The sequence below is a fragment of the Pseudomonas sp. GW821-FHT02A11 genome, assembly GCF_059421985.1.
This window is the reverse complement of the sequence record NZ_JBWKWB010000013.1, coordinates 1-41,065: the sequence shown is the minus strand read 5'-3', so window position 1 is coordinate 41,065 and position 41,065 is coordinate 1. Positions and strand designations below refer to the sequence as shown.

25 protein-coding genes and 2 pseudogenes are annotated in these 41,065 nt (G+C 60.9%); 16 read left to right on the top strand and 11 right to left on the bottom strand.

All coding sequences use genetic code 11. The features are described from left to right. Positions 1 to 438: 438 nt before the first annotated feature. Positions 439 to 2,415 (bottom strand): bifunctional tRNA (5-methylaminomethyl-2-thiouridine)(34)-methyltransferase MnmC2/FAD-dependent 5-carboxymethylaminomethyl-2-thiouridine(34) oxidoreductase MnmC1, encoded by a 1,977-nt coding sequence (mnmC, locus tag AC07V9_RS18530; RefSeq protein WP_495017109.1) that lies wholly within the window; start codon positions 2,413 to 2,415, stop codon positions 439 to 441. A 311-nt stretch (positions 2,416 to 2,726) separates the two neighbouring features. On the opposite strand from mnmC, the gene pap reads away from it, so the two are divergent. Next, positions 2,727 to 4,229 (top strand): polyphosphate:AMP phosphotransferase, encoded by a 1,503-nt coding sequence (pap, locus tag AC07V9_RS18525; RefSeq protein WP_495017108.1) that lies wholly within the window; start codon positions 2,727 to 2,729, stop codon positions 4,227 to 4,229. A gap of 126 nt (positions 4,230 to 4,355) precedes the next feature. On the opposite strand, the gene AC07V9_RS18520 is transcribed toward pap, so the two are convergent. The 3 genes from AC07V9_RS18520 to AC07V9_RS18510 are packed head-to-tail and all read right to left on the bottom strand — an operon-like array spanning position 4,356 to position 9,273. After that, entirely contained in the window at positions 4,356 to 5,699 is a 1,344-nt protein-coding gene (locus tag AC07V9_RS18520; protein ID WP_495017107.1) for an HlyD family type I secretion periplasmic adaptor subunit, read from the bottom strand. A gap of 12 nt (positions 5,700 to 5,711) precedes the next feature. Further along, on the bottom strand, positions 5,712 to 7,877 hold the full coding sequence (locus AC07V9_RS18515; RefSeq protein WP_495017184.1) for a type I secretion system permease/ATPase: 2,166 nt from the start codon (positions 7,875 to 7,877) through the stop codon (positions 5,712 to 5,714). 40 nt (positions 7,878 to 7,917) lie between these two features. Further along, positions 7,918 to 9,273 carry a TolC family outer membrane protein gene (locus AC07V9_RS18510; protein ID WP_495017106.1) on the bottom strand — a complete coding sequence of 452 codons (1,356 nt, stop codon included), beginning with the start codon at positions 9,271 to 9,273 and terminating at the stop codon, positions 7,918 to 7,920. Between the two features lie 420 nt (positions 9,274 to 9,693). Between AC07V9_RS18510 and AC07V9_RS18505 the strand changes: the two genes are divergently transcribed. Next, complete coding sequence (locus tag AC07V9_RS18505) at positions 9,694 to 15,456, top strand: retention module-containing protein (protein ID WP_495017105.1); 5,763 nt, start codon at positions 9,694 to 9,696, stop codon at positions 15,454 to 15,456. Between the two features lie 374 nt (positions 15,457 to 15,830). On the opposite strand, the gene acnB is transcribed toward AC07V9_RS18505, so the two are convergent. Then, complete coding sequence (gene acnB / locus AC07V9_RS18500) at positions 15,831 to 18,431, bottom strand: bifunctional aconitate hydratase 2/2-methylisocitrate dehydratase (protein WP_495017104.1); 2,601 nt, start codon at positions 18,429 to 18,431, stop codon at positions 15,831 to 15,833. 438 nt (positions 18,432 to 18,869) lie between these two features. Here acnB and AC07V9_RS18495 point away from each other — a divergent pair, with 438 nt between their 5' ends. Continuing rightward, positions 18,870 to 19,337 (top strand): DUF1289 domain-containing protein, encoded by a 468-nt coding sequence (locus AC07V9_RS18495; RefSeq protein ID WP_495017103.1) that lies wholly within the window; start codon positions 18,870 to 18,872, stop codon positions 19,335 to 19,337. A gap of 153 nt (positions 19,338 to 19,490) precedes the next feature. Here AC07V9_RS18495 and AC07V9_RS18490 read toward each other — a convergent pair whose 3' ends face one another. After that, positions 19,491 to 20,366 carry a universal stress protein gene (locus tag AC07V9_RS18490; protein WP_495017102.1) on the bottom strand — a complete coding sequence of 292 codons (876 nt, stop codon included), beginning with the start codon at positions 20,364 to 20,366 and terminating at the stop codon, positions 19,491 to 19,493. 208 nt (positions 20,367 to 20,574) lie between these two features. On the opposite strand from AC07V9_RS18490, the gene AC07V9_RS18485 reads away from it, so the two are divergent. Beyond that, positions 20,575 to 21,180, top strand: a complete 606-nt coding sequence (locus AC07V9_RS18485) for a MiaE family protein (RefSeq protein WP_495017101.1) — start codon at positions 20,575 to 20,577, stop codon at positions 21,178 to 21,180. Between the two features lie 48 nt (positions 21,181 to 21,228). Here the strand turns inward: AC07V9_RS18485 and AC07V9_RS18480 are convergent, their stop codons facing one another. Next, positions 21,229 to 21,900, bottom strand: a complete 672-nt coding sequence (locus AC07V9_RS18480; RefSeq protein ID WP_495017100.1) for a class I SAM-dependent methyltransferase — start codon at positions 21,898 to 21,900, stop codon at positions 21,229 to 21,231. A 267-nt stretch (positions 21,901 to 22,167) separates the two neighbouring features. Between AC07V9_RS18480 and AC07V9_RS18475 the strand changes: the two genes are divergently transcribed. The 4 genes from AC07V9_RS18475 to AC07V9_RS18460 all read left to right on the top strand — a co-directional run bounded on the left by AC07V9_RS18475 (position 22,168) and on the right by AC07V9_RS18460 (position 27,039). Continuing rightward, a complete protein-coding gene (locus AC07V9_RS18475; protein ID WP_495017099.1) occupies positions 22,168 to 22,641 on the top strand; it encodes a MarR family transcriptional regulator in 474 nt (157 codons plus the stop codon). Continuing rightward, positions 22,638 to 24,158 carry an efflux transporter outer membrane subunit gene (locus AC07V9_RS18470; protein WP_495017098.1) on the top strand — a complete coding sequence of 507 codons (1,521 nt, stop codon included), beginning with the start codon at positions 22,638 to 22,640 and terminating at the stop codon, positions 24,156 to 24,158. Before AC07V9_RS18475 ends, AC07V9_RS18470 begins: the two co-directional genes overlap by 4 nt. Before the next feature lie 10 nt (positions 24,159 to 24,168). Further along, on the top strand, positions 24,169 to 25,443 hold the full coding sequence (locus AC07V9_RS18465) for a TolC family protein (RefSeq protein ID WP_495017097.1): 1,275 nt from the start codon (positions 24,169 to 24,171) through the stop codon (positions 25,441 to 25,443). A gap of 63 nt (positions 25,444 to 25,506) precedes the next feature. Next, on the top strand, positions 25,507 to 27,039 hold the full coding sequence (locus tag AC07V9_RS18460) for a DHA2 family efflux MFS transporter permease subunit (protein ID WP_495017096.1): 1,533 nt from the start codon (positions 25,507 to 25,509) through the stop codon (positions 27,037 to 27,039). 252 nt (positions 27,040 to 27,291) lie between these two features. On the opposite strand, the gene lpxH is transcribed toward AC07V9_RS18460, so the two are convergent. Together lpxH and AC07V9_RS18450 are read right to left on the bottom strand one after the other, a co-directional pair. Next, positions 27,292 to 28,056 carry a UDP-2,3-diacylglucosamine diphosphatase gene (gene lpxH, locus AC07V9_RS18455; RefSeq protein WP_495017095.1) on the bottom strand — a complete coding sequence of 255 codons (765 nt, stop codon included), beginning with the start codon at positions 28,054 to 28,056 and terminating at the stop codon, positions 27,292 to 27,294. Then, positions 28,053 to 28,556, bottom strand: coding sequence for a peptidylprolyl isomerase (locus tag AC07V9_RS18450; protein ID WP_495017094.1), 504 nt, complete (start codon positions 28,554 to 28,556; stop codon positions 28,053 to 28,055). Before AC07V9_RS18450 ends, lpxH begins: the two co-directional genes overlap by 4 nt. Before the next feature lie 279 nt (positions 28,557 to 28,835). Between AC07V9_RS18450 and AC07V9_RS18445 the strand changes: the two genes are divergently transcribed. Further along, the gene (locus AC07V9_RS18445; RefSeq protein ID WP_495017093.1) at positions 28,836 to 30,533 is read left to right on the top strand and encodes a glutamine--tRNA ligase/YqeY domain fusion protein; all 1,698 of its coding nucleotides are present in this window, start codon (positions 28,836 to 28,838) and stop codon (positions 30,531 to 30,533) included. A 24-nt stretch (positions 30,534 to 30,557) separates the two neighbouring features. After that, entirely contained in the window at positions 30,558 to 31,940 is a 1,383-nt protein-coding gene (cysS, locus tag AC07V9_RS18440) for a cysteine--tRNA ligase (protein ID WP_495017092.1), read from the top strand. 131 nt (positions 31,941 to 32,071) lie between these two features. On the opposite strand, the pseudogene AC07V9_RS18435 reads toward cysS, so the two are convergent. Together AC07V9_RS18435 and AC07V9_RS18430 are read right to left on the bottom strand one after the other, a co-directional pair. Then, positions 32,072 to 32,197, bottom strand: a pseudogene (locus AC07V9_RS18435) (helix-turn-helix domain-containing protein); the annotation flags it as partial. 81 nt (positions 32,198 to 32,278) lie between these two features. Further along, positions 32,279 to 33,919 (bottom strand): annotated as a pseudogene (locus AC07V9_RS18430) (sigma-54-dependent Fis family transcriptional regulator); the annotation flags it as partial. Positions 33,920 to 34,255: 336 nt separating this feature from the next. Here AC07V9_RS18430 and AC07V9_RS18425 point away from each other — a divergent pair. From AC07V9_RS18425 to AC07V9_RS18400, 6 genes are all read left to right on the top strand, one after another. Further along, complete coding sequence (locus tag AC07V9_RS18425; RefSeq protein WP_495017091.1) at positions 34,256 to 35,350, top strand: ABC transporter ATP-binding protein; 1,095 nt, start codon at positions 34,256 to 34,258, stop codon at positions 35,348 to 35,350. Beyond that, positions 35,350 to 36,480 (top strand): ABC transporter ATP-binding protein, encoded by a 1,131-nt coding sequence (locus AC07V9_RS18420; RefSeq protein ID WP_495017090.1) that lies wholly within the window; start codon positions 35,350 to 35,352, stop codon positions 36,478 to 36,480. Before AC07V9_RS18425 ends, AC07V9_RS18420 begins: the two co-directional genes overlap by 1 nt. Then, on the top strand, positions 36,473 to 37,339 hold the full coding sequence (locus tag AC07V9_RS18415; protein ID WP_495017089.1) for a carbohydrate ABC transporter permease: 867 nt from the start codon (positions 36,473 to 36,475) through the stop codon (positions 37,337 to 37,339). Before AC07V9_RS18420 ends, AC07V9_RS18415 begins: the two co-directional genes overlap by 8 nt. 9 nt (positions 37,340 to 37,348) lie before the next feature. Next, a complete protein-coding gene (locus AC07V9_RS18410) occupies positions 37,349 to 38,149 on the top strand; it encodes a carbohydrate ABC transporter permease (protein WP_296181211.1) in 801 nt (266 codons plus the stop codon). Between the two features lie 11 nt (positions 38,150 to 38,160). Then, positions 38,161 to 38,433: a DUF2160 domain-containing protein gene (locus AC07V9_RS18405; protein ID WP_274135013.1), complete on the top strand. Its 273-nt coding sequence runs from the start codon at positions 38,161 to 38,163 to the stop codon at positions 38,431 to 38,433. Between the two features lie 81 nt (positions 38,434 to 38,514). Then, complete coding sequence (locus AC07V9_RS18400; RefSeq protein ID WP_495017088.1) at positions 38,515 to 40,320, top strand: ABC transporter substrate-binding protein; 1,806 nt, start codon at positions 38,515 to 38,517, stop codon at positions 40,318 to 40,320. Positions 40,321 to 41,065 lie beyond the last annotated feature (745 nt).

Sequence of the window (41,065 nt, the reverse complement as noted above, 5' to 3'; positions counted from 1 at the left end):
GTCATGATCATCACTGAACCTGTGGGAGCTTCTGGAGCTGTGCGACAGTGGCGAAGGCGGTTTGTCTGACGCACCGCTTTCGCGGCCGTCGTACCTCCGGCTGCTCCTACAGGGGATCTGCGGCGTGCCAAAAAGTCATGATCATCACTGAACCTGTGGGAGCTTCTGGAGCTGTGCGACAGTGGCGAAGGCGGTTTGTCTGACGCACCGCTTTCGCGGCCGTCGTACCTCCGGCTGCTCCTACAGGGGATCTGCGGCGTGCCAAAAAGTCATGATCATCACTGAACCTGTGGGAGCTTCTGGAGCTGTGCGACAGTGGCGAAGGCGGTTTGTCTGACCCACCGCCTTCGCGGCCGTCGTAACCTCCGACTGCTCCTACAGGGATAGGCTTTGTTTGCAGAATGTGTGACCGGCGCAGGATGTGTGGAACGGGCTGATTCACTTCCCCCGAATCAACTGCCGCAGCACGAACCTGTTCGGATGGCAGGCCTCGGCCACGCTGCGTGGCAAGGGCAGGGGCTCGTTGTCCAGCCAGGCGGCAATCAACTCCCCCGACAGCGGCGCAGTGATCAACCCGCGTGAGCCATGCCCGCTGTTGATGTACAGCCCGTCAAGCCAGGGGCATTGCACATCAGGCGTCTGCCGGGCGTCTTTGCGCAACACCGCAAACGCCTCCATGAACGCCTCGCGATCTGCCAGCGGGCCGACGATGGGCAGGTAATCCGGGCTGGTGCAGCGAAACGCCGCGCGACCTTGCAGCTGTTCGGCAGGCAAGTGGTCGGCTTGCAAGCGCTCGGTCAGGTCGTCGGAGATCTCCCGCAAAAGCGCCAGATTGCCCAGATGCTCGGCGGTGGTCGGGGTCAGGTCGTCGCTCTTGAAGTCAAAGCTGGCCCCCAGCGTGTGCTCGCCCAGACGCCCCGGCGCAACGTAGCCCTCGGCGCAGACCACCGTGCTCAACGACTGGCTGGCCTTAGTTTGCGCCAGACGGGTGATCTGCCCGCGAATGCGCTTGAGTGGCAGCTGCGCGCTGGCCGGGAAGCGTTTGACCTCTGCCGCCCCCGCCAGCACCACGACCGGCGCCGAATCCAGCAAACGCTCGCCATCCCACGCCTGCCAGAGGTCGCCGTCCCGCCGCAATTCGACGACGTCGTGATGCGCCATCAGGCGGATGTTCGAAGCGTTCGCCTGATGCCGACACAGCGCTGGCGGGTGAACCCAGCCGCCTTCCGGGTAGAACAGCCCGCCGCTTGCCAAGGCAACGCCTGCTTTGGCTTCGGCGCCAGATTGATCCAGCACATGCAGCAAATCAGGGGAAAACGCCGCCGCCAATTGCGCCTGTCGCTCGCCTTCCTTCTCGTCGAACGCCAGTTGCAGCACCCCGCAGTCACCCCAGTCGACGCCCCGCTCAAGCCGTTCCAACAAGCGCCGCGTGTGGCCAAAACCACTGAGGATCAGCTGCGACAATGCCGTGCCATGGGCCGAGAGTTTCAGGTACAGCACGCCTTGAGGGTTGCCTGACGCTTCCTGGGCCAAGTCGCCGTGCCGCTCCAGCAAATTGACCTGCCAGCCCCGCGCCGCCAGACTTGCCGCCGTCGCACAACCCGCCAGCCCCGCGCCGACGACCAGCGCCTTGCGCTCGCGATGATTCAGCGCAGGTCGGGCAAACCAGGGCTTGGCCGAGGCAGGTGCAGGCGTCTCTTCAGGCCAGCCGATGAACGCGCCCCTGAGCACCTCCCATTTGTGACCGATGCCCGGCACCCGCTTCATCTTGAAACCAGCCGCATTCAGCGCCCGACGCACCCAGCCGGTGCTGGTAAAGGTGCCGAGGGTCGAACCGGGCGCGGCGAGGCGAGCCAGTTCGGCGAACAGCTCAGGCGTCCACATCTCCGGGTTTTTCGCCGGGGCAAAGCCGTCGAGAAACCATGCGTCGATCGGGCCGTCCAGCTGCGGCAGCATGTGAAGCGCATCGCCGATCAACAGGGTCAGGGTGACCCGCCCGCCGTCGAACACCAGCCGCTGAAAGCCTTCGTGAATCGCCACGTATTGCGCCAAGAGTTGATGGGCAAAGGGCTTCAGCTCCGGCCACAGATTCAGCGCCCGGGTCAGGTCTGCGCGGCTCAGAGGAAACTTCTCCACGCTGACGAATTGCAAACGCGCGCCGGGTGTGGCGCAGGCCTCGAACAACTGCCAGGCGCAGAGGAAATTCAGCCCCGTACCAAAGCCGGTCTCGCCGATCACCAGCCGTGCGTTTGCAGGCAACGCTGTGAAGCGGGCCTGCAGGTCGTTCTGGGTCAGGAATACGTGACGGGTTTCGGCCAGCCCCGATTCGTTGGAAAAGTAGACGTCGGCGAATGCCCGGGAAATCGGGTTGCCGTTTTCGTCCCAGTCGAGCTGGGCGTGCTGGATGGTGGTCATGATCGGGCTACTGAAGGCGCGTTGGCAGGTGCAAGGCCGGCATCTTAACCCACTGCGACCCTTGCTTCGCTGTATGAGGATTGACCCATGGCAGTGATTCGCTGTCATATCCCACATCGCTCGCATCAATCCGCGCGGTCCCATACGAAATGCCCTGTCACTCGGTGATGCTGCGTTGAAAACAGCCTCGGAATGCTCATTTACGACACGTAGACTCCGCTTCCTCGGCTGTTTTCGCCTTGCCTCACCTTCGCGGCAGAACATTTCGTATGGAACCGCTAGTCTTGAGCGACAAGGAACGGGAGCTCTACATGTTCGAATCCGCTGAAATCGGCCACACCATCGACGACGAAACCTACGACGCTGCGGTGCCGGCCCTGCGCGAAGCGCTGCTTGAAGCCCAGTACGAACTGCATGAACAGGCCAAGCGCCAGATCATCGTGCTGATCAATGGCATCGAAGGTGCGGGCAAAGGCGAGACGGTCAAGTTGCTCAACGACTGGATGGACCCGCGCTATATAGAAGTGCGCACCTTCGATCAGCAGACCGACGAAGAACTGGCCCACCCGCCGGTCTGGCGTTACTGGCGCCAGTTGCCGCCCAAGGGCCGCATCGGCATCTTTTTCGGCAACTGGTACAGCCAGATGATTCAGGGGCGGGTGCACAAGCAGTTCAAGGACCCGGTGCTGGATCAGGCGATCAATGGCGCCGAACGTCTGGAAAAGATGCTCGTCGATGAAGGCGCGGTGATCTTCAAATTCTGGTTTCACCTGTCCAAGAAGCAGATGAAGCTGCGCCTCAAGACCCTCAAGGACGACCCGTTGCACAGCTGGCGCATCAGCCCGCTGGACTGGCAGCAATCCCAGACCTACGACAAGTTCGTGCGCTTCGGCGAGCGGGTGCTGCGACGCACCAGCCGCGACTACGCGCCGTGGCACGTGATCGAGGGGGTGGATGCCAACTACCGCAGCCTGACCGTGGGCCGCCTGTTGCTCGAAGGCTTGCAGAACGCGCTGAAGACCCCGGAAGGCAGCACCAATCTGGTCAACATCGGGCCGCTGCCGAGCAACACCGACGAACTGAGCCTGCTCGACAATCTCGACATGACCCTGTCGCTGGAAAAGGATGATTACGACGAACAGCTGATCACCGAACAGGCGCGACTTTCGGGCCTGATGCGCGACAAACGCATGCGTCGTCACGCCTTGGTGGCGGTGTTCGAAGGTAATGATGCGGCGGGCAAGGGTGGGGCGATCAAGCGAGTGGCGGGCGCTCTGGACCCTCGGCAGTACCACATCGTGCCGATTGCCGCACCGACCCAGGACGAGCTGGCGCAGCCTTATCTGTGGCGCTTCTGGCGGCAGATTCCGGCGCGGGGCAAATTCACTGTGTTCGACCGCTCCTGGTACGGTCGGGTGTTGGTGGAGCGCGTCGAGGGTTTTTGCTCGGAGGCCGACTGGTTGCGCGCTTACAGTGAGATCAACGATTTCGAAGAACAGCTCACCGATGCGGGAATCGTGGTGGTGAAGTTCTGGCTGGCCATCGATGACGCCACGCAGTTGGAGCGTTTCAAGGCGCGGGAGAAGATCCCGTTCAAGCGCCACAAGATCACCGACGAAGACTGGCGCAACCGCAGCAAATGGCCGCTGTATCGCGAAGCAGTGGGGGACATGGTCGACCGCACCAGCACCGAAATCGCTCCGTGGACGTTGGTGGAAGCCAACGACAAACGCTGGGCCAGGGTGAAGGTGCTGCGCACGATCAATGATGCGCTGCAAGCGGCGTTCGAGAAGAGCGATAAGAAGCGCAAGTAGCCTGAAACCTGTGGGAGCGAATTCATTCGCGATGCGGTGGTACATCCGACAAAAAATCATCGGGTGTACGGGCCAATCGCGAATGAATTCGCTCCCACAGGTTGTGCTGTGTGACCGAGGGAAGAATCACCGCTCGCGCAACGCCTCGGTGCGCGCCTTGAGCACAGGTTTCAACAGGTAATCCATCACACTCTTCTCCCCGGTAATGATGTCCACCGTCGCCACCATGCCGGGAATGATCAGCAGTGGCTTGTCATCGCCGCCGAGGTGGTTTTTGTCGGTGCGCACCTGGATCAGGTAGAAGGTGTTGCCCTTGTCGTCGGTGGTGGTGTCGGCGCCGATCAGTTCGAGCCTGGCGGGCAGGCCGCCGTAGATGGTGTAGTCGTAGGCGCTGAACTTGACCATGGCTTTCTGGCCGGGGTGCAGGAAGGCCACGTCCTGGGGGCGGACCTTGGCTTCGATCAGCAGGTTGTCGTCCAGCGGCACGATTTCCACCATGTCGCTGCCCGGCTGAACCACGCCACCGATGGTGTTGACCTTGAGCGTCTTGACGATGCCTTTCACCGGCGAGGTGACGGTGGTGCGGGTCACGCGATCGTCGATGGCGATGCTGGTGGCGCTGGCTTTGGCCAGGTCCGAACGTTTGTCGTTCAGATCCTTCGCAGCATCCGAACGGAAGCTGTCCAGCGACTCCTGGATCTTGCTCTTGATCTCACTGATCGCCGCTTCCGCCCGAGGAATCGCCAGGGAGGTCGCGTCCATTTGCCCTCGCGCTTCAGAGGCCTTGCCCTTGAGCCGGATGATTTCCACGGGCGACACCGCGCCGCTGTTCACCAACGGCGCCGACATGCTCAGCTCCTGTTGAATGAAGCCCAGCTGATTGCGGTACTGGTCCTGTTTGGAACGAAACTCGGCGACTTCCTGGGTCTTCTGTCGCAGCTGTTCCTGCAGGGTGCGCTGTTCGCTGGCCAGACGGCGCTGGCGCGAGTCGTACAGCGATTGTTCATCGGCCGCCACCTGCGGCGCCTTGCTCAGCACCTCGGCGGACGGCTTGAACGGCCGCCCCTCGGACTCCGCCGAAAGCCGGTCGACTTGGGCCATCAAGGTGTATTTGTCGACTTCGCTTTCGCCCTTGTTCGACAGAAACCGCGTGTCGTCCAGGCGCAGCAGGGTATCGCCCTTGTTCACGATCTGTCCTTCACGCACGAAGATCTCGGTGACGATGCCGCCTTCAAGGTTCTGGATAACCTGAACCTTGCTCGAGGGAATCGCCTTGCCTTCGCCCATGGTCACTTCTTGCAACACGGCGAATTTGGCCCAGACCAGCGCGGTGATGATCAGGGCGGCGGCGATCCATACCGTGACCCGCGAGCGGCGCGAAGCATCTTCTGCCGCAACGCCTGCGACTTCGGGCATGAACGCGTTGTCGACCTGGCGGCCAGGTTGAAAATAACTGTGAGCGGAAGACATGGGTAACGCTCCTTAAACCGTGGTCGGGCCGACGCGGCCCTTGCGCAGGGCGTCGACGACCCGCTCTTTGGGCCCGTCGGCAACGACCTTGCCGTTGTCCAGCACAATCAGGCGGTCCACCAGGCTGAGCATCGACATGCGATGGGTGACCAGCAGCAGCGTCTTGCCCTGCATGCGATCGAACAGCTTCTGGCGCAGGACGTCTTCGCTGGCGTTGTCCATGTGGCTGGTGGGTTCGTCGAGCAGCATGATCGGTGGGTCGAGCAATAGCGCGCGAGCCAGCAGAACGGCCTGACGCTGACCGCCGGACAGCAGTTGCCCGCGCTCGCCAACAGGGCGATCGAAGCCCAGCGGATGGTTGCGCGCCAGCTCCGTAACGCCGGTCAACTCGGCCACTTCCAGCATTCGCGCATCGGTCACGTAACGCGCGCCGAGGGTCAGGTTGTCGCGCAGGCTGCCGGCCAACAACGGCAGGTCGTGGGCGACATAGCCCACTTGCTGACGCAGGTCGGCGACGTCCACCTGACGCAGGTCCAGCCCGTCGAGCAACAGCTGGCCTTCGTCTGGCGCATAAAAGCCCATCATCAGCCGCGCCAGGGTGCTTTTGCCTGAGCCGCTGCGGCCGATGATGCCGATGCGCTCGCCCGGCCTGACCGTGATGCTGACGTCGTTCAGCGCCGCTGGCGTGCCCGGCCCGCCGTAGGCGAAGCTGGCCTTGATCACCTCGATCGCGCCCATGAGCCGGGTATGTTGCAGCGGGTGTTTGGCGGGGTCGCGTTCTTGCGGCAGGGCCATCAGCGCGTCAGTGCTTTTCATCGTCAGTTGCGCTTGTTGATAGCGAGTGATCAGCCCGGCGATCTGCCCCAGCGGCGCCAGTACGCGGCTGCCGAGCATATAGCTGGCAACCAGTGCGCCGACGCTGAGGTTACCGGCGATGATGATGTAGACCCCGGCCACAATGGTCGCCATCCCCGAGAACTGCTGGATGAACAGCGTGCCGTTGCTGGCCAGCGCCGAGAGGTCGCGAGCGTGACTGTCCAGGCGGGTGAGGGCGCCATGGGTGGTTTCCCATTTGTGCTGGCGTTCGCTTTCGGCCCCGCAGGCCTTGAGGGTTTCCAGGCCGCCAAGGGTTTCCACCAGCAACGCCTGACGCTCGGCCCCCAGCGCGAGGCTGCGTTCGACGGTGTCGCGCAGGCGTATCTGGATGATCCAGGCAAACACGATAGTGATCGGGAACGCAACCAGGGGAATCACCACCAGCCAGCCGCCGAGCAGACCGATCACTGCCAGCATCAGCACGGCGAAGGGCAGGTCGATGATGCTGGTCAGGGTCACGGCGGTGAGAAATTCACGCAGGCCCTGGAAGTCATGAATGCTCTGAGCGAACCCTCCGATGGTGGCCGGACGCGCCTTCATCGACATGCCGGTAATGCGCTCGAACAGCGTCGCCGAGAGGATCACGTCGGTCTTCCTGCCAGCCTGATCCAGCAGGTGCGCACGCACCAGCCGCAGGGTCAGCTCGAAGCCAGTGCCGATCAGCAGCCCGATCGCCAGCACCCACAACGTTGAGGTCGCCTGATTGGGCACCACGCGGTCGTAGGTCTGCATGACGAACAGCGGCACCATCAGGCCCAGCAGATTGATCAGCAGGCTGGCCAGAATCGCGTCGCTGTACAGCCAGCGCGATAGCTTGAGGGTGTCGCGAAACCAGGCGTTGACCCGCGGCACCAGCGGCGTGCGCAGGTTCTCCAGCTCGTGGCGGGGGCGGGCGAACAGCGCCTGGCCGGTGTAGAGCAGTTCAAGCTCTTCACGGGTCACCCGTTGTTCGCCGCCATCGGCCTCACTGGGCAGGATCAGCGCGCGGCCGTCCGCTTCCCAGCGCCGGAGAATCGCGCAACGGTTGCCCTTGAGCAACAGCAGCACCGGCAGGTTCAGGCCGTCGATGGCGTTGAGGTGACGGCGCAGGATGCGCGCCTGCAGACCGGCCCGGGCAGCGGCGCGGGGCAAAAGATCGACGCTCAAGGATTGTTGCGCCAGGGGCAGACCGGCACTCAGGCTTGTGCGGCTGGCGCTGCAGTCGTGAAGGCGGCAGAGGATGAGCAAGCCATCCATCAGCGGGTCGTCGAAGTCCGAACGTGGGTCGAACGGATAAGCGGGCTCTAATTCAGGCAGTTCCATGCTGGTCACAGACTTCTCCCGCGCTCTACGCGCTACATCGTTACTTCAAGTCGGGCAGCCGGGCTTCGCTTTTGACTTCTGTCAGAGCGACTGCGGCAGTTGGCAATACGACACGCGCCTTGCTTAGCAGCTCGCCTTCAGTGGCCAGCACGCGATACATCGAATATTCCTCGGTGTAGCGCAGCTCGGTGTAGCGGCGGGCGGCGTTGTACAGCTCGTTTTCGCTGTCCAGAAGGTCAAGCAGGGTGCGTTGACCCAGGCCGAACTGGTCCTGATAGGCGGCACGAACCTTGGTGGTGGTTTCGGCGTATTCACGGGCGATCGGGGTCTGTACGCGGGCGTTGTTCATTGCGTTCCAGGCCAGCGACAGGTTTTCGTTGATCATGCGCAACGCGTTGTTGCGGATGTCCATGGCCTGGCCGGTCTTGTAGGCGTCGGAGTTCAGGCGGGCCTTGTCACGGTTGCCGTTGAACAGGTTGTAATTCATCACCACCGCGGCGCGCCACTCGTTGTCGTGGCCTTCTTCGCCGGCAATGTTGTTGTTCGCGCCCACGGCGAGCTCGCCGTCGAAACGGGGGTAGAACGGCGACTTGGCCACCTCGTACTGCTTCTCGGCGGCATTGACATCGGCCTGGGCCGATTTCAGAAACGAGTTGTTGACCAACATGCTTTGGCGGGCATCGCCGAGAGTCTTGGGGACCTCGCCCTTGATCGAAGGGGGCGCTTCGAGCTCGTCTGGCATCCTGCCCACGGCGCTGAAGAAGTTGGCTTCGGCGTCGGCCAGATCGACTTGAGCGGTGTAGAAATTGTTCTCGGCCAGCGCGCGACGAGCCTTGGACTGATCGCTGTCGGCGTTGCTGCCGATGCCACGATTGGTACGCAGGCCAATCTGGTCGTTGATGCGCAGGTGCGCCTGCAGGTTGTTCTTGGCCAGGTCCAGCAATTCACGGCGCTTGAGCACTTCGAGGTAGACCTCGATGGCCCGCAGGGCCAGGTCCTCGGAGGTGCCACGCAGGTAGTACGCCCGGGAATTGACCACCGCCTGAGTGCGGCCGACTTCGTTCTTGGTGTTGAAGCCGTCGAACAGCATCTGACGCAGGCGCAGTTCAGACTGGGTGTAGTTCAGCGTTTCTTCGTTGTGGTTGCCGAAGGCCCGGGTGGTAGGGCTGTCGGTGTGCTCGCGCCCGTAGGCTGCCACCAGATCAACGGTCGGAAGATAGCCTCCCTTGGCGACTTTCACGTCTTCGTCTGCCGACAATCGGTTGTTCAGGTTTGAATGGATTTCGGGGTGATTGTCGATGGTGTTCTGAATCGCCTGATTCAGTGACATGGCTTGCGCTTGGGCGCAGGCGACCGCCAACACAACTGCACTGTAGAGCGGGGTCAAATCGCGCATGGAGCTTCTCCCTGGATTATTGTCGTGCTGCTAACGCCAAAAAACCGGCGATAAGAGCTGTTAAAACCGTATCAGGTTTGTAACATCAGAGCTAAGAACAACTTTTGCAAAAGCTCAGACGTTTTTTTCATATCCTTTATTCCAAAAAAAACTTATGCCATTTGGCCAATCCAAGCGAATGTTGATTTCAGGAAGGACCTGTATTCAAAGCCTTACAAGCGTAAAAAGGTCTTTTTTTAGTGATTCAACGGAAATTTGACGGCGTACGCTCAAGCGGTTTTCGAGCAAAAACTTGAAATGATTCAGCGACATAAAATTGTCGTTGATAGCCAGCTTCAGACCTTTTCTGTGCGCTGATAGAACATTTTCTGTTGGATTCGTAACATTTTCTGATCCGGTATTTGCAGCAAGGGAGTGGACATGGCCAAGTTGATCGGCACGGTTAAGCAGGTGGTGGGCGATGTTTTCGCGGTGGCGAGCAACGGCACCCGACGACTGGTCGTCGAGGGAGACAGGGTCTACGCGGGCGAACAACTGCAAACCGGTCCAACAGGCGCGGTGGCGGTGCACCTGGCTCAGGGCGGCGAACTGACCCTGGGCCGCGACAGCAGCATGCCGCTGACACCGCAGATCCTTGCCAACCACGCCACCCACGTCGATACGCCCGACGCGGTGTCGCCCAGCCAGCAGCTGGCTGATGTGCAGCAGGTGCAGACGGCGATTGCCGCTGGCGCCGACCCCAGCCAGGTCACTGAAGCCCCCGCTGCAGGTAACGCCAATCCCGGCGGCTCGCCCTCGGCATTGGGCGGCGGTCACAGCTTTGTCCTGTTGACTGAAACCGCAGGCTCCGTGACCCCGGTTATCGGTTTCCCCACGGCGGGTATCAACCCGGCCTTTATCATCCCCGAGCTCGAGGTTGGCCTGTTCGATAACGGCACGCCTGACGCCACTTTGCCGCCGATTGTGGTCACGCCTCCCGATGAACCACCGGTCGTGATCCCTCCCGATGAACCACCGGTCGTGACCCCTCCGCCTGATGAGCCGCCGCCACCGGTGGACAATGGTGTGACTCTCGGCGCGAGCGACGTCACGCTGAGCGAGGCAAACCTGGCCGACGGCAGTACGCCCAACCCTGAGGCGTTGACCCAGAATGGCGTCATCAAGGTTTCGGCCCCCGATGGCCTGCAGACCCTGACCATCGGCGGCATCGAGGTGGTGACCAATGGCGTGGCGATCACCTCGCCGCAATCCCTTACCCTGCCGTCAGGCAACACCCTGACCATCCTCGGCTACAACCCGGCCACCGGCGAAGTCACCTACAGCTACACCCTCAACGGCGCCCAAACCCACAATCAGGGCGACGGCACGATCAATAACGAGCAGATCGCCGTGCACGCGGTGGACAGCGATGGTGATGTGGCGGACGGCAACATCAACGTTCACGTGACCGACGACACGCCTCTGGCCAATCCCGATATTGGCTACGTCAAAGAAGGTGGGGAGACCAGCGGTAACATCCTCGCCAATGACCAGGCGGGGGCCGATGGCCCTGCGGCAGGCGGGTTGATCGTGGGCGTGCGCGCAGGTGGCGACACCTCGACCGCTGTGAATACGGGCGTCGGCACCGTGATCCAAGGCCTGTACGGCAACCTGATCGTCGATGCCAACGGCAACGCCTCGTATCACGCCAACCCCAATTCGGGCGGCACCGGCGACGCGCAGGATGTGTTCACCTACACCATCCGCGATGCCGACGGCGACACCAGCACCACCACCGTGACCGTCAACGTCTATCACAACGACGGCGTGATCATCGGCGGCAGCGATTGCAACCTCAGCGAGGCCAACCTGCCTGATGGCAGCGATCCTAATGCGACTGCGCTGACCCAGACCGGCACCCTGAAAATCACCGCGCTCGATGGCCTGCAAACTCTGACAATTGGCGGCATCAACGTGATCGAAAACGGCGTGGTCAACGCGCCGCAATCGACCACCTTGCCATCGGGCAGCACCTTCACGGTCCTCGGCTACAACCCGAACACCGGGGAAGTGACCTACAGCTACACCCTCAATGGCGCGGAAACCCACAATCAGGGCGACGGCACTGTCAATAATGAGCAGATCGCCGTGCACGCGGTGGACAGCGATGGTGATGTGGCGGACGGCACGATCAACGTCCATGTGACCGACGACACGCCTCAGGCCAACCCCGACATCGGCTACGTCAAAGAAGGTGGGGAGACCAGCGGCAACATCCTCGCCAATGACCAGGCGGGGGCCGATGGCCCTGCGGCAGGCGGGTTGATCGTGGGCGTGCGCGCAGGTGGCGACACCTCGACCGCTGTGACTACGGGCGTCGGCACAGTGATTCAAGGCCTGTACGGCAACCTGATCGTCGATGCCAACGGCAACGCCTCGTATCACGCCAACCCCAATTCGGGCGGCACCGGCGACGCGCAGGATGTGTTCACCTACACCATCCGCGATGCCGACGGTGACACCAGCACCACCACGGTGACCGTCAACGTCTATCACAACTCAGGGGTGACCATTGGTGGCGGTGATTGCACGGTCGATGAGGGCAACCTGCCTGACGGTTCTCACCCCCATCACGATGCGCTGACCCAGCCCGGTACGATCAACATCGGCGCGCCGGATGGTCTGCAGACCCTGACCGTGGGCGGCATCAACGTGATCGAAAATGGCGTCCCGATTACCTCGCCACAATCGACCACCCTGCCGTCGGGCAGCACGCTGACCATCCTCAATTACAACCCGATCACGGGCGAGGTCAGCTACACCTACACCCTCAATCATGCGGAAAACCACAATCAAGGCGACGGCTCCACGCTCAACGATCAGATCCCCGTGCACGCGGTAGATAACGATGGGGACGTTTCCGACGGCAGTGTCGTGGTCAAGATCGTCGACGACACGCCGCAAGCCCATTGCGATATCGGCAACGTCGCGGCAGGCGGGGAGGTCAGCGGCAATTTGCTGCTCAACGACTCGGCGGGCGCGGATGGCGCAGGCGCCAGCGGTCTGATCGTCGGCGTGCGTGCCGGCGGCGACACCTCGACTCCAGTGACCAGTGGCCTGAACACCGTGATTACCGGGTTGTACGGCACCCTGATCGTCGACAGCCAGGGCAACGCGACTTACCACAGCAACCCTGCGCTGGTCGGGCCGGACGGCGAGCACGATGTGTTCACCTACACCATTCGCGACGCCGACGGCGACACCAGCACCACCACGGTTACCGTCAACGTCGCGCCACCCTGCCCACCGGTCGCGTGCGACGACCACGACGTCACCGTGAAAGAAAGCGCGCTGGACACCCATCAGGACGGCAAGGACCTGGCGCCCGGCAATGTCACTGGCAGTCATCCGTCGTCCACCGCCGAAACCGGAACCGGCACGGTTGCCGACTCGGCCCATGGCGGCTATGGCGCGCTGACCTTCAGCCTGGCGGGCGCCAGCAATGGCACGGCGCAAGGCCAGTACGGCGTGCTGCATCTGAATGCCGACGGCAGCTATACCTACACCCTGACTTCGGCGCCGAAAACCACACCGGCCGCCAACGATGGCCCGAACATCACCCACGACACCTTCAATTACACGGTCACCGACTCGCTGGGGCATTCGTCCACCGCGCAGATCGTGGTCAACATTGTTGACGACCAGCCAAAAGCGGCGTGCATCGACAAGACCGTAAGCAGTGAAGGGGTCAACACCAACCTCATGCTGATCGTCGATAACTCGGCGAGCATGAACGAGGCGTCGGGTGTTAACGGTTTGTCTCGTCTGGGCCTGGAAAAACAGGCGATCATCGAGCTGCTGAACAAGTACGAAGCCTTGGGCGATGTGCGTGTGCAACTGGTGACGTTCAACAGCCAGGCGCACATCGGCAGCAATGAGTGGGTCGATGTCGCCACCGCCAAAGCCATGGTCAACGCGCTGCAAGCGGGCAACGGCACCAATTACGACGCGGCACTGGCAGCGGCGCAGCAGGCGTTCGTCGAGAAGGGCGCGATCGCGGGCGGGCAGAACCTCGCCTACTTCTTCTCGGACGGCAACCCGACCACCTCGCCGCAGCATTCGGACCCCAGTCATGTGCCGAGTCCGGCCCGGGGCGACGGCATCGACGCGAACGAAGAACAGGCCTGGACCACGTTCCTCGACAACCATCACATCAACGCCATCGCCATTGGCGTGGGCACCGATGTCAGCAGCACCTACCTGAATCCGGTCGCCTGGAACGGCGCCACCGGCAGCAACGCCAATGCGCTGATCGTCACCGACCTCGGCCAGTTGAACGTGGTGCTCAGTGGCACCGTGCAGGGCGGGATTCACGGTAGCCTGCTGGAAGGCGGCAGCTTCGGCGCGGATCAGGGTTTCATCAAGTCGGTGAGCATCGACGGCACCACCTACACCTTTGATCCGAAGGCGGGCCACAACCAGGGCGGCGTCACCAGCAGCGGCGGGGAGAACCATGGTAGCTTCAACAGCCAGACCCACACCCTGACGATTGTCGGCGAAAACGGCACTCTGGTGCTCAACATGAACACCGGCGACTACAGCTACACCCCTGCGGTCGGGGTCAATCATGAAGTCACCGAAAACATCCATTACGTGCTCAGTGACAACGACGGCGACCTGGCATCGGCCAACCTCAGCGTGCACATCGTGCCGCCGCCGGTGTACGACGCGCCGATCGCCGTGGCTGACAACGTCATCACCAACCTAGGCGGGTCGAGCATCGTCATCCCCGGCGCCGCCTTGGCGGCGAACGACGTGCCCGGCAGTGGCGGCGCACTGACGGCCACACCGACCACCTTCAACACCGGCTGGACAGCCAAGGGTGTGGACTTCACCGCCTCTTCGGCGAAAACCATTCAGTTCTCCGGGACCCAGGACAAGTACAGCAACCAGCTGAAAAACCTCGAGCGCAGCGACTTCTTCAACACCACCGCCACGACGGCGATGCTGGTGATCAGCGGCTACCTGGGAGCGGTCAACGGTGCGCCTTCCAACGCGCAAGACCTGTACAGCGTGCACTTGAAGGCCGGTGAAACCGTCACCGTCGACCACAACCTGACCAACGATGTGCTGGGCATGGCCTGGAAATTCGAGGACGGCGCCTACCACGGCATCGCCGACGGCGGAACCTTCACCGCGAGCGAAGACGGCGTGTACCGCCTGATCGTGGTCAATCAGGCCGATGCGGGGGTGAGAGAGCACTACAACCTGAACCTGACCATCGACTACGCCGCAGTCAATACCACGCCGGACGTGCACAGCACCTACACCGTGACCGACCCGCATGGCGGCAGCAGCACGGCGGCGGTGAACATCGCCCATCAGGATGGCCATGTGGTGCTGGGTACGACCGGGGATGACGTGCTGGTCGGCGCCGCAGACAGCCAGCTGCATGGCGGTGACGGCAACGACGTGCTCGTGGCAGGTCCTGGCAATAACGAGCTGTTTGGCGACAACGGCAACGACATGCTCTTCAGCGGGCCGGGCAACGACCTGCTCGACGGTGGCGCTGGCAACAACACCGCCAACTACTCGCTGGCCACTGCGGGCGTGACCGTGAGCACCGCCGAAACCGGGCCGCAACACACCGGCGGGGCGGGGATCGACACGCTGGTCAACATCGACAACCTGATCGGCTCGAACTACGACGACCACCTGACCGGTGATCAGGGCAACAACATCCTCAATGGCGGGCTGGGCAACGATGTCCTCAACGGCGGCGCGGGTGATGACATCCTCATTGGCGGACCGGGCAACAACACCCTGACCGGCGGGCCGGGTCATGACACCTTCCTGTATCAGGCGGGCAATACCGGGCATGACACGATCACCGATTTCAACTTCGGGATCGACAAGCTCGACCTGTCGCAGCTGTTGCAGGGGGAGCATGGCGATGCGAATTCGCTGGAGAACTTCCTGCACTTCAGTGTCAGTGGCAGCGGCGCTTCGCTGGTGTCGACCATCGATGTAAGCAGTGTGGCCGGTGGTGCGCCGACTCAGACGATCGATCTGGCGGGCGTCAACGTCGCGCAGCAATACGGGGTGGCTGCGGGTGCGGGTGGGGCGATTGCGGGCGGGCATGATACGGCATCGATCATCAACGGGATGTTGGGGGATCACTCGTTGAAGGTGGATACGGTTTGAAGGTTTGGCTGGTTGATTGAGGCTTTCGGCTTGCGGTGTGCCGGGAACACCGCACCATTTTTTTGGGGCGCCTACGTTTGGCCTGCACCCAAGGCTCTTTGTTTGGCCCCGGTCGCTGTAGGAGCAGTCGGAGGTTACGACGGCCGCGAAAGCGGCGTACCTGACACTTTATCGCCAGTTGACCCACCGCCTTCGCGGCCGTCGTAACCTCCGACTCCTCCTACACGCTCGGCGGTGGGCCCAATCAGGCAGAGCCTCGTCAGGGCACTAAAAACACCGAATCAGCAACGGTGTCCGAGCCACTAAAATCCGCTCAAGAAACCCCATAAAAAAACCCCACCGAAGTGGGGTTCTTTCAACGCAGTGTCTCGATCTTACGCTTGAACAACCGGAATGTTGGCGTTCGCAGCGGATTCACGGAACTCGGCGATCTGGTCGAAGCTCAGGTAGCGATAAACATCGGCAGCCATGCTGTCGATCTTGCCCGCGTACTCCATGTACTCCTCGACGGTCGGCAGGCGACCCAGGATCGATGCCACCGACGCCAACTCGGCCGAAGCCAGGTAAACGTTCGCGCCATCGCCCAGACGGTTCGGGAAGTTACGGGTGGAGGTCGATACCACGGTGGCGTTCGGGTTCACACGTGCCTGGTTACCCATGCACAGCGAGCAGCCCGGCATTTCCATGCGCGCGCCAGCCTTGCCGTAGATGCCGTAATAGCCTTCTTCGGTCAGTTGGTGAGCGTCCATCTTGGTCGGCGGCGACAGCCACAGACGAGTAGGCAGCTGACCCTTGACCTGATCCAGCAGTTTACCGGCAGCGCGGAAGTGGCCGATGTTGGTCATGCACGAACCGATGAACACTTCGTCGATCTTCTCACCAGCGACGCTGGACAGCAGGCGGGCGTCGTCCGGGTCGTTCGGCGCGCAGAGCACAGGCTCCTTGACGTCGGCCAGGTCGATCTCGATGACTTCGGCGTATTCGGCGTCCTTGTCGGCTTCCAGCAGCTCTGGATTGGCAATCCAGGCTTCCATCGCCTTGGCGCGGCGTTCCAGGGTGCGTGGGTCGCCGTAGCCTTGCGCGATCATCCAGCGCAGCAGGGTGATGTTGGAGTTCAGGTATTCAGCGATCGACTCTTTGGACAGCTTGATGGTGCAACCGGCGGCCGAACGTTCTGCCGAGGCGTCGGACAGTTCGAAGGCTTGTTCGACGGTCAGGCTTTCCAGACCTTCGATCTCCAGGATGCGACCCGAGAAGGCGTTTTTCTTGCCTTTCTTCTCGACGGTCAGCAGGCCTTTCTGGATCGCGTAGTAAGGGATGGCGTGAACCAGGTCGCGCAGGGTGACGCCCGGTTGCAGCTTGCCTTTGAAGCGGACCAGGATCGATTCGGGCATGTCCAGCGGCATGACGCCAGTGGCTGCAGCGAACGCGACCAGACCGGAACCGGCCGGGAACGAGATGCCGATCGGGAAACGGGTGTGCGAGTCACCACCGGTACCGACGGTGTCCGGCAGCAGCATGCGGTTCAGCCAGCTGTGGATGATGCCGTCGCCCGGACGCAGCGAAACGCCGCCACGGGTCATGATGAAGTCAGGCAGGGTGTGGTGGGTCTTGACGTCGATCGGCTTTGGATAGGCCGCGGTGTGGCAGAAGGACTGCATCACCAGATCAGCGGAGAAGCCCAGGCACGCGAGGTCTTTGAGTTCGTCACGGGTCATGGGACCGGTGGTGTCCTGGGAGCCGACGGTGGTCATCTTCGGTTCGCAGTAGGTGCCCGGACGGATACCGTCGGTGCCGCAGGCCTTGCCGACCATTTTCTGCGCCAGGGTGAAGCCCTTGGTGCTGGCAGCCGGAACTTCAGGCAGCTTGAACAGGGTCGAAGGCGGCAGGCCCAGTTCGGCGCGTGCCTTGCTGGTCAGGCCACGGCCGACGATCAGCGGGATACGGCCACCGGCGCGGACTTCGTCCAGCAGCACTGGGGTCTTGAGTTCGAACGTGGTGATCACTTCGTCGCTGTCGTGCTTGGTGACCTTGCCTTCGTACGGGTAAACGTCGATCACGTCGCCCATGTTGATGTTCGAGACATCGAATTCGATTGGCAGAGCGCCGGCGTCTTCCATGGTGTTGTAGAAGATCGGAGCGATCTTGCTGCCGAAGCAGAAACCACCTGCGCGCTTGTTCGGCACGTAAGGGATGTCGTCACCGAAGAACCACAGGACCGAGTTGGTCGCCGATTTACGCGAGGAACCGGTACCGACCACGTCACCGACGTAGGCGATCGGGAAGCCTTGGCCGCGCATTTCTTCGATCTGCTTCATCGGGCCGATGGCGCCTTGCACGTCAGGCACGATGCCTTCGCGGGCCATTTTCAGCATGGCCAGGGCGTGCAGCGGGATGTCGGGACGCGACCAGGCATCCGGTGCAGGCGACAGGTCGTCGGTGTTGGTTTCGCCGGTGACCTTGAAGACGCGCAGGCTGATCTTGTCGGCCAGGGTAGGGCGCTTCTGGAACCATTCGCCGTCAGCCCAGGACTGCAGCACGCCTTGAGCGTGTGCGTTACCGTTTTTGGCTTTTTCAGCGACGTCGTGGAAGGCGTCGAACATCAGCAGGGTGTGCTTCAGTTGCTCGGCAGCGACAGGCGCCAGCTCGGCATCGTCCAGCAGCTCAACCATGGTCACGATGTTGTAGCCGCCCTGCATGGTGCCGAGCAGTTCGACAGCGCGCTTCTTGTCCAGCAGAGGGGAGGAGACTTCGCCCTTGGCCAGAGCGGAGAGGAAACCGGCCTTGACGTAGGCAGCTTCGTCAACGCCCGGTGGAACGCGATTGGTGATCAGGTCAAGCAGGACAGCTTCTTCGCCAGCCGGTGGATTTTTCAGCAGCTCGACCAGGCCTGCGGTTTGTTCGGCGTTAAGCGGCTGGGGCACGATACCCTGGGCGGCACGCTCTTCGATGTGTTTACGGTAGGCTTCAAGCACAGTATTACCCTCATCAGTGGTCCCAAATGGGTGTCCGGGACGCTCATCCGGAAAAAGTCCGCGACCGTGCATATCAAAACTTTTTGAGTTTTCAGGCAGGAAGCTGACGATCTCCAACAGAAGCTGTTTTCAAAGTTTTACGCCTGCATGAACGGCTCTGGGAGGGAGGGGACGCAGGATTACGCCTGCGTCGAACCGTACTGCGGGGTAAGGCTCCATAGGCAAAGTGGCGCTTGCCGACTTTGCGTACAGATCCTGGACTGTGCTCGTGACGCTTTGAAAACAGCTTCCAACGGACATTGGCGCCTTAAAAGGCCCGGTGATTCTACGGCAAAAAAAGGCAGAAGGTAAGTTAGCCCCTACATCTTCAGGGGTGTACCCCGTTAGACAAAGGGCTAACATGCAGGCCTGTTTCGTCCGCTGCCGTGTTTTTCCGCCATGCCCAATCACATCATCAAGACGCCCTGCGTGGGCCTGTGCTCCACCGTTTACGGGGATCTCGTGTGCCGGGGGTGCAAGCGCTTCCACCATGAAGTGATCCACTGGAACGGCTACAACGAGGACGAAAAACGTGCGGTGTGGCTGCGGCTCGAGCAATTGCTGGTGCAGGTGATGACCGCCAAGGTCGAGGTGTTCGACCCGGCCTTGCTGCGTCAGCAGCTGGAGCAGCGCAAGATCCGCTTCGTGCCCCAGCAATCGGAATATTGCTGGGCTTATCAACTGATTGCGCGCGGCGCCCGGGTCATCAACAACGTTGAAGCCTACGGCATGGTGCTGATGCCCGAGTTCCGCGACTGGCCGTTGCCTGATCTGCGCGATGCCATTGATCGGGAGTTTTTCCTGCTGTCGCAGGCCCACTACGAGCGCTACATCGCGCCGGGGTTTTTGAACGATGCGATGGGCTGATCGCCAACAATTCTGCCCTGTGGGAGCGAATTCATTCGCGATGCGGTCGTACTTCGACAGAGGTGTATCGGATGAGCTGGCCTCTCGCGAATGAATTCGCTCCCACAGGTCTCATGATTGCTGGGCACTCCTCGATGTGGGTTGCACGTTGAATCAAACCCGCGCCAGCTGCTGCTCCAGATGCGCCAGTGCTTCTTCGCTTTTCAGCACCAGCACATCACTTTCCAATGAATCGAGCACCACTTCGGCGGTATTGCCGATCAATGCGCCAGAAATCCCCGTTCTGCCCACGGTCCCGATCACTGTCACCGCGGCATTTAAATGATGGGCCGTGTAGGGAATCAACACGTCAGCGGGCCCCTCGGCGATGTGCAGGTGTGCATCATTGATGCTGAATTCAGTCTGAAATGCCTTGCACTGCTCGCGGTACTTGCCGTCGATGGTCGGGGACAGCTGATACACCGGGTTCGCCGCCGAGAGCATGGGCGAGGGGTGCGCTGCGATCACATGCAGTTCACCGCCCGCCATTTCCGCAATGCGCACGCCGTGCCTAACGATGCTGTAGTGCAACGCGTTGTGCTCGCCGTCCGGGTTGCCGACGTCCACCGCCGCGAGAACCGCGCCGCCTTTCCATGGTCGGTCGGTTTTAACCATCAGCACGGCGCAGGGGCAGTGACGCAGCAGTTTCCAGTCATCGGGCGTCAACAGGGCCTTTTTGAGCGCGCCATCGGGGAAGTGCTGTTTGATCACCAGATCAGCGCCCTGAGCCTGCTGAACCTTGACGATGGTCTGATGGGTGCTTTCGTGCCAGTCCTGTTCGGTGGTGACCTTGATGTCCTTGGCTTCGAGCACGTGCTTGAGGTCAGTCAGCAGTTCGCTGTGATCCAGTTTCTTGTCGCACACCAGCAAATGCAGGCTGGCGCCCGTGGCGCGTGCAATCAGGCAGGCGCGGGGCATGGCCAGATTGGCAACCTGATGGGTCTCGGCACGGGGTTCGATGATCACCAGAATCCTGCGCATCGATTGCATGAGCTGATCTCCCTGGAAAGCTGCACGAAGCGTTCGACCATGGGCGGGCGTTGACTGTTCGCTGTTCAACCCTCGCTGTTCAACTATAGTTGCCCGCCGCCAATCGTCGCGTTGATCGGCGTCACGGCTTTTGCGCACGAAGGCACTGGCTCTGCGCAATCAGCCCCGTATAATGCTGCGCCTTGCCCAGCCAGCCAGTTGTGAACCCATGCAGATTTATCCAGACGTCGACGCCTTTTTGCTGTGCCCCACCCCGGACAGTTGGGTGCAGGCCGCCCTGCAGAACCTGGATATTCTGCTGATCGATCACGCGAACAATGAGAAGAAAGCCGCCGGCGCGGCCTTCCAGTTCATGTTCCAGTACAACGACAAGTTCGACCTGCTGGCCAAGATGTCGCGCCTGGCCCGCGAGGAGTTGCGTCACTTCGAGCAGGTGATCGGCATCATCAAGAAACGTGGCATTCCTATGGCCAACATCAGTTCGGCGCGCTACGCCGGGTCATTGCGCAAGCTCGTGCGCACCCACAACCCGTTTCGCCTGACTGACGCGCTGGTCGTCGGCGCCATCGTCGAGGCCCGCTCCTGCGAGCGTTTCGCCGCACTGGTTCCGCATCTGGACGCGGATCTGGCCAAGTTCTACGCCAGCCTGCTCAAATCCGAGGCGCGGCACTTTCAGGATTACCTCAAGCTCGCCTACCTCTATGGCGATGCTGCGGACGTTGACGCCAAGATCGAAGAAATTCGCCTGGCCGAACGCGAACTGATCGAAAGCCCGGATGAGGACTTCCGTTTTCACAGTGGTGTTCCGGCCTGATTTGAGTGCGACGCCCGGCAGCCGGGCGTGGGGGGACAGGAAAACTGATCAGCGAACGCGCTGAATCACGTAGCTGTTCTCGAAGCCGCGTACGCAGCCCTGCACGTGGAAGTCCTTGAAATAGCCAGTGGCCCGCAGCAGGTCGACGGCCGGCCCGACTTCTGGCGAATGCAGGTAATCGGCATAGTCGTCAAATACGACGAACCCACCAGGCACCACACTTGGGGAATACAGCAGGAAGTCCAGCAACACGTTGCGTCCGGCGTGGCCGCCATCGATGTGCAGCAACGCCACTTTCGGATTCAGGTTGTAGAAGCGTTCGGCACACAACTCCGAATACCCCCGCAGGATATGCGCGTTGGGCAGCAGGGCATCCTTGTAATGACTGAACTCCTCGAACTGATTGGGCAATTCGAACGGATCGATGCCAATGACGCGACGTTCCCGGTTGCAGACTTCGTTCATCAGCACCAGCGATTTGCCTTTCCAGACGCCGATCTCGACCACGTCTCCTGCGATACCCTCGATCAGCAGTGATAGATAGCCCAACAAGCGGACGTGATCGTGGAAAGAGAGTTCGCGGCGTGGCATTGCGCGCTCGGGAGGCAGTGTGGCCTGGGCTTGCTCGAAGTGTGCGCCGATCAGGTCCCAGACCTGTGCAACGCTGTCACTCAATTGCGGGTTGCTGATGAAATCGTTGAGGTCCTGAAGAGTAATCATCTGTCTCGACTGCTTCGGATAAGAGTGCAGACGTGCGCCATGGCACGCCGAAGAGCCACTACGAGCGGCCAACTGATGATAGGCGTCGATTTTGGAAAGTAAAAGTGCGGAAAATCCTAATGCGTCGCCGCCGCCCCGAGCTCAACCGTCCGACGAACACGTTTTTCCAGAACTCCGCAGCTTAAAAAATGTTTCATTGTGTGTTTGCTGCCTAGGCAGTAATATCACCCAAAAATCACTGCTTAGGCAGATAGTGGGTAACTATCAATGGCTCATTTCACTCCCGAGACTTTTCAGAACAGCCTGCTGGGCATGCTGATCGGTCGCGCCGACTTGTTGAAAAACCGCATCCTGGACAAGCACCTGGTGCCCTACGACCTCACTGCCCAACAGTTCAAGGTTTTGGTCATCGTGGCCCTGTACGGCGCCGAAACCCCGGCCGACCTGTGCCGTTCGCTGTGCCTGGACAGCGGCTCGATGACCCGCATGCTCGATCGACTGGAGCAGAAAGATCTGCTCGTGCGCACCCGTTCGGAATCGGATCGTCGACAGGTGCGGCTGGTGCTGACCGAATCAGGCAAGGCGCTTTCCGACCTGCTGCCGCAGATCGGCGCCAAGGCCATGAACGAGATGGTGGGCGTACTGGAAGATGACGAACTGACCCTGCTGGAGAAGCTGCTCACCAAAGTGCTGGTGGCGGCGGCCGATCCGATCACTCTCGCGCGGATTGCAGCAAAATGAACATCCAACGCCAGCAGGGCCCGGCCCTGCACAGCTCCCCCGGTTCATCCCGACGCACAGCGTTGAGCCTTGTATTCGTCGCGCTGGTCATGGCCGGTTGTGCCAATTCCAAAGGCTTGAACACCGAAGGCGTCGGCATCGATGCCAACAGCCTGCAGGCCGGACAAAGCCTGACCGGCGTCACCCTGTCGCCTGCGGCCTGGCCCAAGCGCGACTGGTGGACCCACCTGGGCGATGCGCAGCTCAACGGTCTGATCACCGAAGCCCTGCGCGACAGCCCGGACATGCAGATCGCCGCGGCGCGCACCCACCAGGCCAGCGCGGCAGCCTATGCCGCCGACGCCGAGCGGATGCCGACCGTCGATGCCAGCGCCACCGTCAGCCGTTCTCGTCTGGCCAGGGATCAAGACCCACTCGGGGAGGGCAGCCGGTACAGCACCCTGCGCAGCCTGGGTGGCAGCTTTAACTACAATTTCGACCTGTGGGGCGGCCAACGCGCCGCCTGGGAAGCGGCACTGGGCCAGACCCGCGCCACTGAAATCGACCAGCGCGCTGCGCAGTTGACCCTCGCCGCCGACGTCGCCCGCGCCTACAGCGATCTGGGTCAGGCCTACGTCGTTCGCGACCTGGCCGCCGATGACCTCAAGCGCACCCGGCAATTGCTGGAGCTGGGTGCTCGTCGCTTCAAGTCCGGCATCGACAGCCAATACCAGTACCAGCAGACCGAGAGCCTGGAAGCCAGCTCCCGCGAAGCCTTGGTCGACGCCGACAAACGCCTGCGCACTGCGAAAATCGCCTTGGCCGTATTGATGGGCAAAGGCCCGGATCGTGGCGAAGAACTGGCCCGGCCGAACGTGCTCAAGCCTGCCGTCGTGGCATTGCCTTCCGTGGTGCCTGCCGAATTGCTCGGTCGTCGCCCGGATCTGGTGGCCGCGCGCTGGCGAGTGGAGGCCGCGAGCAAGAACATCGAAGTCAGCAAGACCAACTTCTACCCGAACCTGAACCTCAGTGCGTCGGCGGGCATGGAGTCGTTGCTGGGTGATGCGATGTTCGGCTCGGCCAGCCGCTTCTTCAACGTTGCGCCGACCCTTTCGCTGCCGATCTTCGATGGCGGCCGTCGTCGCGCCGACCTCGACGCCCGCGATGCCGACTATGACCTTGCTGTTGCGCAGTACAACAAGAGCCTGGTCCGCGCCTTGGGCGATGTCAGCGACGACATCGGCCAGCTGCACTCGATCGAAGGTCAGATCCAGGCCCGTCAACAGGCCACCGACGTGATTCAGAAGTCCTACAACACCGTAGTCCAGCGCTATTCATCGGGGATCGGCAATTACCTCGACGTGCTGACTGTGGAGCAGCAACTGCTGCAGTCGCAACGCCAACTGGCTGATCTCAACGCGGAACGAATCGATCTTTCGATCCAGTTGATGCAGGCCCTGGGGGGAGGCTTTGAAGAGAGCAAGCCCGGCGAAAATGCCGCCCCGGCCGTCCCGTCAACTGCTTCGCTGACTCATTAAGGTAATCGTCATGGCCACTGCCACTCACGACAACGCAAACGAACCAAACAACGACGCTCAGCAACCGGACGAGCAGAAAACTCAGGGCGAGCAAAAAGATCAGAAAGCCGCGCAAGGTCAGCCGCAGAAAAACCCGCGCAAGCGCAAGCTGCTGCTGTTCTGCCTGTTGATCCTTGTGATCCTCACGGGGATTGGCGTATGGGCCTGGTATGAAATCTATGGCCAGTGGTACGAAAGCACCGACGACGCCTATGTCAACGGCAACGTGGTAGAGATTACCCCGCAAACGACGGGTACGGTGGTCAGCATCGGCGCCGACGATGGCGATCTGGTCCGCGAAGGTCAGGTCCTGGTGCAGTTCGATCCGAACGATGCCGAAGTCGCGCTGCAAAGTGCCGAGGCGAATCTGGGCAAGGTGGTGCGTCAGGTACGCGGCCTCTACAGCAATGTTGACGGCATCAAGGCGCAACTGGCGGCTCAGCGTGCCGAGGTCAAACGCGCACAGGACAACTACAACCGTCGGCGCAATCTGGCGGCGGGCGGGGCGATTTCCCAGGAAGAGCTGTCTCACGCGCAGGATGACCTGACCAGCGCGCAAAATGCCCTGAACAACATCCAGCAGCAACTGGTGACCAGCACCGCGCTGGTGGACGACACCAACGTGGCCTCCCATCCCGACGTCAAGGCTGCGGCGTCGCAACTGCGTCAGGCCTACCTGAACAATGCCCGCGCCACATTGATCGCTCCGGTGACCGGCTATGTTGCCAAGCGCACCGTGCAACTGGGCCAGCGTGTTCAGCCGGGCACTGCGCTGATGGCCGTTATCCCGCTGGATCAAGTGTGGATCGACGCCAACTTCAAGGAAACTCAACTGGGCAAGATGCGCATTGGCCAGCCGGTGGATATCGAGGCCGACCTTTACGGCAGCGATGTGAAATACAGCGGCACCGTCGACAGCGTCGGCGCTGGCACAGGCAGCGCGTTCGCCCTGTTGCCTGCGCAGAACGCCACGGGTAACTGGATCAAGATTGTGCAGCGCGTGCCGGTGCGGATTCACATCAACCCCGATGAGTTGAAGCAGAACCCGCTGCGCATCGGCCTGTCCACGGTGGTCGACGTGAACCTGCACGACCAGAGCGGTCCGGTACTGGCGCAACAGCCGCCCAAGCAGGCGTCGTTCACAACGGATGTCTACGTCAAGCAACTGGCTGAGGCCGACACGCTGATCGGGCGCCTGATTCATGAAAACAGCGCATCCGGCCCGGTCAAGGCCGCTCAGCGCTAACCCGCCAATCCACTGGCCCCGACCCTCGCGTCGGGGTCACGCCCGAGACTCAAAGGATTCGCGATGAGTAACAACGCTCCCGCTTCTTTCACGCCGCCCAGCCTGGTCTTGAGCACCATCGGCCTGTCGCTGGCGACGTTCATGCAGGTGCTGGACACCACCATTGCCAACGTGGCCTTGCCGACCATTTCCGGCAACCTGGGGGTAAGCTCGGACCAAGGCACGTGGGTCATTACCTCGTTCGCGGTCAGTAACGCTATCGCCTTGCCCTTGACTGGGTGGCTGAGTCGGCGTTTCGGTGAAGTGAAGCTCTTTATATGGGCGACGCTGCTGTTCGTGATCGCCTCTTTTCTCTGCGGTATATCAACGTCAATGCCTGAACTCGTGGGGTTTCGCGTGGTGCAGGGGTTGGTCGCAGGCCCGCTGTACCCGATGGCGCAAACCTTGCTGATTGCCGTCTACCCCCCGGCAAAGCGCGGAATGGCCTTGGCGCTGCTGGCGATGGTCACGGTGGCGGCGCCAATCGCGGGGCCGATTTTGGGCGGCTGGATCACTGACAGTTACGCGTGGCCGTGGATCTTCTTCATCAACGTGCCCATCGGCCTGTTCGCCGCCGCTGTGGTGCGCACGCAACTGGCCGCGCGCCCGGTGAACATCATTCGCCAGCCGATGGATTACATCGGGCTGATCACCTTGATCATCGGCGTGGGAGCGTTGCAGGTCGTGCTCGACAAAGGCAACGACCTGGACTGGTTCTCGTCGAACTTCATCATCATAGGCAGCGTGATCTCGGCGATTGGCCTGGCGGCGTTCATCATTTGGGAACTCACCGACGAACACCCGGTGGTGAACCTGCGGCTGTTTTCGTTCCGCAATTTCAGGGTCGGGACCATCTGTCTGGTGCTGGGCTATGCGGGTTTTTTCGGCATCAACCTGATCCTGCCGCAATGGTTGCAGACCCAGATGGGCTACACGCCCACTTATGCCGGGTTGGCGGTGGCGCCATTGGGGATTTTGCCTGTGCTGTTGTCGCCGTTCGTGGGCAAGTACGCGCCAAAATTCGACCTTCGGCTGTTGGCCGGGATGGCGTTTCTGGTGATTGGCGCCAGTTGTTTCATGCGCTCGAATTTCACCAGCCAGGTGGATTTCTACCACATCGCGATGGTGCAGCTGTTCATGGGGGCGGGGATCGCGGTGTTCTTCATGCCGACCTTGAGCATCCTGCTGTCTGACCTGCCGCCGTCACAGATCGCCGACGGCTCGGGGCTGGCGACATTTCTGCGAAACCTGGGCGGCAGCTTCGCGGCGTCGCTGACGACCTGGATCTGGATTCGTCGGGCGAACATGCACCACGCGTACCTTAGCGAAAACGTGAACACTTACGAGCCGACCACCCGTCATGCGCTGGATACGCTGGGCGGGGCGAGTAACCAGGCCTATGCGCAGCTCGACAGCATGGTCACCAGCCAGGCGTACATGATGTCGACGGTGGACTACTTCTACATGATGGGTTGGGGATTCATGGCGCTGATTCTGGTCATCTGGCTGGCCAAACCACCGTTCGCCGCCAAGGCCGGGCCCGGGGCGGGGCATTGAGTCTCGTCGCTTTCCACGGCCGAACGCATAACCTGAAGCAGCACGGTCTGTCGGCGGTAGCGATTTTGATGACGCCAAAGCCGGCATGGGACTGGGATTGTGAGGCGTGACGGGCACAACCTGTGGGAGCGAATTCATTCGCGATACGGTCGCGCAACCGACACCTATCTATCGGCTGTGCCGGCCCATCGTCGGAATGCCGCCCAGAATGAATTCGCTTCCCACAGGTTAATGCCAGCCGATCAATCGTATTCAGTCAGCGCTTTGGTTGTGCCCGATCGTCAACGGCTGCCCCTGCACAAACCCGAACGAGCCTAACTGAAAGCCCTGTTCATCCACCTGCAACGCCCAACCGTCGCGGTCCCAGTCCCCCAGCACGATCCGTTGCGCGGTATCGCTGCCGATCTGCAATTTGTGGATGGCGGGGCGGTGGGTGTGGCCGTGAATCAGGGTTTTCACCCCGTACTCGGACATGATCCGCGGGACTTCTTCAGGGGTCACATCCACGATGTCATTGGCTTTCATGCGGGTTTGCGCACGGCTTTCGCTGCGCAACTTGCGCGCCAGCTTGTGCCGGGTGCTCAAGGGCAGGTGGCGCAGCACCCATAAAGTCAGAGGATTGCGCAGGTAACGGCGCAAACGCATGTAGGCTTCGTCGCGGGTGCACAGGCTGTCGCCGTGCATCAACAACACTGGCTCACCGTTGAAATGCACGACGCTCGGGTCCTTCAACAGGGTGACGCCTGCGGCCTTGCAAAAGGCCTTGCCGATCAGAAAATCGCGATTGCCGTGCATCAGGAACACCTGCGTGCCACTGTCGCTCAAGGCGCGCAGGGCTTCGCAGATCAAGCGCTGGAAGGGCGACATCGCGTCATCGCCGATCCAGGCTTCGAAAAAATCCCCGAGGATATACAGTGACTCGGCCCCGCGGGCCCGGTCACTCAGCAGATCCAGAAACGCCCGGGTAATGTCCGGGCGTCCTTCTTCCAGATGCAGATCGGAGATCAGCAGTATCACTCAACGATCTCGGCTTTCTCGATGATCACGTCGTCAGCCGGTACGTCCTGGTGGCCTGCTTTGGAGGTGGTGGCGACGCCTTTGATCTTGTCGACCACGTCCGAACCTTCGACCACTTCACCGAACACCGCGTAGCCCCAGCCCTGAGCGGTCTTGGCGCTGTGGTTCAGGAAGCTGTTGTCAGCGACGTTGATGAAGAACTGCGCGGAGGCCGAATGCGGCTCCATGGTACGGGCCATGGCAACGCTGTACTTCTTGTTCGGCAGGCCGTTGTCGGCTTCGTTCTGGATGCTTGGGCGCTTGTCTTTCTTCTCTTTCATGCCTGGCTCGAAACCGCCGCCCTGGATCATGAAGTTACCGATGACGCGGTGGAATACGGTGTTTTCGTAGTGGCCTGCTTTGACGTACTCAACGAAGTTGGCCACGGTAATCGGGGCTTTCTCGGCGTTCAGTTCGAGGACAATCACGCCGTGGTTGGTGGTCAGTTTGACTTGGGTCATCTTGGCTACTCTTTGAAGGAATTCATTTTTGGACGTGGATCGCGGCTTACAGCATAGAAGCTGACTGCAAGAACCGCTGATTTCACCCAGGCGCGCAGTTTACAGAGGCAAGTCGTACAACGGGAAGTTGCAATTAAAGTCGCCGCTGCAAACCCCCGTTCGTGTATCTCGGCAGTTTTGTCACTGCACGCTGTCAGGGGCTTGACAGGTTCGGCTATGATAGGCGCTTTGATTTATTCGGCCTACCCTGGCCAAGACTGTCAGGTTTTCAAGGATCCTATGAGCAAGCCCACTCAAGACGCTGCTGCCAACACCAAGGCAGGCCCTGCAATTCCCACCAACTTCCTGCGCCCGATCGTGCAGGCAGACCTGGATTCGGGCAAGCACACCAAGATCGTGACCCGTTTCCCGCCGGAGCCCAACGGCTACCTGCACATCGGTCATGCCAAATCGATCTGCGTCAACTTTGGTCTGGCTCAGGAATTCGGGGGCGTCACGCACCTGCGTTTCGACGACACCAACCCGGCCAAGGAAGACCAGGAATACATCGACGCCATCGAAAGCGACGTCAAGTGGCTGGGTTTCAACTGGGCCGGTGAGGTGCGCTACGCCTCCCAATACTTCGACCAGCTCTACGACTGGGCCGTTGAGCTGATCAAGGCCGGCAAGGCCTACGTCGACGACCTGACCCCCGAGCAGGCCCGCGAATACCGCGGCACCCTGACCGAGCCTGGCAAGAACAGCCCGTTCCGTGACCGTAGCGTCGAGGAAAACCTGGACCTGTTCGGCCGCATGAAGGCCGGTGAGTTCGAAGACGGCGCCCGCGTGTTGCGCGCCAAGATCGACATGGCTTCGCCAAACATGAACCTGCGCGACCCGATCCTGTACCGCATCCGTCACGCCCATCACCACCAGACCGGCGACAAGTGGTGCATCTACCCGATCTACGACTTCACCCACGGTCAGTCGGACGCCATCGAAGGCATCACCCACTCGATCTGCACCCTGGAATTCGAAAGCCACCGTCCGCTGTACGACTGGTTCCTCGACAACCTGTCGGTGCCGTGCAAGCCGCGCCAGTACGAGTTTTCACGCCTGAACCTGAACTACACCATCACCAGCAAGCGCAAGCTCAAGCAACTGGTCGATGAGAAGCACGTCAACGGTTGGGATGACCCGCGCATGTCGACGCTGTCGGGCTTCCGCCGTCGCGGCTACACCCCGGCCTCAATCCGCAACTTCTGCGAAATGATCGGCACCAACCGTTCCGACGGCGTGGTCGACTTCGGCATGCTCGAATTCAGCATCCGTCAGGACCTGGACGCCAACGCCCCGCGCGCCATGTGCGTGCTGCGTCCTTTGAAGGTCGTGATCACCAACTACCCGCAAGACAAGGTCGATCACCTTGAACTGCCGCGTCATCCACAGAAAGAAGAACTGGGCGTGCGCAAGCTGCCGTTCTCCCGTGAGATCTACATCGATCGCGATGACTTCATGGAAGAGCCGCCGAAGGGCTACAAGCGTCTAGAGCCGAACGGTGAAGTGCGCCTACGTGGCAGCTACGTGATCCGCGCTGACGAAGCGATCAAGGACGCCGATGGCAACATCGTCGAACTGCGCTGCTCGTACGACCCGGAAACCCTGGGCAAGAACCCGGAAGGCCGCAAGGTCAAGGGCGTGATCCACTGGGTGCCTGCGGCTGAAAGCATCGAATGCGAAGTGCGTCTGTACGACCGCCTGTTCCTCTCCGCGAACCCGGAAAAAGCGGAGGAGGGCAAGACCTTTCTCGACAACATCAATCCAGGCTCCCTGCAGGTCCTGACCGGTTGTCGCGCTGAACCTTCGTTGGGTGAAGCTCAGCCGGAAGACCGTTTCCAGTTCGAACGCGAAGGGTATTTCTGCGCGGACATCAAGGACTCGAAACCTGGCAAACCGGTATTCAACCGCACGGTGACGCTGCGCGATTCCTGGACCTGATGCAGTACAGATAAGAGGCAGAAAGTGCTTTCGATCTACAACACGCTCACCAAGAGCAAAGAAGTCTTCAAGCCGCTCGATGGCAACAAGGTGCGCATGTATGTCTGCGGCATGACCGTGTACGACTACTGCCACCTGGGCCACGGCCGCAGCATGGTCGCGTTCGACCTGGTCACCCGCTGGCTGCGATTCAGCGGCTTCGACCTGACTTACGTGCGCAACATCACCGACATCGACGACAAGATCATCAACCGCGCCCGTGAAAACGGCGAAGCGTTCGATGCCCTGACCGCTCGCATGATCGACGCAATGCACGAGGACGAAGCGCGGCTGAACATCCTCAAGCCGGACATGGAGCCGCGCGCCACCGACTACATCGGCGGCATGCACGACATGATCCAGAGCCTGATCGACAAAGGCTACGCCTACGCGCCGGGCAATGGCGACGTGTACTACCGCGTCGGCAAATTCCTGGGCTACGGCAAGCTGTCGCGCAAGAAGATCGAGGATTTGCGCATCGGTGCGCGGATCGAGGTCGACGAAGCGAAAGACGATCCGCTGGATTTCGTCCTGTGGAAGGGCGTCAAGCCGGGCGAGCCGAGCTGGGAGTCGCCTTGGGGGCCGGGGCGTCCGGGCTGGCACATCGAGTGCTCGGTGATGTCCACCTGCTGCCTGGGCGAGACCTTCGACATTCATGGCGGCGGCTCCGACCTGGAATTCCCGCACCACGAAAACGAAATCGCCCAGAGCGAAGCGGCCACCGGCAAGACCTACGCCAACGGCTGGATGCACTGCGGCATGATCCGCATCAATGGCGAGAAGATGTCCAAGTCCTTGAACAACTTCTTCACCATTCGCGACGTGCTGGATAAATACCATCCGGAAGTGGTGCGTTACCTGCTGGTATCGAGCCATTACCGTAGCGCGATCAACTATTCCGAAGACAGCCTGAAAGAGTCCAAGGGCGCGCTGGAGCGTTTCTACCACGCGCTCAAGGGCCTGCCAGTGGCCGAGCCTGCCGGCGGTGAAGCGTTCGTCGAGCGTTTCTCTGCGGCCATGGACGACGACTTCGGCACGCCGGAAGCCTGTGCGGTGCTGTTCGAGATGGTTCGCGAGATCAACCGCCTGCGTGACAGCGATGTCGTGGCAGCAGCGGGGCTTGCGGCACGCTTGAAGCAACTGGCCAGCGTGCTGGGCGTGTTGCAGCTCCAAGCCGATGACTTCTTGCGCGCAGGGGCTGAAGGGCGTGTCGATGCAGCAGAAGTGGAAGCGCTGATTGCAGCCCGTCTGCAGGCTCGCGCCGACAAGAAATGGGCCGAATCCGACCGCATCCGCGACCAGCTCACCGCCATGGGCGTGGTGCTGGAAGACGGCAAGGGCGCAACGACCTGGCGGTTGGCGGATTGATCCTCAGCGCTTGACACATCCGCGCCTGTTACACCGATTCGCGAATGAATTCGTTCCCACAGGTTGATCGCATTTCACCTGTGGGAGCGAATTCATTCGCGATGACGTCGGGCCTCACCGCACCTCCCGAATCAGAACCCCTGTTCGCGCAACCGCTTGTACAGGGTATTGCGGCTCACCCCCAGCCGCTTGGCCAGCTGCGAAATATTTCCCCCGGCCGCCTGCAGCAACTCGTTCAACTCCTCCGGCGTATCCAGCGCAGCCTTGCGATTGAAGGCCATTTCCGGTCCGCTGGCTTCGCTCTCCAAGTCCAGATCCGCAAGCTCTAAATCAGCAAAGAAGTCCTCAGGCAGATGCTCGGCAGCAATCAGCTGATCGTCCGCTAGTGCCAACGCGACCTGAATCACATTGCTCAATTGGCGCAGATTCCCAGGCCATGGGTGCCGTTCGAACAACGCCAGCACTTCTGGCTCGAACCCCGCGCTCTGTTGCGGTTCACGATGCTGTTCCCAGATCGCCCGCACCAGTTCGGCCTTGTCGGTGCGATCGCGCAGCGGCGGCAGTTCCAGGTTCAGGCCGCTGATGCGGTAATAAAGGTCCTGACGAAACAGCCCGCTTTGCACCTGTTCGCGCAGCGAGCAGTGAGTCGCCGAGATCACCCGGATATCCACAGCAAACAACTCGCTGCTGCCCAACGGCTGCACGCATCGCTCCTGCAAAACACGCAGTAAGCGCGCCTGAACCGGCAGCGGCATGTCGCCGATCTCGTCGAGGAACAGCGTGCCTTTGTCGGCCTTGCGGATCAGGCCGATGCTGCCTTTGTGGTGGGCGCCGGTGAACGCGCCTTTTTCGTAACCGAACAGTTCAGCCTCCACCAGCTCCGACGGAATGGCCGCGCAGTTCACTGCAATAAAAGGCTGATCAGCGCGGGAGCTGGCCTGATGCAGGTTTTTGACGAACACCTCTTTGCCCGCGCCGGTCTCGCCGAGAATCAGCAGCGGCACGTTCTTTTCCAGTAAACGCTGGGCCTGACGGGCTGCCTTGGCGACTTTTTCATCGCCATAACCCGGTATCGGCGTTTCTGCTTTCTTCGGCGCGGTCACGGTCCTGAATTTCAGCACCGGCGCTTTCGGTCGCTTGATCAAGCAATGAAAACGGTTATGCCCCGAAGCCTGAAGCGCAAAGGGCTGGCCTTCCTGTTGGTCGAGCAAATGGGCGATCGGCGCCTTGAACAGGTGCTCGATATTGACCTGCAACAGGCTCACGCCCAGCAGGTTGTCGGCCCGACGGTTGGCGCAGAGGATGCGTCCGCTCTCGTCGAACACCAGCAAACCGGCCCACTGGCTGTCGAGGTTGTTCAGGCCGGTGTTGAACGTCAGCTGGAAATAACCGTGCTGAAACTGGTCGAGAATCAGCCGGTTCTCAATGGTCTGGCTCATCATCTTCACCATCCCCAGGGTATGGGAAGGCGGCAGGAAGCTGTCGCTGGACACGTCGAGCACCGCAATCATGCGCCGCGAGGCATCGAATATCGGTGCCGCAGAGCCGGTCATGAAGCGATTGGCCTTCAAAAAGTGTTCATCGTGTTCAATGTGAACCGCCTGTTCACAGGCCAGCGCCGTGCCAATGGCGTTGGTGCCGACCCCTTGTTCCAGCCAGCTGGCCCCCGCAACGAAGCCTCGTTGTTGTTCCGGCACGACGAAGCGCTGGGTGCCCCAGGAATTGAGCACCTGACCTTGCTGATCGGCCAGCAGGATCAGGCAGTTGGAATTGCTGAGGATGTTCTCGTAGAAGGGCAGGACCTGTTGATGGGTGGTCTGCACCAGCGCCTGATGGCGTTCAAGCAGTTGTGAAACCTGCTGTTCAGGCAGTCGATGGAAGGCCGGGCGTGACTGATGATCCAGGCCGAATTCGCGGCAGCGGGCCCAAGAGTCTTGAATGATGGTGTCGTGAGCGGTGGATGCGCCTGTTGCGGCCATGGGCGAGCTCCGTTCTGTTGCTTTTATTGTTGTCTGAGTTCGGCGTGAGCCAAGCGTCCATGCTCGAAACGTTCACCCATTGTTGTTCAGATGTGTTCAAAGTCAATGTTCATTTTGTTCAAGTGTTCAGTCTTTCCTGTTCACTTATGTTCATCAACGAATATCGCTCGCCGACGATTTTTGCCCTGATCGCTCTAGCCGGCGGGTTACAGCACAGCTTTCGTTAGCGAAGGCCGGTTGGCACGATTGTCGCTATCCAACAAGCGGTCGACGAATGTCACGACCTGCAAGCAAAAAACGCTACACCCCGAACAAGACAAATAAAAAGGGCACGCCATGTCTCTCACGCTTGAGCACGTCAGCCGAGCCGTCGACGGTCAGAATTGGATCATTGATGCGTCGCTGAGCTTCGAACCCGGCTCATTCAACGTATTGCTGGGGCGCACCTTATCAGGCAAAACCAGCCTGATGCGCTTGATGGCCGGTCTGGACAAGCCAGACAGCGGCCGAGTACTGATGAATGGCAAAGATGTCACCCAGGTGGCCGTGCGCCATCGCAACGTCTCGATGGTTTACCAGCAGTTCATCAACTACCCGAGCATGACCGTTTTCGACAACATCGCCTCGCCGCTGCGCCAGGCCAAGATGTCGAAGGACGAAATCGAAAGCCGCGTGCGGGAAACCGCCAAGATGCTGCGCATCGAGAAATTCCTCACTCGCTACCCCCTCGAACTCTCCGGCGGCCAGCAGCAGCGCACGGCCATGGCCCGTGCGCTGGTCAAGGACGCCGAGCTGATCCTGTTCGACGAGCCGCTGGTCAACCTCGACTACAAGCTGCGCGAAGAGCTGCGTCAGGAAATGCGCCAGCTGTTCGAGACCCGCAACACCATCGCGGTCTACGCCACCACCGAGCCCAATGAGGCTTTGGCCTTGGGCGGCACCACGACCATCCTTCACGAAGGCCGGTTGATCCAGAGCGGCAAGACCCCGGAGGTCTACCACCAGCCGAAAACCGTGCTGGCGGCGGAGCTCTTTTCCGAACCCCCGATCAACCTGATGCCGGGCCGCATCGAGGGCAACGAAGTGAGCTTCGCCAACTTCGTGCATTTCCCGCTCAACGTTGACTTGCGCGCCATCGGCGATGGCGAATACCGCTTCGGCGTGCGCCCCAGCCACCTGAGCCTGGTGCCGTCCAACGACGACGACCTCGAACTGGCGGTGACCGTGGAACTCGCTGAGATCAGTGGTTCGGAAACCTTCCTGCATGTGCGCAACGAGCATTTCTCGCTGGTGCTGCACCTGCCGGGGGTGCACGAGTACGACGTCGATACGCCGATCCGCGTGTACATCCCGACTCACAAATTGTTCGTATTCGATCAGCAGGGCGGCCTTATCCAGGCACCGGGCCTGCGCATGGCGAGGGTTGCCTGATGGCCGAGATCCGCTTGCAACAACTCGCGCACAGTTACAGCGCACACCCCAGCGGTCCTGAAGATTACGCCATCCGCGAGATGACCCACATCTGGGAGCAGGGCGGGGCGTATGCTTTGCTCGGGCCATCCGGCTGTGGCAAGTCGACCTTGCTCAACATCATTTCCGGCCTGCTCAGCCCGTCCGAAGGCAAGGTGATGTTCGACACCACGGTGGTCAACGACATGTCGCCGGAGCAGCGCAACATCGCTCAGGTTTTCCAATTCCCGGTGGTCTACGACACCATGACGGTGTACGACAACCTCGCTTTTCCCCTGCGTAATCAGGGCATGGCTGAGGCGAAAATTCAGATCAAGGTGCAGGAAATCGCCGATGTTCTGGACCTGCAACCGCTGCTGAAAAAGAAGGCCAAGGGCCTCACTGCAGACGAGAAACAAAAGGTTTCCATGGGCCGTGGGCTGGTGCGCGATGACGTCTCGGCGATCCTGTTCGACGAACCGCTGACCGTGATCGACCCGCACCTGAAGTGGAAACTGCGGCGCAAGCTCAAGCAGATTCACGAGCAGTTCAACATCACCATGGTCTACGTCACCCACGATCAGCTCGAAGCCTCGACCTTCGCCGACAAGATCGCGGTCATGTACGGCGGCCAGATCGTGCAGTTCGGCACGCCGCGCGAGCTGTTCGAAAAACCCCATCACACGTTCGTCGGCTACTTCATAGGCAGCCCCGGCATGAACCTCATCGAGGTCAAGCCCGAAGCGGGCGGCGTGGGTTTTGGCGGCATCCATCTGCCTTTGCCGCAGGCTCTGCAACAGCGTCTGGCGGCAACGAAGTGGAGCACCCTGAAAGTCGGCATTCGTCCGGAATTCGTACACGTCTGGGATGGGCCGTTCGATGACGCCATGTGCGCCGACGTGACCTACGTCGAGGACCTGGGGACCTACAAGATCCTCACCCTGAGCCTTGCCGGCCAGTCGTTGAAAGTCCGCCTGCAGGAAGACAAGCCGGTGCCGCAAGGCCAGGCCTGGATCAGTTTTCCGGCCCAGTGGCTGATGCTCTACGCCGATGAATTTCTGCTGGAAGCCGACGCCAGTGCCGCGTCGGCCAGCGAGGTGCCCCATGAGTAAGGTGCAGAACAACAAGGCCTGGTGGCTGGTGCTGCCGGTGTTTCTGCTGGTGGCGTTCAGCGCCATCATCCCGATGATGACCGTGGTCAACTATTCGGTGCAGGACATCTTCGACCAGTCCAGCCGCTACTTTGTCGGTGCCGACTGGTTCAAGCAGGTGCTGCAGGATCCGCGCCTGCATGACTCGCTGCTGCGCCAGTTCATCTATTCGGCCTGCGTGCTGCTGATCGAAATCCCGCTGGGCATCGCCATTGCGCTAACCATGCCGACCAAGGGCCGCTGGTCTTCGGTGTGCCTGATCGTCATGACCATCCCGCTGCTGATCCCGTGGAACGTGGTCGGCACTATCTGGCAGATCTTCGGCCGAGGCGACATCGGCCTGCTGGGCTGGTTTCTCAACAACGTGCTGCACATCAGCTACAACTACGCGGCCAATGCTTCGGATGCCTGGGTGACGGTGCTGATTATCGACGTCTGGCACTGGACTTCGCTGGTGGCGCTGCTGTGCTACTCGGGTCTGCGGGCGATTCCCGATGTGTACTACCAGGCGGCGCGTATTGATCGGGCCTCGAACTGGGCGGTTTTCCGACACATCCAGTTGCCGAAGATGAAGAGCGTGCTGCTGATCGCCGTGATGCTGCGTTTCATGGACAGCTTCATGATTTATACCGAGCCCTTCGTGCTCACCGGTGGCGGCCCTGGCAACTCGACGACCTTCCTTAGCCAGACCCTGACTACCATGGCCCTCGGCCAATTCGACCTGGGGCCGGCGGCAGCATTCTCGCTGGTGTATTTCCTGATCATCCTGCTGGTGTCGTGGGTGTTCTACACCGCCATGACCCATGGCGAACAGAACTGAGGAGCGGCCATGAATCTTCGTAAAGTCGTGCCGTTGTGGATCTACCTGCTGTTTCTGCTGGTGCCGATCTACTGGCTGGTGAACATGTCCTTCAAGACCAACACCGAAATCCTCGGCGGTCTGACGCTGTTTCCCCAGGATTTCACCCTGGCGAACTACAAGGTGATCTTCACCGACGAGAGTTGGTACAGCGGTTACATCAACTCGCTGTACTACGTGTGCCTGAACACCGTGATCTCGCTGAGTGTGGCATTGCCCGCCGCTTATGCGTTTTCCCGCTATCGTTTCCTCGGCGACAAGCACCTGTTCTTCTGGCTGCTGACCAACCGCATGGCGCCACCGGCGGTGTTCCTGCTGCCGTTCTTCCAGCTGTACTCGTCCATCGGCCTGTTCGACACCCACATCGCAGTGGCCTTGGCGCACTGCCTGTTCAACGTGCCGCTGGCGGTGTGGATTCTTGAAGGCTTCATGTCCGGCGTGCCTAAGGAGATTGACGAAACGGCCTACATCGACGGGTACAGCTTCCCCAAATTCTTCGGCAAGATTTTCATCCCGTTGATTGGCTCGGGCATCGGTGTGACGGCGTTTTTCTGCTTCATGTTTTCCTGGGTCGAGCTGCTGTTGGCGCGGACGCTGACATCGGTCAACGCCAAGCCCATCGCCGCGGTCATGACCCGCACGGTGTCGGCATCGGGGATCGACTGGGGCGTGCTGGCGGCAGCGGGGGTGTTGACCATCCTGCCGGGCATGCTGGTGATCTGGTTCGTTCGTAATCACGTGGTCAAGGGCTTTGCCCTTGGTCGTGTCTGAGGAGTCGAAAAATGGAGTGGATGTCCTGGACACTGCCGACCGCGATTTTCTTCGGTTCCATCGCCGCCATTCTGGTTGCGATGACCGTCTGGGAGCTGCGTTCGGCGAGCATCGAGCGTCGCGGTTTTCTGCCGATCGCCACCACCCGTGGCGACCGGCTGTTCATCGGCCTTCTCGGCAGCGCCTACCTGCATCTGCTGGTCATCGGCGCGACCGACTGGAGCATCTGGGTCGCCTCGGGGCTGTCCCTGGTCTGGCTGTTGGTGGTGATGCGTTGGGGTTGAAGGCTGACCGACCTGTCGTAGCAGGTCGGTTGGCGGAATGTGCAAAGCGGGACTACATAAGAATCAACACTGGAGGTGTCTATGTTCAATAAGAAAAACAAGCTGCGACATAGTGTGACGGTAGCGACGATGGTGATGCTCAGCGGCTTGAGCGTTTCGGCATGGGCCGATCAGTACGAAGACGCGGCCAAGAAGTGGGCAGCCAGCGAGTTCAAGCCGACGACCCTGTCCGACGCAGACCAGCTCAAGGAACTGGAGTGGTTCATCAAGGCCGCCGAGCCGTTCCGTGGCATGGACATCAAGGTGGTTTCCGAAACCTTGACCACCCACGAATACGAGTCGAAAACCCTGGCCAAGGCCTTCACTGAAATCACCGGCATCAAAGTGACCCATGACCTGCTGCAGGAAGGTGACGTCATCGAGAAGCTGCAAACCGCGATGCAGTCGGACAAGAGCATCTACGACGGTTGGGTCAACGACTCCGACCTCATCGGTACCCATTTCCGCTATGGCAAGGCGCTGTCTCTGACAGACCTGATGGCAAGCCCGGAAGGGGCGAAAGTCACGTCGCCGACATTGGACATCAAAGACTTCATCGGCACCTCCTTCACCACCTCGCCTGAGGTCAAGGACGAGTCGGGCAAGGTCATCACCCCGGCCAAGCTGTATCAGCTGCCTGACCAGCAGTTCGCCAACCTGTACTGGTTTCGCGCTGACTGGTTCGAACGTGCCGATCTCAAAGAGAAGTTCAAGGCCAAATACGGCTACGAACTGGGCGTTCCGGTGAACTGGTCGGCCTATGAAGACATCGCCAAATTCTTCAGCGAAGACGTCAAGGAAATCGACGGCAAGAAAGTCTACGGCCACATGGACTACGGCAAGAAAGACCCGTCCCTGGGCTGGCGCTTCACCGATGCCTGGTTCTCCATGGCGGGCAGCGGCGACAAAGGCCTGCCGAACGGCTTGCCGGTGGACGAGTGGGGCATTCGCGTCGAGAGCTGTCATCCGGTCGGTTCCAGCATCACCCGCGGTGGCGACACCAACGGCCCGGCGGCTGTTTACGCGACTCAGAAATACATCGATTGGCTGAAGGCTTACGCGCCACCGGAAGCGGCAGGCATGACCTTCTCCGAGTCGGGGCCGGTGCCTTCGCAGGGTAACGTCGCGCAACAAATCTTCTGGTACACCGCGTTTACCGCCGACATGACCAAGCCAGGTCTGCCGGTGATGAACGCCGATGGCACGCCGAAATGGCGGATGGCGCCGTCGCCGAAAGGCCCGTACTGGAAAGAAGGCATGAAGCTGGGCTATCAGGACGTGGGCTCATGGACCTTCCTCAAGTCTTCGGACGAGAAGAAGCGTCTGGCGGCTTGGCTCTATGCGCAGTTCGTGACGTCCAAATCGGTCTCGCTGAAGAAGACCATCGTCGGCCTGACGCCGATTCGTGAGTCGGACATCAACTCGAAAGAGATGACCGCACTGGCGCCGAAACTCGGTGGTCTGGTGGAGTTCTACCGCAGCCCGGCCCGCGTGCAGTGGTCGCCGACCGGCACCAACGTTCCGGACTACCCGAAACTGGCGCAGCTGTGGTGGAGTCACGTGGCTGAGGCGGTTACCGGCGAGAAAACCGCGCAGGCGGCGCTGGATGGCCTGGCCAAGGATCAGGACGCGATCATGACCCGGATCGAGCGCTCCAAGGTTCAGGATGCGAGCGGTTGCGCACCGAAGATGAACCCGGAAACCTCGGCTGAAGAGTGGTACACCAAGGCCGAGAAGAGCAACGGCGCCTTCCTCGCTCCACAGCGCAAGCTGGCCAACGAGAAACCGAAGGGCGAAACCATTGCCTATTCGGATCTGTTGAAGAGCTGGGAAGCGGCCAAGAAGTAAGTTGGGGAGATGAATAGGAACGGCGCCTGTTGGCGCCGTTTTTTTTTGGTGTTCATTCCGGGGCATTGAGGTGTTTGGCCTGACGCTTTTGTTCTGGCTAACGCCAGACCTGTTTCGACTTCGTCGAGTTACTTGGAAAAGACCCCCAAGTAACCAAGGGGTCCTACTCCTGGCTAGGGTCCTCCTTCGTCGGACTTCCCTCCACTCCGGTCTCGCTCCGTGGGCCCGGCGTGAATGGGCCATCCATGGCCCACACGCCTCTCGCCGCATCCATGCGGCTCGACCCACTCCAAGAAACCTGCGTTCGGCCCGCACCCAAGTCGCGTTTGGCGGTGTCTGTGCCACTGCGCATCAAGATCAAAAACAAATCAAAAGCCCGACACCGATCCTGTAGCAGTCCGGCTTGCCGGCGGTGGGGCCTTGGAGATCGCTGCCGCCGGCAAGCCGGACTGCTACAGGAAGGTATGGGGTTCAAAAACACAGATTTCAGAGACACCACAGATTGCGACTTTGGGAGGCCGAGTGGAGGCGTTGCGCAGTGGGCCGAGCGGCATGGATGCCGCGAGAGCCGCATCGGGCCATGGATGGCCCGTTTGCGGCGGGCCCACGGAGCAATGCCGGAGCGAGGGAACCCCGACGAAGGAGGGGCCGGACAGTGGAGCGAAATGGTGAACTGACCCCCAAAAGTTGGACACCCTGTCCAACCAAAGGGATGCCCACCATGAAATACACTCCAGCCTTCAAG

Excerpts from the sequence above, each read along its gene's own strand:
- mnmC (WP_495017109.1), bottom strand. The coding sequence starts at position 2,415 with ATGACCACCATCCAGCACGCCCAGCTCGACTGGGACGAAAACGGCAAC.
- pap (WP_495017108.1), top strand. The coding sequence starts at position 2,727 with ATGTTCGAATCCGCTGAAATCGGCCACACCATCGACGACGAAACCTAC.
- AC07V9_RS18520 (WP_495017107.1), bottom strand. The coding sequence starts at position 5,699 with ATGTCTTCCGCTCACAGTTATTTTCAACCTGGCCGCCAGGTCGACAAC.
- AC07V9_RS18515 (WP_495017184.1), bottom strand. The coding sequence starts at position 7,877 with ATGGAACTGCCTGAATTAGAGCCCGCTTATCCGTTCGACCCACGTTCG.
- AC07V9_RS18510 (WP_495017106.1), bottom strand. The coding sequence starts at position 9,273 with ATGCGCGATTTGACCCCGCTCTACAGTGCAGTTGTGTTGGCGGTCGCC.
- AC07V9_RS18505 (WP_495017105.1), top strand. The coding sequence starts at position 9,694 with ATGGCCAAGTTGATCGGCACGGTTAAGCAGGTGGTGGGCGATGTTTTC.
- AC07V9_RS18495 (WP_495017103.1), top strand. The coding sequence starts at position 18,870 with ATGCCCAATCACATCATCAAGACGCCCTGCGTGGGCCTGTGCTCCACC.
- AC07V9_RS18490 (WP_495017102.1), bottom strand. The coding sequence starts at position 20,366 with ATGCAATCGATGCGCAGGATTCTGGTGATCATCGAACCCCGTGCCGAG.
- AC07V9_RS18485 (WP_495017101.1), top strand. The coding sequence starts at position 20,575 with ATGCAGATTTATCCAGACGTCGACGCCTTTTTGCTGTGCCCCACCCCG.
- AC07V9_RS18480 (WP_495017100.1), bottom strand. The coding sequence starts at position 21,900 with ATGATTACTCTTCAGGACCTCAACGATTTCATCAGCAACCCGCAATTG.
- AC07V9_RS18475 (WP_495017099.1), top strand. The coding sequence starts at position 22,168 with ATGGCTCATTTCACTCCCGAGACTTTTCAGAACAGCCTGCTGGGCATG.
- AC07V9_RS18470 (WP_495017098.1), top strand. The coding sequence starts at position 22,638 with ATGAACATCCAACGCCAGCAGGGCCCGGCCCTGCACAGCTCCCCCGGT.
- AC07V9_RS18465 (WP_495017097.1), top strand. The coding sequence starts at position 24,169 with ATGGCCACTGCCACTCACGACAACGCAAACGAACCAAACAACGACGCT.
- AC07V9_RS18460 (WP_495017096.1), top strand. The coding sequence starts at position 25,507 with ATGAGTAACAACGCTCCCGCTTCTTTCACGCCGCCCAGCCTGGTCTTG.
- AC07V9_RS18450 (WP_495017094.1), bottom strand. The coding sequence starts at position 28,556 with ATGACCCAAGTCAAACTGACCACCAACCACGGCGTGATTGTCCTCGAA.
- AC07V9_RS18445 (WP_495017093.1), top strand. The coding sequence starts at position 28,836 with ATGAGCAAGCCCACTCAAGACGCTGCTGCCAACACCAAGGCAGGCCCT.
- AC07V9_RS18425 (WP_495017091.1), top strand. The coding sequence starts at position 34,256 with ATGTCTCTCACGCTTGAGCACGTCAGCCGAGCCGTCGACGGTCAGAAT.
- AC07V9_RS18420 (WP_495017090.1), top strand. The coding sequence starts at position 35,350 with ATGGCCGAGATCCGCTTGCAACAACTCGCGCACAGTTACAGCGCACAC.
- AC07V9_RS18415 (WP_495017089.1), top strand. The coding sequence starts at position 36,473 with ATGAGTAAGGTGCAGAACAACAAGGCCTGGTGGCTGGTGCTGCCGGTG.
- AC07V9_RS18410 (WP_296181211.1), top strand. The coding sequence starts at position 37,349 with ATGAATCTTCGTAAAGTCGTGCCGTTGTGGATCTACCTGCTGTTTCTG.
- AC07V9_RS18405 (WP_274135013.1), top strand. The coding sequence starts at position 38,161 with ATGGAGTGGATGTCCTGGACACTGCCGACCGCGATTTTCTTCGGTTCC.
- AC07V9_RS18400 (WP_495017088.1), top strand. The coding sequence starts at position 38,515 with ATGTTCAATAAGAAAAACAAGCTGCGACATAGTGTGACGGTAGCGACG.